57 protein-coding genes (1 of these 57 running past the window's edge) are annotated in these 56337 nt (G+C 68.0%); 31 read left to right on the top strand and 26 right to left on the bottom strand.

Going from position 1 to position 56337, the window contains the following annotated elements:
- Positions 1 to 138 precede the first annotated feature (138 nt).
- From ACWF0M_RS02500 to ACWF0M_RS02530, 7 genes are all read left to right on the top strand, one after another.
- Positions 139 to 264 (top strand): hypothetical protein, encoded by a 126-nt coding sequence (locus ACWF0M_RS02500; RefSeq protein ID WP_452233809.1) that lies wholly within the window; start codon positions 139 to 141, stop codon positions 262 to 264.
- A 341-nt stretch (positions 265 to 605) separates the two neighbouring features.
- Positions 606 to 1943 (top strand): sugar ABC transporter substrate-binding protein, encoded by a 1338-nt coding sequence (locus tag ACWF0M_RS02505; RefSeq protein ID WP_452233810.1) that lies wholly within the window; start codon positions 606 to 608, stop codon positions 1941 to 1943.
- Positions 1940 to 2884 carry a carbohydrate ABC transporter permease gene (locus tag ACWF0M_RS02510; protein ID WP_452233811.1) on the top strand — a complete coding sequence of 315 codons (945 nt, stop codon included), beginning with the start codon at positions 1940 to 1942 and terminating at the stop codon, positions 2882 to 2884. The genes ACWF0M_RS02505 and ACWF0M_RS02510 overlap by 4 nt, the downstream gene beginning before the upstream one ends.
- Positions 2881 to 3747 (top strand): carbohydrate ABC transporter permease, encoded by an 867-nt coding sequence (locus ACWF0M_RS02515; RefSeq protein ID WP_452233812.1) that lies wholly within the window; start codon positions 2881 to 2883, stop codon positions 3745 to 3747. The genes ACWF0M_RS02510 and ACWF0M_RS02515 overlap by 4 nt, the downstream gene beginning before the upstream one ends.
- A 3-nt stretch (positions 3748 to 3750) precedes the next feature.
- Positions 3751 to 5172 (top strand): chondroitinase-B domain-containing protein, encoded by a 1422-nt coding sequence (locus ACWF0M_RS02520; protein ID WP_452233813.1) that lies wholly within the window; start codon positions 3751 to 3753, stop codon positions 5170 to 5172.
- Positions 5169 to 6068 carry an AraC family transcriptional regulator gene (locus ACWF0M_RS02525; RefSeq protein WP_452233814.1) on the top strand — a complete coding sequence of 300 codons (900 nt, stop codon included), beginning with the start codon at positions 5169 to 5171 and terminating at the stop codon, positions 6066 to 6068. The genes ACWF0M_RS02520 and ACWF0M_RS02525 overlap by 4 nt, the downstream gene beginning before the upstream one ends.
- 10 nt (positions 6069 to 6078) lie before the next feature.
- Positions 6079 to 7497: a polysaccharide lyase 6 family protein gene (locus ACWF0M_RS02530; RefSeq protein ID WP_452233815.1), complete on the top strand. Its 1419-nt coding sequence runs from the start codon at positions 6079 to 6081 to the stop codon at positions 7495 to 7497.
- Here the strand turns inward: ACWF0M_RS02530 and ACWF0M_RS02535 are convergent.
- The gene (locus ACWF0M_RS02535; RefSeq protein WP_452233816.1) at positions 7494 to 8867 is read right to left on the bottom strand and encodes an MFS transporter; all 1374 of its coding nucleotides are present in this window, start codon (positions 8865 to 8867) and stop codon (positions 7494 to 7496) included. The two genes, ACWF0M_RS02530 and ACWF0M_RS02535, sit on opposite strands and share 4 nt — an antisense overlap.
- Positions 8868 to 8932: 65 nt before the next feature.
- Positions 8933 to 9685, bottom strand: coding sequence for a glycerophosphodiester phosphodiesterase (locus tag ACWF0M_RS02540; protein ID WP_452233817.1), 753 nt, complete (start codon positions 9683 to 9685; stop codon positions 8933 to 8935).
- Positions 9686 to 9709: 24 nt separating this feature from the next.
- On the opposite strand from ACWF0M_RS02540, the gene ACWF0M_RS02545 reads away from it, so the two are divergent.
- A complete protein-coding gene (locus ACWF0M_RS02545; RefSeq protein ID WP_452233818.1) occupies positions 9710 to 10837 on the top strand; it encodes an aminotransferase class V-fold PLP-dependent enzyme in 1128 nt (375 codons plus the stop codon).
- The gene (locus tag ACWF0M_RS02550) at positions 10834 to 11463 is read left to right on the top strand and encodes a class I SAM-dependent methyltransferase (protein ID WP_452233819.1); all 630 of its coding nucleotides are present in this window, start codon (positions 10834 to 10836) and stop codon (positions 11461 to 11463) included. The genes ACWF0M_RS02545 and ACWF0M_RS02550 overlap by 4 nt, the downstream gene beginning before the upstream one ends.
- On the opposite strand, the gene ACWF0M_RS02555 is transcribed toward ACWF0M_RS02550, so the two are convergent.
- Genes ACWF0M_RS02555 through ACWF0M_RS02570 form a run of 4 tightly spaced genes read right to left on the bottom strand, consistent with a single transcriptional unit; the run spans position 11453 to position 17392 of the window.
- Positions 11453 to 12304: a carbohydrate ABC transporter permease gene (locus ACWF0M_RS02555; RefSeq protein ID WP_452233820.1), complete on the bottom strand. Its 852-nt coding sequence runs from the start codon at positions 12302 to 12304 to the stop codon at positions 11453 to 11455. The genes ACWF0M_RS02550 and ACWF0M_RS02555 overlap by 11 nt on opposite strands.
- Entirely contained in the window at positions 12301 to 13230 is a 930-nt protein-coding gene (locus ACWF0M_RS02560; protein ID WP_452233821.1) for a carbohydrate ABC transporter permease, read from the bottom strand. The genes ACWF0M_RS02555 and ACWF0M_RS02560 overlap by 4 nt, the downstream gene beginning before the upstream one ends.
- Positions 13231 to 13236: 6 nt before the next feature.
- Entirely contained in the window at positions 13237 to 14565 is a 1329-nt protein-coding gene (locus ACWF0M_RS02565) for an ABC transporter substrate-binding protein (RefSeq protein ID WP_452233822.1), read from the bottom strand.
- Positions 14566 to 14614: 49 nt separating this feature from the next.
- Positions 14615 to 17392 carry a family 78 glycoside hydrolase catalytic domain gene (locus ACWF0M_RS02570; RefSeq protein ID WP_452233823.1) on the bottom strand — a complete coding sequence of 926 codons (2778 nt, stop codon included), beginning with the start codon at positions 17390 to 17392 and terminating at the stop codon, positions 14615 to 14617.
- Between the two features lie 221 nt (positions 17393 to 17613).
- On the opposite strand from ACWF0M_RS02570, the gene ACWF0M_RS02575 reads away from it, so the two are divergent.
- Complete coding sequence (locus ACWF0M_RS02575; RefSeq protein ID WP_452233824.1) at positions 17614 to 18474, top strand: AraC family transcriptional regulator; 861 nt, start codon at positions 17614 to 17616, stop codon at positions 18472 to 18474.
- Here ACWF0M_RS02575 and ACWF0M_RS02580 read toward each other — a convergent pair.
- On the bottom strand, positions 18455 to 19144 hold the full coding sequence (locus ACWF0M_RS02580; protein WP_452233825.1) for a TetR/AcrR family transcriptional regulator: 690 nt from the start codon (positions 19142 to 19144) through the stop codon (positions 18455 to 18457). The genes ACWF0M_RS02575 and ACWF0M_RS02580 overlap by 20 nt on opposite strands.
- 86 nt (positions 19145 to 19230) lie before the next feature.
- Here ACWF0M_RS02580 and ACWF0M_RS02585 point away from each other — a divergent pair, with 86 nt between their 5' ends.
- Complete coding sequence (locus ACWF0M_RS02585) at positions 19231 to 20412, top strand: FAD-dependent monooxygenase (protein ID WP_452233826.1); 1182 nt, start codon at positions 19231 to 19233, stop codon at positions 20410 to 20412.
- Here ACWF0M_RS02585 and ACWF0M_RS02590 read toward each other — a convergent pair.
- Positions 20380 to 20838 carry a PGPGW domain-containing protein gene (locus tag ACWF0M_RS02590; RefSeq protein ID WP_452233827.1) on the bottom strand — a complete coding sequence of 153 codons (459 nt, stop codon included), beginning with the start codon at positions 20836 to 20838 and terminating at the stop codon, positions 20380 to 20382. The two genes, ACWF0M_RS02585 and ACWF0M_RS02590, sit on opposite strands and share 33 nt — an antisense overlap.
- Positions 20839 to 20858: 20 nt before the next feature.
- Positions 20859 to 22937 carry a peptidoglycan DD-metalloendopeptidase family protein gene (locus tag ACWF0M_RS02595; RefSeq protein WP_452233828.1) on the bottom strand — a complete coding sequence of 693 codons (2079 nt, stop codon included), beginning with the start codon at positions 22935 to 22937 and terminating at the stop codon, positions 20859 to 20861.
- Positions 22938 to 23090: 153 nt separating this feature from the next.
- Here ACWF0M_RS02595 and lpdA point away from each other — a divergent pair, with 153 nt between their 5' ends.
- Entirely contained in the window at positions 23091 to 24488 is a 1398-nt protein-coding gene (lpdA, locus tag ACWF0M_RS02600; RefSeq protein ID WP_452233829.1) for a dihydrolipoyl dehydrogenase, read from the top strand.
- 61 nt (positions 24489 to 24549) lie between these two features.
- Here lpdA and ACWF0M_RS02605 read toward each other — a convergent pair whose 3' ends face one another.
- Both ACWF0M_RS02605 and ACWF0M_RS02610 read right to left on the bottom strand, forming a co-directional pair.
- Positions 24550 to 25305 (bottom strand): metallophosphoesterase, encoded by a 756-nt coding sequence (locus tag ACWF0M_RS02605; protein WP_452233830.1) that lies wholly within the window; start codon positions 25303 to 25305, stop codon positions 24550 to 24552.
- 27 nt (positions 25306 to 25332) lie between these two features.
- On the bottom strand, positions 25333 to 26091 hold the full coding sequence (locus tag ACWF0M_RS02610; protein WP_452233831.1) for a metallophosphoesterase: 759 nt from the start codon (positions 26089 to 26091) through the stop codon (positions 25333 to 25335).
- A 240-nt stretch (positions 26092 to 26331) separates the two neighbouring features.
- On the opposite strand from ACWF0M_RS02610, the gene ACWF0M_RS02615 reads away from it, so the two are divergent.
- From ACWF0M_RS02615 to ACWF0M_RS02640, 6 genes are all read left to right on the top strand, one after another.
- Positions 26332 to 27690, top strand: coding sequence for a dihydrolipoyl dehydrogenase family protein (locus ACWF0M_RS02615; protein ID WP_452233832.1), 1359 nt, complete (start codon positions 26332 to 26334; stop codon positions 27688 to 27690).
- 45 nt (positions 27691 to 27735) lie between these two features.
- On the top strand, positions 27736 to 28755 hold the full coding sequence (locus ACWF0M_RS02620; protein WP_452233833.1) for an energy-coupling factor ABC transporter permease: 1020 nt from the start codon (positions 27736 to 27738) through the stop codon (positions 28753 to 28755).
- Positions 28752 to 29510, top strand: a complete 759-nt coding sequence (cbiQ, locus tag ACWF0M_RS02625) for a cobalt ECF transporter T component CbiQ (RefSeq protein WP_452233834.1) — start codon at positions 28752 to 28754, stop codon at positions 29508 to 29510. Before ACWF0M_RS02620 ends, cbiQ begins: the two co-directional genes overlap by 4 nt.
- On the top strand, positions 29507 to 30280 hold the full coding sequence (locus ACWF0M_RS02630; RefSeq protein ID WP_452233835.1) for an energy-coupling factor ABC transporter ATP-binding protein: 774 nt from the start codon (positions 29507 to 29509) through the stop codon (positions 30278 to 30280). The genes cbiQ and ACWF0M_RS02630 overlap by 4 nt, the downstream gene beginning before the upstream one ends.
- A 157-nt stretch (positions 30281 to 30437) precedes the next feature.
- A complete protein-coding gene (locus ACWF0M_RS02635; protein ID WP_452233836.1) occupies positions 30438 to 31223 on the top strand; it encodes an SGNH/GDSL hydrolase family protein in 786 nt (261 codons plus the stop codon).
- Positions 31224 to 31330: 107 nt separating this feature from the next.
- Positions 31331 to 32317: a winged helix DNA-binding domain-containing protein gene (locus ACWF0M_RS02640; RefSeq protein ID WP_452233837.1), complete on the top strand. Its 987-nt coding sequence runs from the start codon at positions 31331 to 31333 to the stop codon at positions 32315 to 32317.
- 11 nt (positions 32318 to 32328) lie between these two features.
- Here ACWF0M_RS02640 and ACWF0M_RS02645 read toward each other — a convergent pair whose 3' ends face one another.
- Entirely contained in the window at positions 32329 to 32877 is a 549-nt protein-coding gene (locus ACWF0M_RS02645; protein ID WP_452233838.1) for a MarR family winged helix-turn-helix transcriptional regulator, read from the bottom strand.
- Positions 32878 to 32923: 46 nt separating this feature from the next.
- Between ACWF0M_RS02645 and ACWF0M_RS02650 the strand changes: the two genes are divergently transcribed.
- The 6 genes from ACWF0M_RS02650 (at position 32924) to ACWF0M_RS02675 (ending at position 38515) form a co-directional block, all read left to right on the top strand.
- Positions 32924 to 33631: an SDR family NAD(P)-dependent oxidoreductase gene (locus ACWF0M_RS02650; protein ID WP_452233839.1), complete on the top strand. Its 708-nt coding sequence runs from the start codon at positions 32924 to 32926 to the stop codon at positions 33629 to 33631.
- Positions 33632 to 33792: 161 nt separating this feature from the next.
- Entirely contained in the window at positions 33793 to 34842 is a 1050-nt protein-coding gene (locus ACWF0M_RS02655) for a LacI family DNA-binding transcriptional regulator (protein ID WP_452233840.1), read from the top strand.
- 89 nt (positions 34843 to 34931) lie between these two features.
- Complete coding sequence (locus ACWF0M_RS02660; RefSeq protein ID WP_452233841.1) at positions 34932 to 36224, top strand: extracellular solute-binding protein; 1293 nt, start codon at positions 34932 to 34934, stop codon at positions 36222 to 36224.
- 14 nt (positions 36225 to 36238) lie between these two features.
- A complete protein-coding gene (locus tag ACWF0M_RS02665) occupies positions 36239 to 37174 on the top strand; it encodes a carbohydrate ABC transporter permease (protein WP_452233842.1) in 936 nt (311 codons plus the stop codon).
- Complete coding sequence (locus ACWF0M_RS02670) at positions 37171 to 38064, top strand: carbohydrate ABC transporter permease (RefSeq protein ID WP_452233843.1); 894 nt, start codon at positions 37171 to 37173, stop codon at positions 38062 to 38064. Before ACWF0M_RS02665 ends, ACWF0M_RS02670 begins: the two co-directional genes overlap by 4 nt.
- A 142-nt stretch (positions 38065 to 38206) precedes the next feature.
- Positions 38207 to 38515, top strand: a complete 309-nt coding sequence (locus ACWF0M_RS02675; protein WP_452233844.1) for a hypothetical protein — start codon at positions 38207 to 38209, stop codon at positions 38513 to 38515.
- Between the two features lie 79 nt (positions 38516 to 38594).
- On the opposite strand, the gene ACWF0M_RS02680 is transcribed toward ACWF0M_RS02675, so the two are convergent.
- The 8 genes from ACWF0M_RS02680 to ACWF0M_RS02715 all read right to left on the bottom strand — a co-directional run bounded on the left by ACWF0M_RS02680 (position 38595) and on the right by ACWF0M_RS02715 (position 45537).
- Positions 38595 to 38945 carry a YciI family protein gene (locus ACWF0M_RS02680; protein ID WP_452233845.1) on the bottom strand — a complete coding sequence of 117 codons (351 nt, stop codon included), beginning with the start codon at positions 38943 to 38945 and terminating at the stop codon, positions 38595 to 38597.
- Between the two features lie 72 nt (positions 38946 to 39017).
- Positions 39018 to 39473 carry a carboxymuconolactone decarboxylase family protein gene (locus tag ACWF0M_RS02685; RefSeq protein ID WP_452233846.1) on the bottom strand — a complete coding sequence of 152 codons (456 nt, stop codon included), beginning with the start codon at positions 39471 to 39473 and terminating at the stop codon, positions 39018 to 39020.
- Positions 39474 to 39500: 27 nt separating this feature from the next.
- Complete coding sequence (locus ACWF0M_RS02690) at positions 39501 to 40277, bottom strand: sugar phosphate isomerase/epimerase family protein (protein WP_452233847.1); 777 nt, start codon at positions 40275 to 40277, stop codon at positions 39501 to 39503.
- A 2-nt stretch (positions 40278 to 40279) separates the two neighbouring features.
- Positions 40280 to 41104 carry a carbohydrate ABC transporter permease gene (locus ACWF0M_RS02695; protein WP_452233848.1) on the bottom strand — a complete coding sequence of 275 codons (825 nt, stop codon included), beginning with the start codon at positions 41102 to 41104 and terminating at the stop codon, positions 40280 to 40282.
- Positions 41094 to 42026, bottom strand: a complete 933-nt coding sequence (locus ACWF0M_RS02700) for a carbohydrate ABC transporter permease (RefSeq protein ID WP_452233849.1) — start codon at positions 42024 to 42026, stop codon at positions 41094 to 41096. The genes ACWF0M_RS02695 and ACWF0M_RS02700 overlap by 11 nt, the downstream gene beginning before the upstream one ends.
- Positions 42027 to 42031: 5 nt before the next feature.
- Complete coding sequence (locus ACWF0M_RS02705; protein ID WP_452233850.1) at positions 42032 to 43339, bottom strand: ABC transporter substrate-binding protein; 1308 nt, start codon at positions 43337 to 43339, stop codon at positions 42032 to 42034.
- An 8-nt stretch (positions 43340 to 43347) separates the two neighbouring features.
- Positions 43348 to 44457, bottom strand: a complete 1110-nt coding sequence (locus tag ACWF0M_RS02710) for a mandelate racemase/muconate lactonizing enzyme family protein (RefSeq protein ID WP_452233851.1) — start codon at positions 44455 to 44457, stop codon at positions 43348 to 43350.
- A gap of 54 nt (positions 44458 to 44511) precedes the next feature.
- Complete coding sequence (locus ACWF0M_RS02715; protein ID WP_452233852.1) at positions 44512 to 45537, bottom strand: hydroxyacid dehydrogenase; 1026 nt, start codon at positions 45535 to 45537, stop codon at positions 44512 to 44514.
- A 95-nt stretch (positions 45538 to 45632) separates the two neighbouring features.
- Here ACWF0M_RS02715 and ACWF0M_RS02720 point away from each other — a divergent pair, with 95 nt between their 5' ends.
- Genes ACWF0M_RS02720 through ACWF0M_RS02730 form a run of 3 tightly spaced genes read left to right on the top strand, consistent with a single transcriptional unit; the run spans position 45633 to position 48354 of the window.
- Positions 45633 to 46532, top strand: coding sequence for a LysR family transcriptional regulator (locus ACWF0M_RS02720; RefSeq protein ID WP_452233853.1), 900 nt, complete (start codon positions 45633 to 45635; stop codon positions 46530 to 46532).
- Between the two features lie 34 nt (positions 46533 to 46566).
- The gene (locus ACWF0M_RS02725) at positions 46567 to 47511 is read left to right on the top strand and encodes an SDR family NAD(P)-dependent oxidoreductase (RefSeq protein WP_452233854.1); all 945 of its coding nucleotides are present in this window, start codon (positions 46567 to 46569) and stop codon (positions 47509 to 47511) included.
- Between the two features lie 24 nt (positions 47512 to 47535).
- Complete coding sequence (locus ACWF0M_RS02730; protein ID WP_452233855.1) at positions 47536 to 48354, top strand: putative protein N(5)-glutamine methyltransferase; 819 nt, start codon at positions 47536 to 47538, stop codon at positions 48352 to 48354.
- Here ACWF0M_RS02730 and ACWF0M_RS02735 read toward each other — a convergent pair.
- Positions 48311 to 50275, bottom strand: coding sequence for a GTP-binding protein (locus ACWF0M_RS02735; protein WP_452233856.1), 1965 nt, complete (start codon positions 50273 to 50275; stop codon positions 48311 to 48313). The two genes, ACWF0M_RS02730 and ACWF0M_RS02735, sit on opposite strands and share 44 nt — an antisense overlap.
- Before the next feature lie 190 nt (positions 50276 to 50465).
- Entirely contained in the window at positions 50466 to 51173 is a 708-nt protein-coding gene (gene pyrH / locus ACWF0M_RS02740; RefSeq protein WP_452233857.1) for a UMP kinase, read from the bottom strand.
- A gap of 58 nt (positions 51174 to 51231) precedes the next feature.
- Here pyrH and ACWF0M_RS02745 point away from each other — a divergent pair, with 58 nt between their 5' ends.
- The 3 genes from ACWF0M_RS02745 to ACWF0M_RS02755 all read left to right on the top strand — a co-directional run bounded on the left by ACWF0M_RS02745 (position 51232) and on the right by ACWF0M_RS02755 (position 53807).
- Positions 51232 to 52020: a DinB family protein gene (locus tag ACWF0M_RS02745; protein WP_452233858.1), complete on the top strand. Its 789-nt coding sequence runs from the start codon at positions 51232 to 51234 to the stop codon at positions 52018 to 52020.
- 9 nt (positions 52021 to 52029) lie between these two features.
- Entirely contained in the window at positions 52030 to 52620 is a 591-nt protein-coding gene (locus ACWF0M_RS02750; protein ID WP_452233859.1) for a VOC family protein, read from the top strand.
- Positions 52621 to 52856: 236 nt separating this feature from the next.
- On the top strand, positions 52857 to 53807 hold the full coding sequence (locus ACWF0M_RS02755) for a small ribosomal subunit Rsm22 family protein (protein ID WP_452233860.1): 951 nt from the start codon (positions 52857 to 52859) through the stop codon (positions 53805 to 53807).
- On the opposite strand, the gene ACWF0M_RS02760 is transcribed toward ACWF0M_RS02755, so the two are convergent.
- Positions 53797 to 54117, bottom strand: a complete 321-nt coding sequence (locus tag ACWF0M_RS02760; protein ID WP_452233861.1) for a nuclear transport factor 2 family protein — start codon at positions 54115 to 54117, stop codon at positions 53797 to 53799. The genes ACWF0M_RS02755 and ACWF0M_RS02760 overlap by 11 nt on opposite strands.
- 80 nt (positions 54118 to 54197) lie before the next feature.
- On the opposite strand from ACWF0M_RS02760, the gene ACWF0M_RS02765 reads away from it, so the two are divergent.
- Positions 54198 to 54998, top strand: a complete 801-nt coding sequence (locus ACWF0M_RS02765) for a MerR family transcriptional regulator (RefSeq protein WP_452233862.1) — start codon at positions 54198 to 54200, stop codon at positions 54996 to 54998.
- A gap of 40 nt (positions 54999 to 55038) precedes the next feature.
- On the opposite strand, the gene ACWF0M_RS02770 is transcribed toward ACWF0M_RS02765, so the two are convergent.
- The 3 genes in view from ACWF0M_RS02770 to ACWF0M_RS02780 are tightly spaced (at most 10 nt apart) and all read right to left on the bottom strand, a layout consistent with a single transcriptional unit that may run on beyond the window.
- On the bottom strand, positions 55039 to 55830 hold the full coding sequence (locus ACWF0M_RS02770) for an alpha/beta fold hydrolase (RefSeq protein ID WP_452233863.1): 792 nt from the start codon (positions 55828 to 55830) through the stop codon (positions 55039 to 55041).
- Positions 55827 to 56246 (bottom strand): VOC family protein, encoded by a 420-nt coding sequence (locus tag ACWF0M_RS02775; RefSeq protein ID WP_452233864.1) that lies wholly within the window; start codon positions 56244 to 56246, stop codon positions 55827 to 55829. Before ACWF0M_RS02775 ends, ACWF0M_RS02770 begins: the two co-directional genes overlap by 4 nt.
- Before the next feature lie 10 nt (positions 56247 to 56256).
- A protein-coding gene (locus tag ACWF0M_RS02780; protein ID WP_452233865.1) for a helix-turn-helix domain-containing protein crosses the window boundary here: on the bottom strand, positions 56257 to 56337 show its final stretch. The gene runs 855 nt beyond the window's last position; the window shows 81 of its 936 coding nt (coding positions 856-936); its start codon lies beyond the right edge, outside the window; its stop codon occupies positions 56257 to 56259.

A 56337-nucleotide genomic window follows, 5' to 3' on the forward strand; every position in this document is an offset into this window, starting at 1 on the left:
GCCACCCCCGCCCCCGGCGGCCATTGGTGCGGCCCGGGCCACCCCCCCCCCCCCCGGGCCCCCCGGCCCCCCCCCCGGCGGGCCCCACGTCTGTCCGCCGAGCGGGCGCGCGGCCTGCGCGCCAGGTTGCGCGAGGCCGTGCCGACCGACGTACTCGGCCTGACGCTGATCGGTTCGGCCCACATGATGTTCGCGGACCGCACGGGCGCTCGTCCGACGGCTGCTGAAGTGCGTGAGTTCGTCAGTTCCGTCGTACCGGTCTAGCTCCGCTGAGCCATCTTTGAGAAGCCACCGACCATTCTCGCGGCCCGAACGTGGTCGGTGGCTTCCCAAAGATGGGACCCGCGGGTCGATTCGTTTCGACTGGGGAGTGTTACGGGCTGATTCGGGTGGGGTCGGCTCCCCAGACCCGATGGCGGGGGCTTGGCGGCACCGATGGTGGGCAAACCGCCCACCGTCAACTTATGTAACGGACTTCAGGCGCAGGACATTTGCAGGTCCGCACCCAGGCGAGAGATCCGATGAGTCATTGACTCGCTTGCTTGGAAAGCGCTATCTTCCGACGAAATGAGGCTCAAAAAGTACAAATTGACTGGGAAGTTGGCATGACTGTGTCCGTGACGAGGTCGTTCAGATTCATGGCCGCGGCGGTGGGGGTCGCCCTGACGGTTGCCGCCTGCGGTACGAGTGGAGCAGGCAAGGCCGCGCAGGATCCGTCGGCTCCGCTGGAGCTGTGGGCCCGCACCACGCCGGGTGGCGACGGTGAGAAGGGGATGAAGAAGCTGGCCGCGGCGTTCGAGGCGGCGACCGGGCAGAAGGTCGAGGTCACGGCGATCTTCGACGACTTCGAGACCAAGTTGTCCCAGCGGGCGGCGCAGAGGGACCTGCCGGACATCGTGATGAACGATTCGTCCCAGCTGGGCACGATGGTGAGCCAGGGGATCGTCCGCGAGGTCGACCTGTCCGCGATCAAGGGCAGCGACCGGCTGCTCGCCCCGGCCGTCGCCGCGGCCCGCGCCACCGACGGCAAGACGTACGGCGTCCCGTACTCCGCGCAGGCCTCCGCGCTGCTGATCCGCAAGGACTGGCTGAAGAAGGTCAACCTCACCGCTCCGGCGAACTGGGATCAGATGGTCACCCTGGCGAAGGCCTTCACCACCCAGGACCCGGACGGCAACGGCAAGGCCGACACCTACGGTCTGGCGGTGCCCGGCTCGACCAAGCGCGGGTACGCCTCGTGGTACTTCTCGAACTTCCTCTGGGCCGCCGGCGGTGACTTCATCGCCAAGCAGCCCGACGGCAAGTACAAGCCCGCGATGTCGACCCCGGAGACGGTGGCCGCGACGAAGTGGTTCCGCGACCTGGCCTGCACCTCCAAGGTCATCCAGCCGGGCGCCGCGACGATGGACACACCGCCGACCAACGAGACGTTCGAGGCCGGCAAGACCGGGATGTACGTCGTCGGTCCGTACCTGATGCCGCGCTTCGACTCCTCGCTCGGCAAGGACAAGTACGAGGTCGTGCCGATGCCGAAAGGCCCGAAGGACGCGACGGTGCTCGCCGAGGGCGGCAGCGTCTACCTGATGGCCGGCTCCAAGAACGAGGCCGCGCAGAACGCCTTCGCCGGCTACGCGATCTCGGCCGAGGGCCAGAAGATCGGCATGGAAGGCGAGAAGGCCTTCATCGTGCAGTTGCCGGTGAACAAGACCGTCGACATCACCACGGTCCGGCCGGATCCGCGATGGAAGCTGTACGCCGACGTGTACCGCGAGCACGGCCGCTACGCTCCGTCGATCCCGAACTGGACGCCCGTCCGGCAGAGCACCGCGGACACCGTGAACGCTCTGATCGCGGACTGCGGCCTGGACGTCGACGCCGAGCTGAAGAAGCTCGACCAGAAGCTGACCGACACGCTCAGCCAGCAGGGCATCAGCGCGTCATGAGTGTTCGGGAAGCGGCGCCGGTGACGGCCCCGGCGCACACCGCGCCGGCGGCCGCCCGGAAGCTCCAGAGGTCCCGCAGGAGTGGGAACTGGTGGGTCCCGTGGCTGTTCCTGGCTCCGGCGCTGGTGCTGTTCGTGTACTTCAAGTTCATCCCGATGGCGCAGGCGATCGGAATGTCGGTACAGGAGGTCCGCCCGTACCTCGGCAACACCTGGGTCGGCGCCGCGAACTACACCGAGATCCTGAGCTCGGACGGGTTCCGGTCCGCCGCGTGGAACACGATCGTGCTCGCGGTCGGTCAGACGTTCGGGTCGATGGTGCTCGGGTTCTGCCTGGCTCTGCTGGTGGAGGGCCAGACCCGCAAGCTCACCGTCATCCGGTCGGCGGCCTTCCTGCCGGTCGTCGTACCGCTCGCGGTGGTGGCCGAGCTGTGGCGGATCATGTACCACCCGACGAGCGACGGTCTGATCAACCAGGTGATCGGCCTGGTCGGGCTGGGGCCGTCCGGGTTCATCAACGATCCGCACACGTCGCTCGCCTCGATCGCGGTGACGGGGATCTGGCGTGGTGCGCCGTACGACATGATGATCTTTCTGGCCGGGCTGGCGGGGATCGACCGCGGGCTGTACGAGGCGGCGACCGTGGACGGCGCCTCGACCTGGAAGCGGATCCTGCACGTGACGCTGCCCGGTCTCCGGCCGGTGTTCGCGATCTTGTTCGTCCTGGCGGCCGTCCGCGGGTTCCGGACGTTCACCGAGGTGTTCCTGCTGACCAACGGCGGGCCGAACGGCTCGACCGAGGTTGTGATGACGCTCATCTACAAGCTGGGGCTGGAGCAGAGCCGGCTCGGCGTCGGCTCGGCCGGTGCGGTCCTTCTGTTCGCCGCAACGCTCGTCCTCACGGTGTGCGTGCAGCTGCTGCGACGGAGGAGATCCGCATGAGTGCAGCCACCGAGACCGCGCTGGGACTCACCGAGAGGAAGGGCATCGGCGCCCGGATCGCGAAGTTCGTGATCTACGCCGGGCTGTGCACCGTCTTCGCGGGGCCGTTGCTAGCACTGCTAGTGGGGTCGTTCAACCACGTGTCGGATCCGACGCAGCTGAGCGTCGTACCGAAGACACCGACGCTCGACAACTTCCGGATCGCGTTCGACCACGGCGTACTGCGGTATTTGCTGAACTCGTTCTTCGTGGTCGGATTCGGGCTGCTGCTCCAGGTGGCGGTCTCGGTCCTCGCGGGCTATGCGCTGGCGCGCAAGAAGTTCCCGCTGATGACGCTGGTGATGGTCGCGATCCTGGCCACGATGATGCTGCCCGAGGAGATCCTCGCGCTGCCGCTGACCCTGGTGCTCGCCGACCTGCCGCTGGTGCACCTGAACCTGATGGGGACGCTGGCCGGCATGATCGTGCCGCTCGGCGCGTGGGCCTTCTCGATCCTGGTGATGACCGAGTTCATGAAGGACGTGCCGCGTGAGCTCGAGGAGGCAGCCCGGATCGACGGCGCCGGCGAGCTGCGGATCTTCGGCCAGATCATCCTGCCGTTGTGCAAGCCGGCGCTCGGCGTGATCGGGGTGTTCGGCTTCACGATGATCTGGGATCAGTACCTGCTGCCGTTGCTCGTGGCCCAGAACTCGTCGGCGTACACGCTCCCACTGGCGTTGCGGACGCTGCGGATCGACCAGGCCGTGACGCCCGGCGTCGTACTGGCCGCATCGTTGCTGGCATTGCTTCCGTCCGTGCTGGTGTTCCTCTTCTTCCAACGTTCGTTCGCCCGGGGCCTGACCTCCGGCGCACTCAAGGGGTGAGACATGCATCGTCGTACCTTCCTCGCAACCACCGGCTTGATCGGCGTGGCCGCCGCGGCACCGGTCACGGCAGATGCCAACGGCAACCATCGCGGCCTTGTGCGTTCGCTCGACGAGCTCCAGGCCGCGATCGTCCGCGCGACGCCAGGGACCGTGATTACGGTTGCCAACGGCACCTATGACGTGACGGTCCCGATCACGATCACCGGCAAGCGCGGCACCCGCGACGAGCCGATCGTCGTACGGGCGGAGTCCGTCGGCGGTGTCGTGCTGACTGGTGAGCGGAGTTTTGTGCTGAGCGGCTCGGCGGACGTCACGATCAGCGGCTTCGCGTTCCGCCAGCGTACGACGTTGGACGTGCCGCCGGACTGCCGGCGGATCCGGCTCACCCGCAACGACTTCCAGCTGGCCGATCTCGAGGGTCTGCACTGGGTGATGATGCGGGCGGACTACTCGACGGTCGATCGCAACGAGTTCCACGGGAAGTCCACGCTCGGCATCTACCTCGGCATCGAGGGCGCCGGGACGGACGGGATGGCCCGCGGGGTGCACATCACCCGCAACTACTTCCGCGACCACACGTTCCCCGGCGACAACGGCGGCGAGCCGATCCGGCTCGGGGTCAGCCCGCGGGCGCTGTCGACGGCCGCCGCGGTCGTCGACTTCAACCTGTTCGAGCGGTGCAACGGCGACCCCGAGGCGATCTCGGTGAAGTCGTCGGGCAACACCATCCGGCACAACACGATCCGCGACAGCCTGGGCGGCATCGTGCTGCGGCACGGCAACGCGACCCGGGTCGAAGGCAACTATCTGCTGTCCGGGGAGAACGGGATCCGGATCTACGGCAACGACCACCTGATCGTGAACAACTACATCGAGCTCATCAGCGGCGCGGGCGTCGTACTGGGTAGCGGCAACGTCCGGGACCATTACCCGGGCGAGCCTGCCGCCTCCCGGCGCGGCAACGACGCACCGGACCGGGTGCGGATCGCGCTGAACACCGTGCTCGACTGCGAGGCCGCGGTCATCGGCGAGAGTCACCGGACCCTGCCGCCGCTCGAGTGCGCGGTGACGGACAATCTGTTGGTGGCAGAGAACGGGCAGTTGGTGAACATGCCGTTCCAGGACGGCATCACCTGGTCAGGCAACATCCACTGGGGACAGGGCACGGACGGCAACGCACCAGCCGCCGGGTTCACCCGCATCGACCCACGGCTCGCGCCAGGACCCGATGGGGTACGTCGGCTGACGGCGGGCAGCCCCGCGATCAACGCGGCGTCCCGGTCGTATCCGGAGGCTACCACCGACCTGGACGGCGATCACCGGACCGGTCGCGCGGCGGATGTCGGCGCGGACGAGTACTCGGCCCGACGTCCGACGTACCGCCCGTTGAGCTCGACCGACGTCGGGCCGCACGCACGATGAACACGGCCCAGAAGAACAAGCAGATGAACGCGCGGGAGAACACGCGGGAGAACGCGCGGGAGAACGCCCTGGGAGAGCAGGAGATCATCCGGACGTATCTCGATCGGTTGCGGCTGGATCTGGTGGTCGCGGCCCGGATCACGAAGGTGCACCGCGAGTGGTCCCGGGCTCTGATGCCGGATCCGTTCTCCCGTCTCTACCTGATCCTGGAGGGGGAGGGCCGGCTCGTCGTCGGGGACCAGGAGCTCTACCCGCGACCCGGTGAGCTCGTCTATCTGCCGGCCGACGTGCCCGTGTCGTACGAGACGATCAGCGACAACGTTTTCCGGAAGCACTGGCTGCACTTCTCGGCGCTGATCGGCGAGCGGGACATCGGCGAGATGCTGACGCTGCCGTACATCGTTCCGAGCAAGGCGCCCGAGGATGCGGCGGCGCTGTTCGAGCAGGTCGGTGCGGCCGACCGGGACCCGCCTGGTCTAGCGACACCGCTGCGGTTGCGGTCGGCGCTGACTGCGCTGTTCGCGCACTACCTGGACAGTGCGCCGCCCGGTTCGGTGCGGTTGTCGGAGCGGCAGACGAGCGAGTCCGGGATCGTGCAGTACATCCAGGAGAACCTGGCCACGCTGCCGAGCGTCGAGGAGCTCGCGGCGGTGTTCGGCTACGACCTGCCGACCTTCATGCGGCATTTCCGGACCGAGTTCGGGTTGTCGCCGAAGCAGTACATCAAGCGGGCCCGGATCGAATGGGCCCAACGCGAGCTGACGGCGACCGCGCGCCCGATGGAGGAGATCGCGGCCGCCGTCGGGATGGACCAGTCCTACTTCTCGAAAGTGTTCCGCCAGGTGAGTTCGGTGACCCCGAGCGAGTACCGGAAGTTGTACCGCCCACACAACTAGGAGCCACGTCATGGACCGTCGTACCTTCTTGGCCGGGAGTGGTGCCGTCGCAGTTTCCTTGGTGGGCGCGCGATCTACGCTCGCCGGCGAGACCGCCACGGTGACCTCCCTGGCCGAGTTGCAGCAGGCAATCAACAGCGCGACCGCCGGCACCACGATCACGATGGCGAACGGCTCGTACGCCGTACCGTCGGGGTCACCGATCACGATCACGAACCGGCACGGGAGCAGCGGCGCACCGATCACGATCGTGGCCCAGACCCGCGGCGGCGTGACGCTGACCGGCGCGCAGAGCTTCGTGTTCTCGGGGTCGTCGGACGTCACGATCAGCGGGTTCGCGTTCCGGCAGAGTACGACGCTGGAGATCCCGGCGGACTGCCCGCGGATCCGGCTGACCCGCAACGACCTCCAACTCGCGGCGTCGACCGGCCACTGGGTCGTCGTCCGCGGCGACGACGCGAAGATCGACCGCAACGTCTTCCACGACAAGTCCACCGTCGGCGTTTACCTGGTGATCGACGGCCCGGGCTCGGAGGCGATGGCGCAGCGCACATACATCCTGCGGAACCACTTCCGCGACCATACGTTCAGCGGCGCGAACGGCGGTGAGCCGATCCGGCTCGGGGTGAGCAGCCGGGCGCTCAGCACGGCCGACGCGACGGTCGAGTACAACCTGTTCGAGCGGTGCAACGGCGACCCCGAGGCGATCTCGGTGAAGTCGTCCGGCAACACGATCCGGTACAACACGATCCGTTCGTCCCTCGGCGGGCTCGTGCTGCGGCACGGGAACGACAACCGGGTCGAGAGCAACTACCTGCTGTCCGGAGAGAACGGGATCCGGATCTACGGCAACGACCATCTGATCGTGAACAACTACGTCAGCGGGATCGCGGGCGCCGGCGTGGTGCTCGGCAGCGGCACGGAGCGGGATCACTACGAGGGCGAGCCGTCCAGTTCCCGGACCGGCAACGACGCACCCGACCGCGTGACGATCGCGCTGAACACGCTGCGGAACAACGGGCAGGCGCTCGTCGGTGAGAGTCAGCGCACGGTGCCTCCGCTGGGCTGCGTGGTGACTGACAACCTGATGGTCGGCGACAGCGGTGCGCTGGTCGACATGCCGTATCTCGGCGGCCTGACCTGGGCGGGGAACATCGTCTGGGGCCAGGCGACCAACGGCAACATTCCGTCGTCGGGCTACACCCGGGCTGATCCGAAGCTGGCGGCCGGCACGGACGGGGTGTACCGGCTCGGCTCGGGTAGCGCTGCCGTGAACGCGGCTGCAGTTGATCACTCGGGTCAGGTCAGCGACGACGTCGACGGGCAGGCCCGCACAGCGCCGTACGACGTTGGCGCCGACGAGTACTCGACCGCGACGCCGGTGCGACGCCCGCTCACCTCTACGGACGTCGGCCCCGGCGCGGCTTAAACCACGGTCGGTTGGCTGTTGCCGGCCTCGTCGATGCCGCGGCGCATGTCGACGCGGACCAGTAGCGCGAGGCCGACGACGAAGAACAGCCCGAGGGCGACGATCGCGGGACGGTACGAGCCGGTGAGCTGGTGGACGAGCCCGAACACCAGCGTGCCGAGCCACGACGTCCCGCGTTCGCCCGCCTGGTACAGCGAGAAGTACTCCGCCTCACGGCCCTTCGGGATCAGCTGACTGAACGCCGACCGGGACAGCGCCTGCGTGCCCCCGAGCACGATCCCGATCGCCGTCCCCATCGCCAGGAACGGAGCGATCTGGTGCGCGGGCAGCAGGAACCCGGCGATCACGATCAGGATCCAGACCACCAGGCCGCCGGCGATCGTGCGATGGGCGCCGTACCGCTGGGCGAACCGGCCGAACGCGAGCGCCCCGAAGAACGCGACGAACTGGACCAGCAGGATCGTTGCGATCAGCACCTGCGTCTCGAACCCGAGCTGCTTCTCGCCGTACGTCGACGACACCGAGATGACCGTCTGGATCCCGTCGTTGAAGAACAGGTACGCGATCAGGAACAGCATCGTTATCTTGTAGCTGCGCAGGTGCTTGAGGGTGGCGGCGAGCTGACCGAAGCTCTGGCGCACAAGGTTGCCGTTGCGCACCTGCACGACGTTGGTCGGTGGCCGGTTCCGCAGCCGGAGGAACGGGAAGAACGTGAAGATTCCCCACCAGAGCCCCGCACTGAGCAGGCTCAGACGTACTGCGGTGCTCTGGCTCAGCCCGAGGGCGTCGTGGGCGGTGACGACTGCCAGGTTGACCAGGAGCAGCAGGAAGCCACCGGCGTACCCGAAGGCCCAGGCGCGTGACGAGACGGCGTCGCGCTGGTCTGGTGGCGCGATGTCGATGAGGATCGAGTCGTACACGACCAGGGACGAGCCGAGACACAGGTTCCCCACGAACAGCAGCAGTGCGCCCAGCTGCCAGCCGCCGCCGCTGACGAACACCATGCAGCTGGCGGCGAGGGCTCCGGCCCAGGCGAACCCGCACATCAGCAGCTTCTTGTGCGACATCCGGTCCGCGATCGCGCCGACCACCGGCAGGAACAGCGCCGACACCAGGGTCGCGACCGTCACGACGTAGAACGCGAGCGAGCCGGGGGAGACGCCGATCCCGAGCACGTCCAGGTTCGTGCGGCACGGGTTGTCGGTCGTCCCGACGTACCCGCAGGCGGCGTTCTCCGCGACCGACGTCAGGTACGGCGCGAACAGGACGGTGCCCGTTGTGGTGACGTAGCCCGAGTTGGCCCAGTCGTACAGGCTGAAACCCCAGTACTCGCGCTTGTCGACCGCCGGCGGGGCGGAGAGGAATCCCATGCGCGGAAGTGTGTCAGGTCCCGGGGACGAAGCGACGTACCCCGCGATAACACTTCAGTGCCCGATTAATGCCACTGACCGCGCTCGACCAGGACGTCCTTGAGCAGGTCGGTGCGGTCGGTGATCAGGCCGTCGACACCGGCGTCGAGCATCCGGCGCATCGCGTCCGAGTCGTCCACCGTCCAGACGTGCACCTGCTTGCCGCGGGAGTGGGCGCGCTTGATCAAGCCAGGCGTGAGCACGTGGAACGCGCCGTACCCCTCGGGGATCTGCAGGCAGGCGCCGCGGGCGTTCAGCGCGAACGGCAGGAACCGGATCAGGACGATCTCCCACTCGCCGTACCCGGTGCACAGCCGGGGCCCGAGCAGCTTGCGGATCCGGCGGACCCGCGACTGCGAGAACGACGACACGCAGATCCGGTCGATCGCGTTCGCGGCGCTCAGGACCTTGGCGGCCGGTTCGAGGCCGCCCTCGGCCTTGATGTCGAGGTTGAACCGGATGTCCGGGAAGTGCTCGAGCAGCTCGTCGAGGCGGGGGATCGGCTCGTGGCCGTTGATCTTCGCCTTGCTGACCTCCGACCACGGCAGCTCGGCGATCACCCCGGTCCGGTCGGTGACCCGGTCGAGCTTGTGGTCGTGGAACGCGATCACGACGCCGTCGCTGGTCGCGTGCAGGTCGGTCTCGAGGTAGGTGTACCCGAGGTCGACGGCGTTCTGGAACGCGTGCAGCGAGTTCTCGTAGCCGATGTTGTCCGGGTGCTTGGCGCCGCCTCGATGGGCCATCGCGATCGGTCCGTCGTGGTCGAGGTAGGGGTACACCTGTGCAGTATGTACCGTTAGGTGGTGCTCAGCCCCCGCCCCGACCTGTGGACCCTCGATCCCGGCGTTCTGCACCTCAACCATGGCTCGTACGGCGCTGTGCCGCGCCGCACGCAGGAGGTGATGGCCGGCCTCCGCGCCGAGATGGACGCCAACCCGATGGTCTGGTTCCGTACCGTCGCCGACCGGCTGACCGCGAGCCGCCTGGCGCTGGCGGCGTACCTGGAGACCGACCCGGACGGGTTCGCGCTCGTCGCGAACGCGAGCGCCGGCGTGACTGTCGCGCTCCAGACGCTGCCGATCCCGGCCGGCAGCCGGATCGTGCTGACCGATCACGCGTACGGCGCGGTGCGGTTCGCGGCCGAGCGGTTCGCGAAGGCGCACGGCGCCGAGGTGGTGATCGTCGAGATCCCGATCGAGGCCGACGACGAGACCGTGGTCGCGCTGATCGCGAACCGCCTGGACGGCGCGTCCGTGCTGATCGTGGACCAGATCACCTCGGGTACGGCGAAGGTGTTCCCGGTCGATGCGCTGGTGGCGGCCGCGCACGAACGCGGCGTACCGATCGTGGTCGACGGCGCGCACGCCCCGGCGCTGATCGACGCACCCGCCGCCGCAGGCGCCGACTTCTGGACCGGCAACTTCCACAAGTGGCCGGCCGCGCCGCGGGCAACCGCCGGGCTGGTCGTCGCCGAGCAATGGCGTACGGCGTCCATGCCGCTGATCGTGTCGTGGTCCGAGTACGACGAGCGGATGCCGGAGCGCTTCGACATGCTTGGCACGTACGACTACGTGCCGTGGATCGCGGCGCCGGAGTCGTTGCGGGTCCTCGCGGATCTCGACTGGGCGACGCGTCGCCCGCAGCTGACCACTCTGGTCGAGGAGGGCGCGAAGGTCCTGGCGAAGGCGCTCGGGACCGGCGTCGCCGAGGTCGCGCACCCGCCGGCGACGATGCGCCTGGTCGAGCTGCCTTCCTCGTTCGACCTCAGCGGTGGCGACGCACTGAAGCTGCGCGTGTCCCGCGAGCTGAAGGCCGAGATCACACTCACCGGCTTCGACGACCGTGGATTCATCCGGTTGTCGGCGCATGCGTACAACTCGCTGGCGGACTACGAGAAACTGTCGGAGGGCCTTCCTAAGGTTCTCGCGTGAACGATATTCAAGGGTCGTACAACGCCGCCGCCACCTCCTACCACGCGATCCTTCGCGACTACCACCGCGAGGATCCGTTCGAGTCAGGTGCCCTCGACTATTTCGGGCGGCTCGTCCCGGACGGGCCGGTGGGGGATCTCGGGTGCGGCACCGGGCGCATCACGTCGTACCTGTCCGGTCGGGGGATGGACGTGTTCGGGGTCGATCTGACGCCGGGGATGATCGAGGTGGCGCGGTGGGAGTATCCGGAGCTGCGGTTCGAGGTCGGGTCGCTGTACGACCTGGACCTGAAGGACGGCGAGCTCGCCGGGGCCCTCGCGTGGTATTCGCTCGTTCACACTCCACGCGAGGACCTTCCGGGGATTTTCGCGGAGCTGTTCCGCGTGCTGCGGCCCGGCGGCCACTTGGTGCACGGGTTCAAGGTCGGTGCCGGCAGCCGGGAGCTCCGGAACGCCTACGGTCATGACATAGACCTCGAGGTCTACATGTACGACGTCGCGGACGTGGCCGGGCTGCTCGCGAGCGCCGGGTTCGCCGAGGTGGCGACCCTGACGCGCGCGGCGCTGCCCGGTGAGAAGGACGCGGCCCAGGCGGCCCTGATCGTCCGCAAACCGGCTACCCCTTGATCGCTCCGGACGTCATGCCCGCCACGATCTGCCGGTTGAAGAACAAGAACATGACCAGCGGCGGGATCGTGATCAGCAGGATGTTCATGAACAGCAGGTTGTACTGAGTCGAGAACTGGCTGTTGAAGTTGTAGAGCGTCAGTTGGACGGTCGCGTTCTGGTCCCCGGGCAGGAAGTACAGCGGGTTGGTGAAGTCGTTGAAGACGGCGACGGACTGCACCACGACCACGGTGACGATCACGGATCTCAGCAACGGGAAGATGACCCGGAAGAACAGGCCGAGCGGACCGGCGCCGTCGATGACGGCGGCTTCGTCGAGTTCGCGGGGGATGGTGGCGACGAAGGCCCGGAAAAGCAGGATGCAGAACGAGAGCCCGAAGGCTATTTCGATCAGGATCAGGCCCGGCATCGTCTTGAACAGACCCAGCTTCTGCAGCACCCAGATGGTCGGCACGACGGCCGGCGGGATGATCAGGCCGGACAGGACCAGGAAATTGATCAGGCCGTTCCAGCGGCTTCGGCGGCGCTGCAGGACGAAGCCGGCCATGGCGGCCAGGATCACCATGCCGGCGACGCTGACGACGGTCAGGATGGTGCTGTTGATGAAGGCGATCACCAGCATGTAGTCGCGGGCCTTGATCACCTCGACGAAGTTCTGCACGATCCGGAACTGGTGCGGCCAGGCGAAGTTCAGGTCCGCGGACTGCTGCCGGTCCTTCACGGCGGTCAGCACGATGAACGCGAACGGGATGACGAACACCACGATCGAGGCCAGGATCGCGACCGCGCTGAGCGCCCACTTCCGGGCCGGCCGATGATTGACGAGCTCAGCGGTGCTCACATGTCCACCTCCTTGCGATTCAGGAACCACGACAGCGGGAGGACGATCGCGGTGACGGTGACGAACAGCACCACGTTGCCCGCGGTCGACAGGCCGTAGAACCCGGCCTGGTACTGCTTGTAGATCACCGAGGCGATCACGTCCGAGGTGAATCCTGGACCGCCCTGCGTCATCGCCCAGATCAGGTCGAACGATCGCAGCCCCCCGATCAGCGACAGGATGATGACCGTGACCGTGGCCGGCCGGGACAGCGGCAGCACGACCCGCCGGAACGTCTCCCAGGACCCGGCCCCGTCGACCCGGGCCGCCTCGATGTACTCGCGCGGAATCGACACGATCCCCGCGATGTAGATCAGTGTGGCCAGGCCGACGCCCTTCCAGACGTCGACCGCCGCGACCGACAGCAGTGCCCACTTCGGGTCGGTCAGCCAGCCGGGACCGTCGATCCCGATCACGCTGAGCGCGCCGTTGATCAGGCCGCGCTCGGGGTTCATCAGCACGGTGAACGTCAGGCCGACGCCGATCGTGGAGACCAGTACCGGGAAGAACACCACCGAGCGGAGGTAGCCGCGGGCAACGATCTGCGACGTCAGCAGGACCGCGAGCAGCAGCCCGAGCACCACCTTCGACCCGGACGTGACGACGGCGTACAGCAGGGTGTTGGTGAAGCCCTTGACCAGCGCCGGCTCCTGGAAGAACAGCTTGAAGTTGTCCAGCCCGACGAACTTCGAGTCGAACAGACTCCAGCGGGTGAGGCTGAAGTACAACGAGGCGAACGTCGGGACCAGGAACAGGACGCTGTAGATGATCGCGGACGGCAGGAAGAACCAGTTCGAGTACGGCCGGTAGACCTTGCTCCCGGCCGCCGAAGCGGCCGGGGCGGCCTTGCTACGTTCCTGTGGTTTCACCGAAGAAGTGACGGCCACGGATCCTCACCAACCCGCCAGCCCGAGTTGCTGGGCCTGCTTCTTCACGTCCTCGTCGTACCGGGCGGCGCCGTCCTTCGCCTTCCGGATCCCCGAGCCGACCTCGACCGTGATCTGCGAGAGCGACGGGCCCTTGACCGGGGACACGAACTCCAGCGCGAGGCTGGACCCGCCGGGCTTGTCGAGGTACGGCTGCATGTCCTTGATGGCTTGCGGTACGTCGGCCGGCAGCGCGCAGCCCTTGATCGCGTACGGACCGGTCGGCGCCCCGGATGTGGCCTGCGACTTGCAGCCGTCGGGGCTGGCGATGAACGCGAGGAACTTCTTGGCCGCGTCCAGCTTGGCGCCGGTCGCGGTCTTCGGGATGTAGTTGGCGCCCGGCGTCCATACGGTCAGGCCGTTCTTGCTCGCGTCGTCACCAGGCAGCGCGAACAGCCCGACGTTCTTGGCCGCGTCGGGATAGGTGGCCATCATGTTGTCGACCACGCCCGACAGGATCGGGTACTGGGCGCCCTTGCCGGTGGCAAGCATCTTGAGTCCGTCCGGCAGCTTGGCCGAGGCGAAGTCCTTGTTCTCGAAGCCGGCGTCGTGGACGGCCTGGGTGTGCTCGAACCCCTTCAGCGCCGCCGGTGACGTGGCGTACTTCGCCTCGTTCTTGGTGTACTTGTCAGCGAAGTCCGGCTCCGCGGCGGCGACGTTGTGGAAGTCGCCGAGGACGAACAGCTGCGCGGTCCAGGTCTCGCCGTACGTCTGGATCACCGGCGCGATCCCGGCCGCCTTGATCTTCGCGCTGTTCGACATGAACTCGGCCCACGTCTTCGGCGGCGTCAGCCCGAGCCGTTTGTAGATCGGGATGTTGTACAGCACCGCTCCGCCCATGAACCCGCCGACGGGCACGCCGTAGACCTGTCCGTCGGCGGTCACGGTGTTCTTGAAGTTGTCGTCCAGGTTGCCGACGTACGGCTGGTCGCTGAGCGAGACCAGGTTCTTCTGCGGCGCGATCGCCTGGAAGAGCGACCCGGTGTTGTAGTTGAACACCTCCGGCATGTCGCCGGTGGACAGCCGGGTCTTGACGATGTTGTCGCCCTCGGTGCCGGCCGGCCGGGTCTCGATCTTGATCGTGATCCCGGCGTTCTTCGCGGTGAAGTCCTTCACCAGTTGCTTGGCGTCCTTCAGATCCTGGTCCTGGTTACCGATCAGGTACGTGATCTCGACGGCGCCGTTGCCACCGGCGTCGTCGCTGGATCCGAGACTGCCCGCGCTGCACGCGGTAAGGGTTAGTGAACAGACAGCCAGCAGAGCGAGTCCGCTGGCTCCTGGGCGGAACCTCATCATGACCTCCAAGGGGATGTATGTCGCGGCAGCGGGGCGGTCGGTGAGTGGGCTAGTGGGTGAGTCGCGCGTCGAGCTCGGTCTGCAGGGCCTGGGCGGTGGGGCCGTTCCGGAAGCGGCCGAGCACGCCGATCAGCTCCGCGGCCGGCCGGTCGAGGTAGCGCTCCAGCCGAGCGGCCAGGTCGGTGTCGTCGGCAACCACCTCGTCTTCGACGGCGGCTGCGACGATCGCGGTCCAGGCCGGGGCGTTGTCGACGAGCTGACGGATCGTGGCGTCGGCGGGGACTGCGGGCGCCTCGGCGTACGGGTCGTCGGCGGTCCACTCGTGCGTTCCGTGACCGACCTCGACCGGCTCGTCCTGTCCAGGAACCGCGACGCGGGCCTTGGATCCGACCGGCACCGTCACGGACAGCGTGACCTGACCGTTCTCGCGGGTCCACGCCACGGCGGCCTCGCCGTACGGCGTGACGTGCTTGGCGGATGCCTTCGTCAGGTGGTCGGTGAGGAGTGGGCGTACCTCGAAGGTCCGGTAGCCGGGATCGACCGCGGCCAGGCCCGCCACCCGGCGGTGCATCCAATCGGCGACCGCGCCGAGGGCGTAGTGGTTGAACGACGTCATCTCGCCGGGATTGATGCTGCCGTCGGGCAGCATGCTGTCGTAGCGTTCCCAGATCGTCGTGGCTCCCATCGTCACTGCGTACAGCCAAGACGGGCAGCCTGTCTGTAGCAGGAGCCGGTATGCCAGGTCAGGATGTCCGGTATCGGCCAGTGCGTCCGCAATCAGCGGCGTTCCGACGAATCCGGTACTGATCCGGAACCCCGACGTACGGACGAGGTCGGCGAGCCGATCGCCGGCGCCGCGCCGCTGGGTGTCGGTCGGCAGCAAGGCCCACTGCAGCGCGAGGGCGTAGGTCGTTGCCGCGTCGCTCAGTACGCGGCCGCCGGCGGTGACGTACTCGTTGGCGAACGCCTGCCGGACGCCGTCGGCCAGAGTGGCGTACTGACGGGCGACGTCGGGCTGGCCGACGATCTCGGCGGCCTGCGCGACGACCTCGGCCGAGCGCGCCAGGTGAGCGGTCGCGACCACGTCGGCATCGGCCTTGGCCTTGAACGCGTTCTCCGGAGGAGCCGTCGGGTCGAGCCAGTCGCCGAACTGGAACCCGCCGGACCAGAGCAGGTCGTGGCCGGCCAGGTCGGCCATCTTGTCGACCCAGGCGCGCATGCTCGGCAGTTGGCGGGCGAGGAGGCCCACGTCGCCGGTGCGCTGGTAGATCACCCAGGGCACGATTGTTGCCGCGTCACCCCAAGCCGCGGTCGCCGGGTGCGCGTCCCTCAGCACGTCCGGCACGACGTACGGCACGGATCCGTCCTTGTGCTGCTCGGCCGCCAGGTCGGCGAGCCAGTTGGTGAGGAAGCCGGCGGTGTCGAACAGGAAGCTCGCGCTCGGGGAGAAGACCTGGATGTCGCCGGTCCAGCCGAGGCGCTCGTCGCGCTGCGGGCAGTCGGTCGGTACGTCGACGAAGTTGCCGCGCATGCCCCACACCACGTTGTCGTGGAACTTGTTGAGCAGCTCGTCCGACGACTCGAACCAGCCGGTGCGGCGCAGGTCCGTGCCCACGACGACGGCCACGATGTCGTCCTTCGACAGAGCGCTCACGCCCGTGACTTCGGCGTACCGGAAGCCGTGGAAGGTGAGCGGCGAGTCGAGGGTGACCTCGTCGGGGCCGGCCAGGATGTAGGTGTCGGTCGCCTTCGCGGTGCGGAGCGGGCGGACGCCGAGTTCGCCGTTCTCCAGGACCTCCGCGTGCCGCAGGACGATCTCGTCGCCCCCGGCCTGGCCGCGGACGGTCAGGCGGACGCGGCCGACGAGGTTCTGCCCGAAGTCGACGAGGGTCTTGCCGGACGGGGATGTGGTGATCTCGACCGCGGGCAGGACGTCGGTGATCCGGACCGGCGGGCCGTCGGGAGCGACCAGCAGGTTCAGGTCGGCGTCGAGAACGTCCACCAGAGAGCGCTCTCCGGGTTGCCGGCGCAGGTCCGTGGTCTGGCCGTCGTACAGGTCGTCGGCGAGGACGTTGCTCTCCCGGGAGGTCCAGGTGCCGTCGCTCGCGAGCGTGTGGACCTGGCCGTCCTCGGTGGTGACCTCGAGCTGGGCGAGGACGGCGAGGCGCTCGCCGTACAGCTGCTTCTGGTTCTGGAAGCCGATCCGGCCGCGGTACCACGCGTTGCCGACGAGGAACTCGAGCGTGTTCTCACCAGGTCGAACAAGCTCGGTCACGTCGTACGTCTGATAGCGGAGCCGGAACTGGTACGACGTCCAGCCGGGCGCGAGCTCCTCGGTGCCGACCCGTTGCCCGTTGAGCTCGGGGATGTAGATGCCGTACGACGTCGCGTACAAGCGGGCCCTCACGACGCCGTCCGGGAGGTCCGCGGTGCCGGCGACGAGCGGGGCGGGGGAGCCGTGCGGGTTGTTGCGCGGGCTGACGAACCGGGCCGTCCAGTCGTCGGGGGTGAGCAGCCCGGCCTCGACCGTTGCGGGTTCGCTCCACTCGCTCCAGTCGTCGTTGCCGCGGACGCGGACCCGCACCTGGGCGGACTCACGCGACGTGAGCGCCGCGCCCGGCCAGGGCACCAGGACCTGGTCGGGTGACTGGACCGTGAAGACTTCCGTGGTTCCGGTGGTGATCTCGACCTCGTACGCCGTCTGCGCGTAGCCGGCGTCCGCGGCCGGGACCTGCCAGGAGATCCGCGGGCTCGCGGTGCCTAGGCCCAGTACGGGTGCAGGTCGATGCTCGAAGCGGAGGGCGGTGGGTGCGGCGAGTTGCGACATGTGACTCCAACCAAGGCGCTGATGAAACGATTCATTGGGTGCGCTGGCAAAACGGCCGAACTTTGGCTGATGGACCGGCGAGGACGTTTCGCCTGTTCCCCGATCCTGCGACCGGCAGTCGCCGGCTACTAGCCCGATGTGCACTCGATCTAGCACGATCTGCACTTCGGCTCGTATCGTGACCTATGGCCGATGAGCCCGTGAGGACCCGTGGAACCGTCTTGCACTTCGTCGAAGGGACAGTGGTGCACGCGGGTACACACCTGCACGAAAAGTCCCATCCGCTGCACACGCACAGCTTCTTCGAGCTGCTGCTCGTCACCAGCGGTGAAGGCGTGCACCACAGCCTCGCCGGCCGCCAGCGGGTGCGCGCCGGCGACGCGATCCTGCTGCGTCCGGGCGTCTGGCACGAGTACGTCGAGTGCGACGAGCTCGAGGTCTACAACTGCTGCTTCTCCGCCGACCTGGTCCGCCGCGAGCTCGCCTGGGCGCGCGAGGATCCCTTGCTGGGTTACCTGTTGTGGACCGGACCGTTCTCTGCGCAGCGCCGTGGCATGCTCGCCACGCATCTCGATCCGGCGACCTTGAAGGAGGCGGTCGGCCACCTGGACGGATTGCGCCGGCTACGGAACCAGCCCCTGAGCCGGCACCGCGGCGAACTGATCGGCTGGCTGTCGTTGTACCTGAGTTGCGTCGCGCGAACCGTCGCCGAAACCGACCAGCGCGGCGAGTACACCCATCCGGCCGTCGTCGATGCGATGCGGATGATGGAGGCCGACCCGGCCCGGCACTGGACGCTGACCGATCTCGCGGGGGAGCTGCACCTCGCGCCCGGGTACCTGGTCCGGCTGTTCAAGTCGGTGACCGGGCTGCCGCCGATGGCGTACCTGTCGCGGCATCGCGTCGAGCTCGCGGCCGATCGCCTGCTGCACACCGACCTGCCGATCCACCGGATCGGCGAGTCCGTCGGCTGGCCCGACCAGAACTACTTCGCCCGCCGCTTCAAGTCCCACTACGGATTGTCGGCATCGGTCTATCGACAACGTTTCAATGGGATCCGGCTCAGTCCGTCCGGCCACTGATCAGCAGCTCCAGACCGTCTAGGATCCGCTCCAGGCCGAACTCCAGACCCTGGTTCTCACTCCCGGCCGACGTACGCATCGCGGTGGTCAGATGCGGGAACCGGTCGGCCTCCGAGGCCAGGATCTCGGCGAGCGCCTGCTGCATGTCCTCCTCGGTCAGTCCGGTCGTGTGCCCGGGGAAGGTGGTGGACTGCTGCGCGATGTTCCGGACATGACTCGTAATCACCAGGATCGAGTCCAGTTGCTCGCCGCCGCTCAGCCCGGAGCCGGTCAGCGCCGCCACGCCGCGTTCCATCCAGGCGAGTTCGTTCGGGCCGAGCAGGCGGCGGCCGATGGTGGACTGCAGCAGCCATGGGTGCCGCGTGAATCCGTCGTACAGGTCGATGGCCCACGTGCGTAGCGCGTCGCGCCACGGTACGGCGGGGTGGTCCGGCGGGCCGCCCATCGCCAGGTCGCTCATCACCGCGACCAGCTCGGTCTTGCCGGGGACGTACCGGTAGAGCGCCATCTTCGTGACCGGCAGTTCGCCGGCGACGCGTTGCATCGAGACCGCGTCGAGGCCCTCGGCGTCCGCGATCGCGATCGCGACCTCGGCGATGGCGGTCAGCGTGATCGCCGGCTTCGGGCCGCGCGTCCGGGCCGGTTCCTTGCCCCAGAGCAGTTCGGTCATCGCCGTCCTTCCTTATTTGCTTGAACTGTGTCTACCATACACATTACTGTGTCCGGCAGACACAGTTACTCTCGATGGAGGCGACGATGAAGGTTCTGGTTTCGGGTGCGAGCGTGGCGGGCCCGTCGGTGGCGCTCTGGCTGGGCCGCGCGGGACACGACGTGACGCTCGTGGAGATTGCGCCGGCGCTGCGGCAGGGCGGGTATGCGGTGGACTTCCGCGGTGAGGTGTTCACCACCGTTCTGGAGCGCATGGGCGTGCTCGAGGACCTGCGGTCCCTGCAGACGGGCGGGAACGCGATGCGGTTCGTCGATGAGTCGGGCCGCAAGTTGATGCGGCTACCGGCGGAGTTCGCCGGCGGTGAGCTGGAGGTACTGCGGGCAGACCTGTCGCGGGTGTTGTACGAGCACAGCCGCGCGCAAGCGACGTACCGCTTCGGCGACTCGATCGCGAGCCTGCGGGAGCACGCGGACGGCGTGGACGTGCGGTTCGAGAGCGGTAGCGAGGAGACGTACGACCTGGTGATCGGCGCGGACGGGATGCACTCCGTCGTACGGCGGCTGGCGTGGCCGGCGGAGCAGGTCGTCGAGCGGCACCTGAACTACTACGTGGGCGGCTGGGAGGTGCCGAACACGCTCGGGATCTCTGGTGACACGCTGATGTACAACGTGCCTGGAAAGCTCGCGAGTGTCGGCGCGGACCGTCGCGATCCGGGGCTGGCGCAGACGCTGTTCGCGTTCAAGTCGCCGGTGCTGGAGTACAACCGGCGCGACCTGGATCAGCAGAAGGCGATCCTGCGGGAACGGTTCAGCGGTCTCGGCTGGCACGTCCCGGAGTTGCTCGAAGCGTTGCCGTCAGCAACGGAGCTGTACTTCGACTCGATCAGCCGGGTTCGCGTGGACCGCTGGTCGACCGACCGGATCGTGCTGCTCGGCGACGCGGGGTACGGCGCCACGTTCGGAGCGCTCGGCACCGGTACGGCGGTTGTCGGCGCCTACGTGCTGGCGGGGGAGTTGGCGCGAGGCGACTTCCGGACCGCGTTCGACCGGTACGAGGAGCGGCTGCGGAAGGCCGTGTCGAAGACCCAGGACGGCAGCCGCGCGGGCTCGTTCCTGGCGCCGGCGACCCGGTTCGGGATCGCGGCGCGGAACAAGATCCTCGACCGGCCGTTCTTCCTGAACCAGATGCTCAAGCTGGCTCAGAACATGAGTGAACTGGTCGAGTTGCCGCCGTACTCAGTGAAGCAGGGGCAGTTCGTGCAGGAATGACTCCCACGAGTCGGGCAGCCAGCCCGGCACGCCGAGCACGGCCATGTAGAGCCAGATCGCGACGAGCACGCAGAGGAACAGCGCCAGCGTCCCGAGCGCCTTCAGCCAGGCGGGCTGCTTGCCGGTCCAGGCGGTGAGCGCCTTCACCCAGTCCTTGACCCGGTACAGCAGCCGCTGGGCCCATTCGAACTCGCTCGCGAGCACGGCGAGACCCGCGATGAACAACGGGATCCCGCCCGGCCCCGGCAACCATCCGGTCAGCGGCGCGGCAATGATCAGCACTCCGCCGAGAACGCCCACGCCGATCCGGTAGAACAGCAACTTCCTCGGATTCTCGCGAATCCGCCTCCGCCATTCCCACCGGTCGTCCGCTGCATCCAGCGTGATGTTGTGATCGGTGCGGTCGGGACTCTGTTTCTCGGCCACGGCTCCAGACTACCGGGCGGCTAGGCAGCGGCCGGGTTGCCGAACTCCCAGTGCCACGGCTCTTCCCGGTTACCGCCCTGGTCGGCCCAGGCCGGGTGCAGCCAGCCGTACGCCGACGCGTGCGACTTCATCCACTGGTATTGGGTGGTGTTGTACTTGTCGACGCCGCCGCAGAGGTCGACCGCAACGCCCCAGCCGTGGTTGGACGTGCCCGGGAGCGCGGCCAGTGAGGGCTTGCGCTGGTAGAGGCTGACCTGGGACGCGTACGAACGGTAGGAGTCGGTGATGCAGAGTGACTTGCCGAACTGTGCGCGGTAGGCGGCGGCGAGCTTCAGGTACGCCGCGGCGGCGTCGCATCTGAGCATGTGCCCGGACCCGATCGTGCACAGCTTGCCGGACGGGATCATGCCGTTGCTGTAGCCGCCCCACCCGGTGCTCGCGGAACCGGTCGCCAGGAACGGCATCGGGTTGACCGGGTCGCCGCCGAGCCGGACCTCGAAATGCAGGTGCGGACCGGTCGAGTTCCCTTCGGTGCCGACGGCACCGATCTGCTGCCCGGCCGTCACTTGCTGCCCGTCCGTGACGTCGACCCGGCTCAGGTGCGCGTAGAGGGTCTCCAAACCGTTGCCGTGGTCGATCCGCACCAGGTTGCCGGCCCAGGCGGGGTGCTCGACGCGTACGACGCCGGAGGTCACGGCGCGGACCGTCGTACCGACCGGGGCCGGGAAGTCCTGGCCGGTGTGGAATCCGGTCGACCACATGGATCCCGACTGGCCGAACGGCGTACCGATCTCGTAGGTCCCGTCCGGCAGCGGCCAGGTCCAGGAGCCCGAGCCGACGTCGTACGACGTGGCGGTGTTGCCGCACCGGAACGCGTACGCCTCGGACGTCGACACCGGCGCGACCTGGGGCTTGGTTGGGGCGCCGAGCGTCGGGCGGAGTGCGGCGTACAGGTTGTCGGGGACCGTGGTGACGACGACCGAGCCCTTCGACTCGTCGGCGGCGATCATCTCGCCGTTGTCGAGCGCGATGCCGATGTGGACGAGGCCGAGGGACTTGCTACCCATGACGAGCAGGTCGCCTGGCTGGATCTGCGTGTTCGGGACGGCCTGGTAGTCCGGGTAGACCTTGCTGACCAGGTTCGGCAGGGTCGTGTACGGCTGCCACGCGACGCGGGCTGCTCCGAGGCAGCCGTACGTGTCCGGGCCCGTCGCGGCAACGCCGTACAGCTTCCCGACCAGGCTGAATGCCTGGTTGACCGCCCGGATCGTCTCGGCCGACATGACCCGCACGGTCCGGCCGGCGACAGCCACCGACGCGACACCGGGGACGGCTGCGCCGCGACGAGTCAGCGGTGCCAGCCCGGTCGGCAGCTTGCTCGGGTTCTTGAGTACGGCGGCCGCCGGGGGAGTGACCTTCGTGGCCGCGAGCTCGGTCAGGTACGTCTGCCAGCGGGCGAGCGCCTGCTGGTTGCGCGCTATCTGGAGCTGCTTCGACAGTGCAGAGGCGACATCGAGATCGGCCGTCTGGTCAGCCATCGCCGCAGCTGCACTGGCGGCCTTGTGCTGCACCTGGTTGCTGAGCTCCTGAGCCTTCGCCGCGGCCTCGTTCGCGGCGGTGCGCTTCGTGGTCGCGTCCGCCTTGAGCCGGTTGGACTCGGCCTCGGCGGCCATGGCCTTGTTGTACTGCGACACCTGGGTGCTGCCGAGTTGGGTGATCGCGGTCTGCCGGTCGGCGATCTCCTGAAGGTTCTCGGCGATCGGGGCGAGCGACCAGAGCATCGACTCGGTGCCCATCACGGTCGGGATGCCCAGCTGGTACGCCTGCGCGGTGATCACGCCGAGCCGGCGGCGCTCCTCGTCGGACAGGCCCTTGGAGGCGGCCGCGCTGGTTTCCGCCCTCTTCGCGGCTGCCTCGGCGGCCTGCGCCTCCTTCAGGGCCTTGGTGTAGGCGATGGTCGCCTTGGCGAAGTCGGCCTGGACGGCCGCGGCCTCGGCCTGGAGCTGCTCGAGAGAGCGGTTGACGTCGGTGACGGAGGCAGGCGGCGGCTCGGTGGTCGACGGGGTCGGGTCATCGGCGTACGCAGGCAGTGCCACCACTGCCAGCAGTGTGCCGAGTGCTGCTAGCCGCAGCCCCCGATGTCTCCCCAGATTCATCCGTCCCCCATGCCGCATCGTCCGTACGGCGCCTCACGCACCAGCCCAGCGTAGGCGGCGTACGGTCCTTACGGAACCCCGGCTAAAGTTCACTGCATGGCCTCGCACTTTGACGTTGTTGTCCTCGGCGCCGGTCCGGGTGGGTACGTCGCGGCGATCCGCGCTGCCCAGCTCGGCCTCAAAACCGCCATCATCGAGAAGAAATACTGGGGCGGTGTCTGCCTGAACGTGGGCTGTATCCCGTCCAAGGCGCTGCTGCGGAACGCCGAGCTGTCGCACATCTTCCGGACGGAGGCGAAGACCTTCGGTATCAGCGGTGAGGTGACCTTCGACTTCCCGACCGCGGTGCAGCGCAGCCGGAAGGTCGCCGACGGCCGCGTCAAGGGCGTCCACTTCCTGATGAAGAAGAACAGCATCACCGAGTTCGACGGCTGGGGCTCGTTCACCGACGCCAACACCCTGGACGTGACGCTGAACGACGGCTCGTCGGAGACCGTCACGTTCGGCTCCTGCATCGTGGCGACCGGCGCGACCACCAAGCTGCTACCGGGCACCCAGCTCAGCGAGCGCGTCGTGACGTACGAGGAGCAGATCCTCACCGAGGAGCTGCCCGGCTCGATCGTGATCGCCGGCGCGGGTGCGATCGGCGTCGAGTTCGCGTACGTGCTGGCGAACTACGGCGTCAAGGTGACGATCGTCGAGTTCCTCGACCGGGTCGTCCCGCTGGAGGACATCGAGGTCTCCAAGGAGCTGGCCAAGGCCTACAAGAAGCTCGGCGTCGACGTACTGACCGGCACCCGGGTGGACTCGATCGACGACTCCGGCTCCTCGGTCAAGGTGACGGTGACCGGCAAGGACGGCGTACAGCAGACACTGGAGGCCGACAAGGTCCTGCAGGCGATCGGCTTCCAGCCGCGCGTCGACGGCTACGGCCTGGACAAGATCGGCGTCCAGCTGACCGAGCGCGGCGCGATCGGCATCGACGGCTTCTGCCGGACCAACGTGCCGAACATCTTCGCGATCGGCGACGTGACCGCGAAGCTGATGCTCGCGCACGCCGCCGAGGCGATGGGCGTGATCGCGGCCGAGACCATCGCCGGGCACGAGACGATGGAGCTCGACTACAAGATGATCCCGCGGGCGACGTTCTGCCAGCCGCAGATCGCCAGCTTCGGCTGGACCGAGGAAGAGGCCCGGCTGGAGGGCTTCGACGTCAAGGTCGCCAAGTTCCCGTTCACCGCGAACGGCAAGGCGCACGGCCTCGGCGACCCGACCGGTTTCGTCAAGGTGATCAGCGACAGCAAGTACGGCGAACTCCTCGGCGCGCACCTGATCGGCCCCGAGGTCACCGAGCTCCTGCCCGAGCTGACCCTGGCCCAGAAGTGGGACCTGACCACCAAGGAACTGGCCCGCAACGTCCACGCCCACCCGACCCTCAGCGAAGCCCTCCAAGAAGCCTTCCACGGCCTCGAAGGCCACATGATCAACTTCTAGCCGGACTTGGGGAGGATTTCGTGCCGTTTCGGGTGCAAAATCCTCCCCAACTCTCGGCTGGTTAGCGCGGATACCGGTAGACGGTTTGGAGGGGCTCTCCGGGTACGTGGATGTGGAGGGCGAAGCCGGGTTCGGTGGTGGGGTCTACGAGGGTTCCGGTTGGGCTCTCGGGTTCGAAGGGGAGGGGGATCGACGAGCGGATCCCCGGGGCTACGCGGAGCGGGATGCCGGCGAAGGTGGCCGTGATGGCGTTGTGGACGTGGCCTGCGAGGAGGGCGGTGACCGGTTTGTCCTGGAGTACGGCGGCGAACGGCTCGCGGGTGCGGAGCATCCACTGGTCCATCGTCGGGTGATGCAGGTTGAACGGCGGCTGGTGGAACGCGACGAACAGCGGTCCGTCGAACGGTTCCCGCAGTACGCCGTCCAGCCAGGCCAGCGACTCCTCCGGCAGCAGGCCGTGGTTCTCGCCGGGGACCGTCGTGTCGAGCAGCACGAAGCGGGCCTCCCCGACATCGCGAACCTGATGCACCGGATGCCCCTCGCCCGCCGCGTCGATGTACGACGAGAGACCGGCGCGGAACGGCGTACTCACGTCGTGGTTGCCCGGCAGGACGAGCACGGGCACGGGCAGCTCGAGCTCCGCGGCGAGTTCGGCGTACTCGAAGTCCTGGCCATGGTCGGCGAGATCGCCGCTGACCAGGACGACGTCGACCGGCCGGCGGAAGTCGTTCAGGTACGACGTGATTCGCCGGAGCCGCGACCGTGCCTCCTCGGAACCGTCGAGATGCGGGTCACTCAGGTGCGCGATGACGTACATGTCAGCACACTAGTGCCCTGTCGAAGGTCAGGCTGGGTGCCGGAACAGGGTTTGGAGCGGGGCGCCCGGTGTGTGGATGTGGAGTGCCAGGCCGGGGTGGGCTGTGGTGCTGTCGACGAGCCCGCCGCCGGGGGCCGGAGGTTCGAAGGGGAGGGGCGGAGTCGAGCGGACCCCTGCTGCGACCAGGAACGGCAGTCCGGCGAAGGTGGTTGCCAGGCCGTTGTGCACGTGCCCGGCGAGCAGGGCGGTGATTGGCTTGCCCCGGAGTACGGCCTCGAGTTCCGGACCCGAGCGGAGCAGCCACTGGTCGAGGACCGGGTGGTTCAGCTCGAACGGCGGGTGGTGGAACGCCACGAACAGCGGGCCGTCGACAGGTTCCGCCAGTACGCCGTCGAGCCAGGCGAGCGACTCCGCCGACAGCAGGCCGTGGTCGGCGCCCGGCACCGAGGTGTCGAGCAGGACGAACCGCGCGCCGCCGACGTCGTGCACCTGATGCACCGGATGCCCGTCGCCGGCCGAGTCGACGAACGACGCCAGGCCGGCGCGCAAAGGCGCGCTGACATCGTGGTTGCCCGGCAACACCAACACGGGCACGTCCAGCTTCAGCTCCGCGGCGAGTTCGGCGTACTCCTCCAGCAGGCCGTGGTCGGCCAGGTCGCCGGTGACCAGCACGACATCGACGGGCCGCCGGAACTCTCGCAGGTACGACGTGATGCGCCGGAGCCGCGACCGTGCCTCCTCGGAGCCGTCGAGATGTGGGTCACTGAGGTGTGCGATCACGTACATGGGCAGCAGATTAGCCGCAGAACCCGGCCGGTAGATCGCCGCACGGAACCAGCCCGCCCCGCTCGCGTGCTCCCCGGTCCGGGAAGCTGAACTCGACCTCGCCCTGAGAAATCGAGCAGCTTTGTCCTCACTTCTGCGGGTACAGGACGCTGGTCGCCGGTGGTGAACGCGTGCTTACGGTGCGATGACGCGCCGGGTGGAGACTTGGCCGGTTCGGTCTGCTCTGGGAGATTGGGCGGCATGGCTGAACAGGTGGATGTCGTCGTGGTGGGGCTCGGGGTCGGCGGGGAGGAGACAGCCGGTCGGCTGGCGCAGGCCGGACTGCGCGTGGTCGGCATCGAGTCGCGGCTGGTCGGGGGTGAGTGCCCGTACTACGGGTGCATCCCGAGCAAGATGATGATCCGGGCCGCGAACCTGGTCGCCGAGACGCGTCGCGTCGACGGCATGGCCGGTACGGCGACGGTGCAGCCGGACTGGGCGCCGGTCGCGAAGCGGATCCGCGAGGAGGCGACCGACACCTGGAACGACCAGGTCGCCGTCGACCGCCTGGTGAACAAGGGCGCGACCGTCATCAAGGACGTCGCCACCGTCACCGGTCCGAACACGCTCCGCGCGGGCGACAACGAGTACGAGGCGGCGCGCGGCATCGTGATCGCGACCGGGACGATCCCGTCCATCCCGCCGATCGAGGGCCTCGCCGGTACGCCGTACTGGACGAACCGGGAGGCGATCGAGGTCGAGACGCTGCCCGCGTCGCTGGTCGTGCTGGGCGGCGGCGCGATCGGTATGGAGCTGGCGCAGGTGTTCGCGCGCTTCGGCGTCCAGGTGAGTGTCGTCGAAGGTGCTCCCGAGGTGCTGTCGATGGAGGAGCCGGAGTCGGGTGTGCTGGCCCGCGAGGCGCTGGAGCGCGACGGCGTGACGTTCCGCCTCGGCGCCCGCGCGCAGCAGATCGGGTACGACGGCGGCACGTTCACCGTGTCGCTCGCGGACGGGACGACGGCGAGTGGCGAGAAGTTGCTGGTGGCAACGGGCCGCCGGGTGGCGACGGCGGACCTCGGCCTGGAGAAGCTCGGTCTGGACCCGTCGGCGCGGCGGGTCGAGGTCGACGAGCACGTCCGCGCGGGCGACAAGGTCTGGGCGGTCGGTGACGTCACCGGAGTCGGCGCGTTCACCCACAACGCGATGTACCAGGCCGACATCGCGGTCCGCGACATCCTGCAGGAAGCGGACGCGCCGACCGCGAGCTACCACGCGATGCCGCGGGTCACGTTCACCGACCCGGAGATCGGTGCGGTCGGGCTGACCGAGCAGCAGGCGCGGGACGCCGGGCTGAACGTGCGGGCCGGGTCGACCCCGATCCCGGCCTCGACGCGCGGCTGGATCCACAAGGCCGGCAACGAGGGCTTCATCAAGGTCGTGATGGACGCCGACCGGGGCGTGCTGGTCGGCGCGACGAGTGCGGGCCCGATGGGTGGCGAGGTGCTCAGCGCGCTGGCGGTGGCGGTGCACGCCGCCGTACCGGTGAACACGCTGCGTCAGATGATCTATGCGTATCCGACATTCCACCGCGCGATCGGTGAGGCACTGAAGGAGTTATGAGATCGCTTGTTGCGATTCGGTCGCAACAAGAACAAGAATGGGCGCGTGCATGTTCCTGACGGTTTCTTCAACGCGCCTACGTCTGTCGCCACCGGTCTGATCGCGGCCGGGGCGGTCGGCTTCAGCCTGCAGCGGGCGAACCGCGAGCTCCGCGAGACCGGTCCGGCGCTGGCTGGCCTGACCGCGGCGTTCGTCTTCGCGGTGCAGATGGTGAACTTCCCGGTCGGCGCGGGCACCAGCGGTCACCTGCTCGGAGGCGCGCTCGCGGCCGCGTTGGTCGGGCCGTGGACCGCGGTCCTGGTGATGGCGACGGTGCTCCTGGTGCAGGGGCTGTTGTTCGCCGACGGCGGGCTGACTGCGTTGGGTACGAACATCACGTTGATGGGCCTGATCACGGTCCTCGTCGGGTACGTCCTGACGCGGGCGTTGCTGAAGGTGCTGCCGCGCCGGGTCGGCAGCGTCGTACCGTCGGCGACCGTCGGCGCGCTGGTGTCGGTGCCGGTCGCGGCCCTGGCGTTCACCGGGCTGTACGCGATCGGCGGCGCGGTCGACATCCCGCTCGGCAAACTCGCGACCGCGATGGTCGGCTGGCACATCCTGGTCGGGATCGGCGAGGCGGTGATCACTGCGGCCGTGCTCAGCGCGGTCGTCGCGACCCGGCCGGACCTCGTGTACGCCGCTCGGCACCTGCAGCAGGACCTGGTCCTGGTCGATGCCGACGGCAACACTTCCACCGTGTCGCCGGACAAGCCGATCGCCGTGAAGCCGGCCGGCCGCTCGCTCGGTGTGGGGATTGCGGTGACGCTGCTCGTCGCTGGCGGGGTGAGCTTGTTCGCGAGCGCGCACCCGGACGGGCTGGAGTTCGTCGGCGCCAAGCTCGGGTTCGAGGGTGCGGCCAAGCACTCGGCGGTCGCGGGCGGTCCGCTGGCCAATTACGGCGTACACGGAATCGGCAACGCGCAGGTGTCCGGGGCACTGGCCGGGATCATCGGCGTACTGGTGACGATCGTGCTCGGCCTCGCGATCGCCAAGCTCGCATCGCTGCGGACGAACAAGGCCTCATGAGTGGCGACGGCCTGCTCGTTGCGGTGGACAGTCCGGTTCACCGGGTTCCGGCGCAGGTGAAGCTCGTCGCGCTGTTCGTGTTCGTGCTCGCCGTCGTTTCCACCCCGGCCGCGATCTTCTGGGCATTCGGCCTGTACGCCGTGATGCTCGTCGCGGCTGTCGGCGTCGCGAGGTTGCCGGCGACCGTGGTGTCGCGACGGCTCGCGGTCGAGACGCCGTTCATCGTGTTCGCGTTGTTGCTGCCGTTCGTGGCGACCGGCCCGCAGGTCGACGTACTCGGCCTGCACCTGTCCCAGTCGGGTGTGCTCGGCGCCTGGAACGTGCTGGCGAAGGGCACGCTCGGGGTGATCGCCGCGATCCTGCTGTCGGCGACGACCGCGCCGCGCGATCTGCTGGCCGGGCTGGAGCGGCTGCGACTGCCGGCGACCCTCGTGGCGATCCTGTCGTTCATGGTTCGGTACCTGAGCGTGGTCTCGGACGACCTGCACCGGATGCGAGTCGCCCGGGAATCGCGCGGGTACACCGGCGGCCGGGTCGGTCATCTGAAGGCGGTCGCCGGGGGAGTCGGCGCTCTGTTCGTGCGGAGTTTCGAGCGTGGCGAGCGCGTCCATCTGGCGATGCGGTCGCGCGGTTACAACGGACGGATGCCGTTGCTCAGCGTCTCGGGTGCGACCCGGGCGCAGTGGCTCGAAGGTCTGACGATCTCCCTCGCCGCGGTGGCGATCGCGGTCGCGGCTAGGGTGGTGACCTTGTGAGCGGTCCTGCGATTCAGGTCGAGCGGCTGGTGTTCGCCTATCCCGACGGGCGGCAGGCGCTGTTCGGCGTCGACTTCACCGTGGAGCGCGGCGAGCGGGTCGCGCTGCTCGGTCCGAACGGGGCCGGCAAGACCACGCTCGTGCTGCATCTCAACGGCATCCTCGGGTCGGTCGCCGGTGGGACCGGGAGCGGTCGCATCCAGATCGGCGGCACCGGGCTGCACCGGGAGCACCTGACCGAGATCCGGCGCAAGGTCGGTCTGGTTTTCCAGGATCCGGACGACCAGCTGTTCATGCCGACGGTCCGAGACGACGTGGCGTTCGGTCCCGCGAACCTGGGTCTGCGCGGCTCGGAGCTGGACGATCGTGTCCACGAGGCGCTGGTCCAGGTCGGCATGCAGGACCAAGCCGACCTCGCTCCACACCACCTGTCGTTCGGCCAGCGCCGCCGGGTCGCCGTCGCCACGGTCCTCGCGATGCGTCCCGAAGTACTGGTCCTCGACGAGCCGTCGAGCAACCTCGATCCCGCCGCCCGTCGCGAGCTCGCCGACATCCTCGCCGGGCTCGACGTCACGCTGCTGATGATCACCCACGACCTGCCGTACGCGCTGCAGCTGTGCGAGCGAAGCCTGCTGATGGACGACGGCCGGATCGTGGCGGACGGCAAGACCCGCGACCTCCTCGGCGACGCCGACCTGATGGCCGCACACCGCCTCGAACTGCCGTACGGCTTCGACCCCCTCTCCGTCCCCGGCCCGGAGCGTTCCTGACCCGGGACCCTCGGCTCGTCGGTTCTAGTTGGTGACAGTCATCTGGAATCTACGGTGAATTTGTTACCAAGCCCTTGTTTGTTACTCGTGGGTCAGCGAAGGTGACGTTGAGTACTTCAATCGCTACCTCCCGCTCAGGCAAAGGCGGTCCGCCCCCATGAAGTCATTCGCTAGTTTGCTCACTGCCGCGGCGCTGGGCGCCGCGATGCTGCTCAGCCCGGGTGTCGCGCATGCCGCGGCACCGAACTACGTCGCACTCGGCGACTCGTACGCCTCCGGTGTCGGCACCCGCACCTATATCGAGAGCAGCGGGTCCTGCCAGCGCTCCACCAAGGCGTACGCGTACCTCGACGCCGGCCGGATCGGCGCGAACCTCACGTTCGTGGCCTGCTCCGGCGCAAAGGTCGCGGACGTCACCGCGAACCAGCTGTCCTCGGTGACGAGCTCCACCAACATCGTGTCCGTCCAGGTCGGCGGTAACGACGCCGGCTTCTCGTCGGTGATCACCGAGTGCGCGAAGCCGTCGTGGCTCGGCGACTGCAACACCGCGGTCGCGAACGCGCAGTCGATCATCAACAACACCCTGCCCGGCCGGCTGAACACGCTGTACTCGTCGATCCGGAGCCGCGCGTCGTCGGCGAAGGTCGTCGTGGTCGGGTACCCGCGCCTGTTCAACGGCACCGACTGCAACGCCGGCACGTTCTTCAGCCCCGACGAGATGACCAAGCTGAACGCGACCGCCAACCTGCTGAACTCGAAGCTCTCCGCCTCGGCGAGCTCGGCCGGCTTCACGTTCGTGGACCCGACGTCGAAGTTCATCGGGCACTCGGTGTGCGGCAGCCCGGAGTGGATCAACGGCCTGTCCAACCCGGTCAGCGAGTCCTACCACCCGAACGTGACCGGCCAGTCGGCGTACGCCGATCTGGTCCAGCCTGCACTCTGACGCACCTTCACTCAGGCGCCGCCCCGGTCGACCGGGGCGGCACCTGTGCTTTTGGGGATGCGGACAGGCCCGGTTCGTGGTGTCATGCAAGGGTGACGCGGAGGTCTGTGGACTGGTTACTGGCGGCCAGGATGCAGGCCAACTGCCTTGCGCGTCCGGTGAACGAGGCCGGCCCCGGAGGGGTGGCCGACGTCGTGCGCCGGACGGGGGGACTCCAGGCCCAGACCTGGCGAGGAGCGTCGTACGCCGTCCGCGCCCGATCGTCCGCGACCACGCTCGCGGACGTCGCGACCGCTCAGGAAACCGATCGGTCTGTGATCCGTGGCTGGTTCATGCGCGGCACCCTCCAACTCGTCGCGACCGAGGACGCCGGCCCGCTGCTCGGGCTGCTCGGCCCGAAACTGATCAAGGACACCGAACGCCGGTACGGCGAACTCGGGCTGCCGGACCGCATCCGCGCCGAGGCCGCCGACGTACTCGAGAACCACCTGCTGGCGCACGGGCCGAGCAGCCGCGCGGAACTGGCCGACGTCCTGGTGCGCGCGGGCCTGATCGCCGAGCCGAAAGGGCAGGCGGTCTACGCCCTCATCCGGTACACCGGCCTGCTCGGACGCCTCTGCTACGGACCCGGCGAAACCTGGGCCGCCGTCCGCGACTGGCTCGGCAAGCCACTGGTCCTCGAGGGCGACCCCGAGGACCTTGCCCGCCGGTACCTGACCGCCTTCGGACCCGCCACGCCACGCGACTTTGCGACCTGGTCGGGCCTCCCGGTCCCGCTCGCGCGCCGGGCCGTCGAGGCGGTGGCCACGACGTCTGTCGAGGTCGAATCCGCCGTGCTCCACGCCGTCGACGATCTGCCCGGCTGCCACGACGTACGGATGGTCGGCGAGTTCGACACGTACCTGCTCGGCTACCAGAACCGCCACTTCGACCTACCGAGGTCGATCTTCCCGGGCGGTGGCATGCTGCGTCCCGCCGTCGTACAAGCCGGCCGACCGATCGGCACCTGGCAGCACGCCACCCTCGCGGTAGACCTCTTCGAACCAGCGGATCTGACCGAGGAACTCGCCGATATCAACCGCTTCTTTGGATGACGTCGTGCCTGTCAGCAGGAAGGTTTGCGGGCCACTCGGGCGACCTCGTCGAGCAGATCCTGGAGCTGGACCGCGAGCCGGGTGCGGGCGGTGGGGGAGAGCGACGCGACCAGCTCGGACTCCCGTGTGAGCACCTGGTCGACTGTCCGCTCGATCAGGTCGTGGCCGGCCTCGGTGAGTGTGACGACGACCGCGCGACTCCCGTCGTCCGCGGACCGCCGCGTGACCAGGCCGCTGTCCTCGGCGCGGGCGACCCGCTGCGAGATCGCGCCGGCGGTGACGAGCGTACGGCGGGACAGCTCGCGCGTACTGAGCTCGTACGGCGTGCCCGCGCGCCGCAGCACGCTGAGCAGATCGAGCGTCGCGGGATCCACGCCGGCGTCCGCGAGCACCCGGCGCCGGTCGTCGGCGAACAGCTTCGCCAGCCGCCACAGGGGAGTGACGATCTCGATCGAGTCGGTCGGCGTACCGGGCCGTTCGCGCTGCCAGGCGCGGGCGATCTCGGCGGCGGGGTACGGGCTCGGGGTGTCGAGCGGGTAGTTGTCGGCCACGGGACCCATGATACGTTTAGATCTAAACATTTAGAGCTAAACGTGAGGTGTGGCGATGAGGACGATCGTGGTGACCGGGGGAGCGACCGGGATCGGGCGGGCGACCGCGGAGCGATTCCGCGCGGACGGCGACGACGTGGTGATCACCGGCCGGCGTGCCGACGTACTCGAGAAGACCGCTGCCGATCTCGGAGCCAGGGGAGTGGTGTGCGACGCGACCGACCCGGCGCAGGTCGGGCGGCTGCTGGACGAACTGCCCGAGCGGGTCGATGTCCTGGTCAACAATGCCGGCGGCAACACCGACTTCGGCCGGCCCGACGGCGATCTCGCCCAACTGAAGGCGAACTGGCTCGCCAATCTGGAGGCCAACCTGATCAGCGCGGTGCTCACCACGACCGCCCTCGAGCCCCGCCTGACCACCGCCGTCGTGCACCTCGGCTCGATCGCGGGCTCGCGCGGCCCCGGTGCGTACGGCGCCTCGAAGGCAGGTCTGGCGATGTGGAACGCTGACGTCGCAGCCAAGCTCGGACCGCGCGGCGTGACCTCGAACGTCGTCGCGCCGGGTTTCACCGCCGGCACCGAGTTCTTCCAGGGCCGCCTGACCGAGGAGCGCCGGCACACGTTGCTGCAGGCAACGTTGACGAAACGCGAGGGGCGGGCCGCCGACATCGCGGGCACCATCCACTTCCTCGCCTCGCCGGCCGCCCGACACCTCACCGCCCAGGTCCTGCACGTGAACGGCGGCGCCTTGGTCACGCGCTAGCGCGCCGAGCGCCTGGTTTGCATCTGCGCGCAGGCACAACTCGTCCAGACAGGTGCGGAAACCGATCTCCGGGCGGGTTGTGCATGCATGGAGGTTCGCCCGAGAGCCTGGGGTGTCGAGCGGAGCGGCGCGTGACGTGTGTAGGTGTGACAATGGGCGGCATGCGTCCCACCGTCAAAGATGTCGCGAAGCTCGCCGGGGTGTCGCCGAAGACGGTGTCGAACGTGATCAACGGCGTCGTGTTCGTGCGCCCCGAGACCCGGGCCCGGGTGGAGAGCGCACTCGCCGAGCTCGACTACGTGCCGAACATGAGCGCCCGCGGTCTGCGCAACGGCCGCTCCGGCATGATCGCGCTGGCGCTCCCCGACCTGCTCCGGCCGTACTCCGCGGAGATCGTGCACCTGGTCGTCGAGCTCGCCCACGAACGCGGCTGGGGTGTGCAGATCGAGCAGACGGCGGCCGAGCCGAACCGCGAGTTCGAGCTGCTCTCGAAGGCCCGCGCGTACCTGGTGGACGGCCTGATTCTGAACCCGGTGAACCTCGACGACAGCGCGGTGATGACGGCCGGTCCGCTGCCGCCCCTCGTGCTGATCGGTGACGTCGACCAGGACGTCGTGAGCCAGGTCGCGATCGACAACGTCGCGGCCGCGAAGGACCTGACGAAGCACCTGCTGGCACAGGGCTGCCGGCGGATCGCGGCCGTCGGTACGCCGGAGATCCCGCGCGGCTCGAGCGGCGCCGGAGTCCTCGGCGGATCGGCCGAATCCCCGGGTACGGCGGCGTCGCGGCTGCGGACCGCGGGGTATCGCGCGGCACTCGAGGAGGCCGGCGTACCGATCGATCCGAGCCTGGAGATCAGCCTCGACCGCTGGCGGCCCGAGGGCGCCGCGACCGTGGTGGGCAAGTACCTGGCCGAGCACGAGTTGCCGGACGCGTTCTTCTGCTTCACCGACACGTTGGCCTCCGGCACCTTGTCCGCACTGTGGAGCGCGGGGATCGACGTACCGAAGCAGACCCTGGTGGCCGGGTTCGACAACATCCTCGACAGCCAGTTCATGATCCCGCCGCTGACCACGATCGCGTTCGACCGGCGGGCGTTCGTCGCCGCGGCCCTCGACCTGCTGGCCGAGCGGATGGCGGACAGGGGTGCGCCGCCGCGGAGGGTGATGATCCCGCACCGCGTGGTCGAGCGCGCCAGTACCGCACGCTAACGGATACGTTTCCACAAAATCCCACATCCGAGTCTTGTGCGGGTCATTCTAACGATGTAATTTTCGGGTCGCCCCCCGAAGGAGACCGCATGAGTGAAGATTTCTCCCGGCGCAGCCTGCTGAAAGCGGCCGCGGCGCTGGCCGGTAGTGGGTTGCTCGTCGGCTGCGCGCCCGGTGCGTCGCGTTCGACGACCAACCTGAACTACTGGCACCTCTTGACCGGTGGTGACGGCACGGTGATGGCAGGCCTGGTGGACGCCGTCAACGCCGCGAACCTCGGCTTTCGCACGACCCAGACGGTGCTCGCCTGGGGTCCGCCCTATTACACGAAACTCGCCATGGCCTCGGCCGGCGGCCGGGCTCCGGACGTGGCGATCATGCACGCGTCCCGGATCGCCGGCTACGCGCCGGGCGGCCTGCTCGAGCCGTGGGATCTCGACCTGCTCGCCGAGGCCGGCCTGCACAAGGAGGACTTCCCGGCCCGGGTCTGGGAGAAGTGTCAGTACGACGGGAAGCTGTACGCGATCGCGCTCGATACGCACCCGTTCGTCCTCTACTACAACACCGACCACGCAGAGAAGGCCGGTGTCACGGAGGCCATCCACACGCTGAAGAGCCCGGAGGAGTTCACCGAGGTCGCGACCAAGCTGCAGAAGGTCACCGGCAAACACGGCCTGTCCTACGGCTACCTGGGTGACGGCTCGCAGATGTGGCGCCTGTTCTACACGCTCTACCGGCAGACCGGCGCGGAGATGAAGCTTGTCCCCGGTCAGCAGGCGGAGGTCGACAAGGACGCGGCGGTCAAGACGCTGACCTTCATCCGATCGTTGCTCAACGACACGATCGCCTCGCGCAGCGGCGACGGCGGTACGGCGACCAGCGAGTTCCTGCACGGCGAGAGCGGCATGTTCTTCGGCGGTGTCTGGGAACTCCCGGTGCTGAAGGACGCGAAGCTGCCCGTCGACGCGATACCGATCCCGACCATGTTCGGGACGCAGGCGGCGTACGCCGATTCGCACACGTTCGTGCTGCCACGGCAGTCGAAGGTGTCGCCGGAGCGCCGCAAGCACGTCTACACGATGGTGGCCGAGCTGCTGAAGCGGTCGGTGACGTGGGCCGGCGGCGGCCACATCCCGGCGTACCAGCCGGTCGCGACGAGTGCGGAGTACCAGGCGCTGAAGCCGCAGTCGAACTACGCGGGCATCCCGGCGTACGTGAACTACGACCCGGATGTGTGGTTCAGCGGCGCGGGCAGCGACTTCCAGAACTACTTCGCCGAGAACGTGCAGAACGTGTTCCTCGGCAGTGGTGATCCAGCGGCCGGGTTCGACGGTTTCGTCGCCCGGCTGAACAAGCTGCTCGACCGTCCGCAACCGGTGTGAGAGGAGAGACTCAGATGTCTACTGCTATCGACACTCCGCCGGCAACGACGGAGGAGATCACCGCGCAGGGCAAGGCTCGCGCGAAGCGTGGGGCGACGCTCACCGGGTGGGCGTTCGCGGCGCCGTTCGCCGTACTGTTCGTGCTCTTCCTCGTGATCCCGGCGCTCTACGGCCTGTACTTGAGCTTCACCGGCGAGACCCTGACCGGTGCGGGAAGCGGACTGATCGGTTTCTCCAACTACGCCGACGCATTGCGCGACCCGGACATGTGGAAGTCGCTCGGGAACACGGTGTGGTTCACGGCGCTGAGCACGGTTCCGCTCATCGTCCTGTCGCTCGCGCTAGCGCTGCTAGTGAATCTCGGCCTGCCCGGGCGTTGGCTGTGGCGCCTGTCGTTCTTCCTGCCGTACCTGCTCGCATCCACCGTCGTGGTCATGTTCTGGAGCTGGATGTACAACCCGAAGCTCGGGCTGATCAACGGCGTACTGGACAAGTTCGGCGCCGGACCGGTGGCCTGGCTGCAGGATCCGAAGGTCGCGATGATCTCGGTCGTGATCACCACGCTGTGGTGGACGATCGGGTTCAACTTCCTGCTCTACCTGGCGGCGTTGCAGAACATTCCCGAGCAGCAGTTCGAGGCCGCGGCGCTGGACGGCGCGGGCAAGTGGCGGCAGCTGTTCTCGATCGTGATCCCGCAGCTGACACCGACCACGGCGCTGCTCGTCACCTTGCAGATCCTCGCGTCGCTGAAGGTGTTCGACCAGATCTACATGCTGACGAACGGCGGTCCGGCCGGGAAGACGCGGTCGATCGTGCAGTACATCTACGAGTCCGGCTTCACCGGCTACCGGTTCGGTTACTCGTCGGCCATCTCGTACCTGTTCTTCGCGCTCATCGTCCTGGTGTCGCTGGCGCAGTACAAGCTGATCAACCGCAGGAGCGCCGCATGAGCACCTACACCCTCAGCCGTGGGATCAGCCGTGGGATCAAACAAACGCACAAGCCAGGCGAAAACCCCTGGAGCGTGTCCAGAATGGCCGCGCTGCTCGTACTTGCGGTGCTGGCCGTAACGTGGCTGGTGCCGTTCGCCTGGGCGGTGCTCACATCACTGAAGTCCGAGGCGGACGCCGGTGCGTCGCAGATCACGCTGAACCCGCCGGACGGGCTCAGCTTCGAGGCCTACCGCAAGGTGCTGTCCGCGGGCGACATCCCTTCCTGGGCGTGGAACAGCCTGCTCACGTCGGTGGCGATCACGTTCATCACGGTCGCCACGTCGGCGCTGGCCGGCTACGCGTTCTCGCGGGTGAACTTCAAGGGCAAGCGATTGTTGTACGCCGCGATCATCGCGGCGATCATCATCCCGCCGCAGTTGCTGATCGTGCCGTTGTTCCGGCAGATGCTGGCGTTCAACCTGGTCGACACGTACTGGGGCATCATCCTGCCGCAGGCGTTCGCGCCCGCGATGGTCCTGATTCTCAAGCGTTTCTTCGACCAGATCCCGGTGGAACTGGAGGATGCGGCGCGGGTCGACGGCGCCGGGCGGCTGCGGGTGTTCTGGTCCGTCGTACTGCCGTTGTCGCGCCCGATCCTTGCTGCGGTGGCGATCTTCGTGTTCATCGGGGCGTGGAACAACTTCCTGTGGCCGTTCATCGTGACCACGGACGCGCACCTGATGACGTTGCCGGTCGGCCTGCAGACGGTGAAGAGCGCGTACGGGCTGCAGTACGCGCAGAACATGGCGTCCGCGATTCTCGCCGCGCTGCCATTGGTCGTGGTGTTCCTGTTCTTCCAGCGCCAGATCATCAAGGGGATTGCGACCACCGGCTTCGGGGGGCAGTGATTTGCCGCGCCTCTTGATGGACAGCAGTTCCGGAACTCGGGATTCCGGTCACGATCACTTGAAAAGGCCGTCACTCTCAGCGAGGGTTGGCTGATCTATCACTCGGGGAGAGTAACGATGAGAAGGGGGAAGTGTGTCAGCGATGACTAGGCTCGCCGAGCAGTGCCGTGATGTGAGGAGTCACGGCAACGCGGGACTCGGGCGGGCTTCGATCCAACCGGCGGTGTGTACCGGCATCCACGAGGTGAGCTCGTCGATTCCGTCGGTGCGACCGCGACGCGTGGCGATGCTCAGACTGAGCAACGGGATGACGACCACGCTCCGACTCGGTGACGGTGCCCAGGCACCGGCGCCCGGCACCACTGTGTACGTCCGAGGTGGCCGGGGCATGGGTGATCAGCCCGCCTCAGGTGGGGTCATCCTCGCGTCCGGCGCACCTGTCGGGACGTGATGGTCTGAGTCAGTGACTCGCCGGTCTCAGGTGTCCAACGCCCAGCTGAGGCCGGCAAGCCCCTGGACAGTACAGACAGCTAGCTCTCCAGCGGATCTGTGAACTCGCGGATCTCGATGGGTGAGTACCTTGCCTCCGGCAGTCGCGCGGCGATCTCCGTCGCGCGGTCGAGACTGCAGTCGACGACGTAGTAGCCGGCCAGGACTTCCTTGGCTTCGGTGAACGGTCCGTCGGTGACCGCGGCCACCCCGTCCTGGATCCGGACGATGCGCGCGTTCGCGGTGGTCAGGCCCGAGCTGTCGACGAGTTCACCGTTCGCCTTCAGCTCCTCGGACAGCACGCGGTGCTGGTCGAACACCTGGTCGATGCCCTCGGCGTGCAGGGTGCCCCAGGTCTGTTCGTTCCCGTAGATCAGCAGCATGTACTTCATCGGTTGCCTCCATTCACCTGGGTACGTCGGAGCCCCGGACGTCGTCTCGACATCCGGGGCCCAGAGTAGTTGCTACCAAGTGGCGCCGGCTGGTGCCCGCACCGTGGTGTTGAGGCGGTTGAACAGGTTGGTGAGCCCGATCATCAAGATGATCGCCGACAGTTCCTTCTCGTCGAAGTGGTCAGCGGCGGCGCTCCAGATCTCGTCGGTGACCGCGGTCGGGTTGTCCGCCAGCCGGGTCGCGGCCTCGGTCATCTCGAGGGCGGCGCGCTCGGCGTCGGTGAACAGGTCGGAGTCCCGCCATGCCGCGACCTGGTGCAGCCGCTCGTCGGTCTCGCCGTTCTTCAGCGCCGACTTGACGCCGCCGAACACGCACGGCGAGCAGCCGTTGATCTGGCTGGCCCGCAGGTGCACGAGTTCGAGGGTCTTGCCGTCGGTCCCGGACTGGCCGATCGCCTTGTAGATGTTCTGGATGCCCTTGGTGGCGTCGGGCAGAACCATTGCGGGGTTGGTCATCCGTGCTTGCATGATCGCGTCTCCATCAGTTGGTTGCTTTCACTGACTTGACGGATGCTGCGCAGCGGATGTGACAGCGAACCGCAGATCTCTTTCCAGCCGTTCCTCGACAGACCCCGTGGAGTACTGCGCGGTGAGGCAGATCGGGCCGCTCCACCGGAGTTGCCGCAACGCGGCGAACACGGCGGACCAATCGGACAGCCCCTCCTCGGCCTCGACGAAGGTCGTCTTCCAGGCACCGTCCGTCCGGAGGTAGTGCACGTTCTTCAGGTTCACGATGCCGAGCCGGTCCGCGCCGAGTTCGAGCGTCACCGCAGGATGGTCACCGGCGAGCGCGTCGTGTGCCGCGTCCCACACGAGCTTGAACCGGTCGGGCAGCCCCTCGAGTAACTGCAGTACGCCGAGCGTCGACGACACGTACCGCCCGTGATGAGGTTGCACTCCGACCTGTACGTCGTACCGCTCGGTGAGTACGACGGCGTGTTCGAGCAGCTCGCGGTTGCGTCGTACGGACGCGGCGTATCCGTCCGGGCCGAGGTCGGCCATGATCCGGATCATCGGTACGCCGGACTCGGCGCACGCGGCGAACACCTGCTCCGACAGGTCGCTCGCTACGCTGATCGGTTCGATGCCCTCGGCCCGTAATTGGGCGGTGAACTTCGGCAGCTCGGCCTCAGCGGTCGCCGGCGTCACGTACGCCGTGTCGCGCACCGGGACCTCGGCGCCCGCGAATCCGAGTCCGGAGATCAGCCGGCCGAGCTCGTCACCGGGCAACCCGATCCACGGTTTGGTGAAGACGGACCACAGATAGGTCATGTTCAGCGGCCTCCCAGCCCACTCATGGTGATGCCTCGAACGAACCAGCGTTGCGTCAGGAAGAACAGAACGATCAGGGGGACTGTGGTGACGGTGGCTGCCATCAACAGCAGGTTCCACTGGGTGCCGTTGGTGTCCTGGAACACCTGCAGTCCGACCGATGCGGTCCGGGTGGCGTCGCTGTTGGAGATCACCAACGGCCACAGCAGGTTGTTCCACTGCCCGATGAACTTGAAGACCGCCAGCGTCGCGATCGCCGGCACCGCGAGCGGCACGATCACGCGGACGAACGCCTGCCACCGGTTCGCGCCGTCCAGCCGGGCGGCCTCCTCGTAGTCGCGCGGGATGCCGAGGAAGAACTGCCGGAGCAGGAACACGCCGATCGCGGTGAACGCGTGCGGAAGGATCATGCCCGGCCAGGTGTCGATCCCGTGCAGTTTCGCGACCAGCACGAACTGCGGGATCAGCGTCACCTGCGACGGGATCATCAGGGTCGCGAGATAGATCCCGAACAGCCAGCTCCGGCCGGGGAAGTTCAGCCGCGCGAACGCGTATGCCGCGAGCGCCGCGGTGACCGTTTCGAGCAGCGTCGTACCGGCGGCGAAGTAGACCGTGTTCAGCAGGTACTTGCCGAGCGGAACGAGCTCGAACGCGCGGGTCAGGTTCTCGGGGTGCCAGCTGCTCGGCCAGAACGACGGCTTCGCGGCCATCGACTCGCCATCGGACTGGAACGCGACGAGCACCATCATGACGACCGGGACCAGCGTGAGCGCGGTGACCAGGAAGCAGGTGAAGACAACGAGTTTGCGCCGGATCTCAGTTGTCATAGTGCACCAACTTCCGCTGGAACATGAACTGCGTGGCGGTGATCAGGACGATGAACGCGAACAGGACCAGCGACTGCGCGGCGGCGTACCCCTGGTCGTAGTTCTCGAAGCCGGTCCGGTAGATGTACATGACCAGCGTGGTGGTGCGGGTGCCCGGGCCGCCGTTGGTCATGATCAGCGCCTGGTCGAAGACCTGGAACGATCCGATCACCGACGTGACGATCACGAAGAACAGCGCGGGGGACAGCATCGGCAGTGTGATGTGCCGGAAGCTCTTCCACGGCGACGTACCGTCCACGCGGCCCGCTTCGTACAGCTGTTGCGGGATCGCCTGGAGGCCGGCGAGGAACACGACCATGCCGAAGCCGAAGCTCTTCCAGACGCTCATCAGGATCAGCGCGGGCATCGCCCAGGTGTCGGAGATCAGCCAGGCGGGTCCGTCGATGCCGAACCATCCGAGCACGGCGTTCACCAGGCCGTCGTGCGGGATGTAGAGCCAGATCCAGACGAACGCGACCGCGACCGTGATGGTTGCGTACGGCAACAGCAGGAGGCTTCGGAAGACCGCGATGCGCTGCACACCCTGGTGGAGCAGCAGTGCGAGCGCGAGGCTGACCAGGATCGTCAGCGGGACGCTCACCAGGGTGAAGTACGCCGTACTGCCGAGCGCCGTCCAGAACGTCGGATCGGGGCCGAGGCGGGCGAAGTTGTGCAGACCGGCCCAGGTGGGCGCGCTGAACAGGTTCCAGTTCAGCAGCGAGATGACGCCCGCCGCGACGACCGGTCCGGCGGTGAAGATCAGGAAGCCGATCAGGCTGGGCAGGATGAAGAGCCAGGCATTGAGTGTCTCCCGACTGCGCTTTGCCGTCGCCGGCTTTGGGGGTGCTGGTGCAGTGGTGATCGGTGCGGTGTCGACTGCCATCGGGTTCACCCCTTCCGGGCGGTGGCTTGGCGGACGGTGTCGAGGTGCTGCCGCATCAGTACGTCGAGACGCGGCGTCAAACCGTTGATGGCGTCCGGGACGGTGACCTGGCCGAGGAACGTGCGCGGGAGATCCTGACCGAGCAGCTGCTTGACCTGGTTCCAGTTCGTGGTGACGTCGAACGCGTGGCCGCCGGCGACCTTTCCGGCCAGGATGTCCTGGACGATCCCGAGGTTGTCGGGCGGCGGCTGGAACGCGCTGCCGGCGCTCAGCCGGGCCGGGTTGTTGCGGCCGGCCTTGGCGTAGATGTCGAGCGCGCCGGTACTGGTGAGCGTCTTGAGCAGCTTCCACGCGAGGTCGAGCTCGGCGCCCTCGCGTACCCCCGATGGAATCGCGAAGCTCGACCCCGAGACACGCGGCGTGCTCCCGTTCGCCCCGGCCGGGAACGGGATGATGTCCCAGTCGAACTTGGCCTTCCGGGCGTTCACCACCTGCCACGGCCCGTTCTGCATGAACGCGACGTTGCCCTGCAGGAAGTTGGACAGTGAGCTCTCGGTGACCAGGTTCTTGATCGGCGGCGTGACCTTGTCCTTCACGAACAGGTCGATGACGAACTGCAGCGCCTCCATCGCCTCGGGATCGCCGAGTGCGCTGCGGCTCGCGTCGGCGGTCATCACGTTCCCACCGGCGCAGTAGATCCACGACACCAGGTCGTCGATGGCCGGTGCGCAGGTGAAGCCGTACTGCTCACCGGGTTTGGTGAGCTGCTTGGCGAGGTCGCGGAACGTTGCCCAGGACATCGGTTCGGTGCGAGACGGCGGCGGGATGCCCTGCTTCTTCAGAAGGTCCTTGTTGTAGTACATGACAGTCGGCGCGACGTCGAAGCCGATCGCGTAAGTCTTGCCGTTGAAGCTCGAGATCCGCCGGCTGGTCTGGTAGAAGTCGTCCAGCTTGAAATCGGGATCCGCGGCGATCAGGTCGTCGAGCGGGCGGTGCGCGCCGCGGGCGGCGTACGTCGGGATCAGGGTGCCGTTGAGCGCGGTGACCAGGCTCGCCGTACCGCTGACGAGTTGCAGGTCGAGTTTGGTCGGGTAGCCGCTCGACGGGGTCAGGGTGGCGACCGACTTCACGCCGAGCTGCTTCTCGACGTACCTGCCGAAGGCCTCCCAGACCTTCTTCTCGGCGGCACTGCTCGACCACATCGCCCACGTGGCGGTGCCGGCTGGCGGCCCCGACGAACAGCCGGCCGCAACCGCGACACCGGCCAGTCCACCCAGCCGGAGCACGCTGCGGCGGGTCAGAGTGGTGCTCATAGTTCTCCTCACCGGTAGAGCAGGTCGATCGATTCGGCGCGAATTCGCTCCTCGTCGACCTCGACGCCCAATCCAGGGGCGGTGGGGACCGTTGCGACGGCCTTGGTGATGCTCAGCCCGTCCACGTACAGATCGGTCAGCAGCTCCGGCCCGTTGAGCTCGGCGGGCAGTGCGAGCTCGAGCTGACTGAACACGTGCAGTGCGGCGGCGAACGCGACTCCGCAGTCGGTCAGGCCGCTGGCGAGCAGCTCGACGCCACCAGCCAGCGCTGTCTGAGCGGTCTTGAGGGCGTTCCGTAGTCCGCCCGACTTGCAGATCTTGACGACGACCAGGTCCGCCGCGTTCAGGCGGATCGCGCGTGCGAGGTCCTGCGCGGAGAAGCTGCCCTCGTCGATCGCGACCGGTAGATCGATGAGCTCGCGGACCCTTTGCATGGCGAGCGTGTCGGTGCTCGGCACGGGTTGCTCGACGCAGTAGATCGTGCGGATGTGCGCCGTCCGATCGCGGAGCTGTTTGAGCGCGGCCGGTCGGTAGGACTGGTTCGCGTCCAGCCAGAGCGGTTTGCCGTCGGCAACTTCCGCGACGGTCTCGATCGCGGCTGTGTCCGCGTCGAGGTCGCCACCGATCTTGACCTTGTACGCCGCATAGTCCGACGACTGGAGAGCGTGTTCGCGGACCGTGTCCTGGTCGCCGACCCCGATCGCCGAGCAGAGCGGGATCTCGTCGTAGATCTTGCCGCCGAGCAACGCGTGCACCGGGACGCCGGCGAGCTTGCCTGCCGCGTCGTGCATCGCGATGTCGACGGCGGCGCGGGCGAACGGGAAGCCGTTCGAGACCGCGGGGCTGAGGCGTTTGGCGGCGCGCTGGTGGAACAGCTCGACGTCGAACGGCGTGAGTTCGAGCAGGATCGGGGCGAGGTGGCGACGGATGACGACCGCCATCGTCTCGGCGGTCTCGTAGCTCCAGCTGGGGAGCGCTCTCTGCTCTCCCCACCCGACCACGCCGTCCTCGGTCGTGAGCTTCACGAAGATCACTGCACCGGCCTGGTCCGGCGCTGCGTCGGGCGAGCCGACGACACCGCTTCCGAGCACGAACGGTCGCGCAAACGGCACCGCCACCGGAAACACCTCAACCTGAGTAATGCGGGACAAACGAATCAGTCCTCTCGTTGGTTAGGCGGCGATGGACCAGAGGGTGGGGTCGACGAAGCTGGGGCCTCGGGTGCCGTCTTCCAGCCACTGGAGGGCGTCCTTCAGCACGTAGCCCGCGAGCTTGAGGTGGCCTTCGGCTGTGTCACCGGCGACGTGCGGGGTGAGCAACAGGTTCTCCGCTCGGAGTGCGCTCTCGGCGAGTTCGGGCGGCTCTGGGTCGTACACGTCGAGCGCCGCGTAGATCCGTCCCGCGACGGCGTGCTCCAGCAACGCCTGCTGATCGATCGCCGGACCGCGCGAGGAGTTGACCACGACCGCCCCGTCCTGGAGCCGCTCGATCAGCTCCCGCGAGATCATGCCCTTCGTCTCAGGCACGTTCGGCACGTGGATCGTCAAAAAAGCGCTTTCTGACGTTTCCGGCAGCTCAGCCAGCCGGACCCCGAGCTCTTTGGCCCGCTCGGCACTCAGGTACGGGTCGTACACGACCACATCACATCCGAACGGCTTCAGCAGCGTGATCAACGCGCGCGCCGTACTGCTCGCACCGATGATCCCGACCTTCGCACCAGCCAGCTCATGACCCCGGTACTCGGTCTGCTTCCACCCGCCGCCACGGACCGCGCCGTCGAACCGCGGCAACCGTCGCGCCAGCGTGAGCATCGAAGCCAGGCAGTACTCGCCGACCGACCACGCGATCCGCGGCCCTGCCGAGAACACCCCGACCCCCTGGTCGAGGATGACCGGGTCGATCAGGTTCTTCACCGTGCCCGCGGCATGCGCGACGACCTTCGGGCCGTTGCCGTCGGCCCACAGTTCCTTGCCGAGGTGCGGCGTACCCCAGCTGGTCAGCAGGACGTCAGCACCTTCGGCCAGGATCGGCACGGCGGCGGGATGGAGTGCAGGCGGCTTCGCGAGAGAGCCGGGGCCGGTGGTGTGGTTGGCGGTTGCCCAGACCACGTCGAAGCGGTCCTCGAGCAAGCGGCGGGTGTCCGCGTCGACGACGTCGGCGGCGCGTTCGGGGGAGAAGAGGGCGGCGAGTTTCGGCACCGGGTCGGCTCCTTCGGTGGGTGGTGCTCCGACGGTAGGCGCTTTCCGTTATGCAGGTCCAAGCCCATTTACGTATGGACCGATACCGTGCTTGCATGGCCGCCATGGACCTGTCGCTCCAGCAACTCCGTGGATTCGTCGCCGTCGCCGAGGAGCAGCACTACGGCCGCGCCGCGCTGCGCCTGAACCTGACGCAGCCGCCGCTGACCCGCCAGATCCAGGGCCTGGAGCGCACTCTCAACGTCCGCCTCTTCGACCGCACCGGCCGCGGCGTCCGGCTGACCGCGGCCGGGGGAGTCTTCCTCGAGCACGCCCGCCGGGTGCTAGCACTGCTAGAAGTCGCGCCCGAGGCGACCCGGCGCGCCGCGGACGGGACAACCGGGACCCTCCGCCTCGCCTTCACCGCGATCGGCGCGTACGCCGTACTCGCGGACTTCCTGACCATGGTCGGGAAACGAACGCCGGGCGTGACGGCCGAGCTGACCGAGCTGGTGAGCCCGGCGCAGTTCGAGGCGTTGGCGAACCTGGAGATCGACGTCGGCCTGGTACGGCCGCCGATTCCGGAGCAGTTCGAGTCGTTGCTGGTGCATTCGGAGGACCTGGTGCTCGCCGTACCAGCCTCGCATCCGCTGGCGCTGGGCGACGGGGCGGTGTCGCTGGTGGATGTGACCGACGACTACATCGGGTACAGCCCGGAGGGATCGCAGTACCTGCACGACATCTGTGCGGCGATGATCGGCATGGATCGGTACGCGGTCAGTCAACTGGCGTCGCAGGTGCCTACGATGCTCGCGCTGGTCCGCGCCGGCCTCGGGTGCGCGTTGATTCCCCGCTCGATCATGGCGATGCGCGTCGAAGGTGTGCGCTACCGCGAACTGGACGCGGCCGACGCGCACTCGGTCACTCTCCACGCCTGCTGGAGCCCCGACAATCCGAACCCGGCTCTGCAACGCCTGGCCGAGTCCCTGCGGCTCGACCCGCATCTCGGGACTTGACTTAGAGCGAACTCTAATTCGTAGGCTCGAGGGTATGAGTGCACAACACAAGATCGGCTCGGGTTTCGGGCACGACAGCACCGCGGACGACGTACTCGCCGGGATCGACCTGACCGGCAAGCTGGCGATCGTCACCGGTGGATATTCCGGTCTTGGTCTGGAGACCACCAAGGCGCTGGCGAAGGCCGGCGCGCACGTCGTCGTACCGGCGCGGCGGCCGGACGCGGCACGGGAAGTTCTGGGCGAGCGCGCTGAGATCGACGAGCTGGACCTGGGCTCGCTGGAGAGCGTGGAGGCGTTCGCCACGCGGTTCCTGGCGTCCGGGCGGTCGGTGGACATCGTGATCGACAACGCGGCGATCATGGCCGCGCCGGAGACGCGGGTCGGACCGGGGTGGGAGGCGCAGTTCGCGACCAACCACCTGGGCCACTTCGCGCTGGTGAACCGGTTGTGGCCGGCGATCGCGGCGGACGGCGGCGCACGGGTCGTATCGGTGTCGTCGACCGGTCACCGGCGGTCGGACATCCGGTGGGACGACCTCGAGTTCCGGCTGGGGTACGACAAGTGGGAGGCGTACGGGCAGGCGAAGACGGCCAACGTGCTGTTCGCCGTACAGCTCGATGCCCTCGGCAAGGACTCCGGCGTACGGGCGTTCGCGCTGCATCCCGGCGGGATCCTGACCCCGCTGCAGCGGCACCTGGAGAAGCAGGAAATGGTGGACTTCGGCTGGATCGACGAGGACGGCAACCCGTTGAGCCCCGCGTTCAAGAGCCCGGAGCAGGGCGCGGCGACGCAGGTGTGGGCGGCGACGTCCCCGCAGCTCGACGGGCTCGGCGGCGTGTTCCTCGAGGACTGCGAGGTCGCCGAGGTGTCGACCGACGACGCGCCGGGAGTCCGGCCGTACGCGATCGATCCCGCGTCGGCGGAGCGGCTGTGGACGCTGTCGGCGCAACTCACCGGAGTGAACGCGTTCGGGTAAGCTAACGCGTTCTTAAGGGGCTTCGTGTCTGTCTTTTCTTCTACTGTCGAGCTCGGCCCTGTTGTCGAGCGGTTGCGTGCGTCCGGGTGTGTGTTCGCCGAGGACGAGGCGGCCTTGATCGTCGAGACCGCGCGGGACGCCGCCGAGCTCGCCGCCATGGTCGACCAGCGGGTCGCCGGGTTGCCGTTGGAGTACGTCGTCGGCTGGGCATCGTTCCGTGGGTTGCGGATCGCTGTCGATCCCGGGGTGTTCATCCCGCGTCGGCGTACCGAGTTCCTGGTCGGTGAGGCGCTGCGCTTCACCGACGCGGGTGCGGTCGTCGTGGATCTCGGCTGCGGCTCCGGTGCCTTGGGGGCTGCAGTCGCGGCCGAGCGCGACGTGTCGTTGTACGCCGCTGACATTGAGCTGGCTGCGGTGCGGTGTGCTCGCCGGAACCTGGAGCCGGTCGGCGGGACTGTGTATCAGGGCGACCTGTTCGCGGCGTTGCCGGAGCGGTTGCGCGGTGAGGTCGACGTACTGCTGGCGAATGTCCCGTATGTGCCGACCGACGAGATTCGGTTGCTTCCACCGGAGGCTCGGCTGTACGAGCCACGCGTGACGTTGGACGGCGGGCCGGACGGGCTCGCGATCCTGCGGCGCGTGGTCGCCGGTGCCGGGGAGTGGCTGGCGCCGGGCGGGCATCTGTTCGTCGAGATGAGCGATCAGCAGGCGCCGGCCGCGCGGACGGTGATGATCGAACACGGGTTGGACGCCGAGATCACCACGGACGACGACCTCGGCGCCAACGTCGTGCACGGCATCAAACCCGGCGCTGCACGTGGAGCAGGTACTCCCGGCGGTTGAGCGGGTCGTGGTCGGTGCGCGGGCGTTCGGGGATCGGGCCGGTCACCGGGTGGTAGCGCTCGAACGCCGACTCGAGGACGCCTTCGCCGCGGGTGAGGGCGGGGAGTTGCTGCTCGAGTTCGTACACGGCGGCAGCGGGAATTTCTCCTTCCAGGGTTGAGGTTTCCGCGGCCAGCGCCGGGACCTGCGGGATCGCGCGGAGCCGGGTGAGAGCCGCGAGTACGGCGCGGGTCGTGTCGGTCGGGATGTCCAGACGGAAGCGGTGCATCGGCTCGTGCACCGTCGTACCTGCCTCCTGGAGTGCGGTCATCAGGACCAGCGGGGTGAGGAACCGGAAATCGCCGGCCGTGCTCGACATGCTCTTGTCGAACACGGCATGCGCGTGACTCTGGCGGGCCGAGTAGCCCGAGTGCGTCATGACCACGCGGGCGTCCGGGATCTGCCAGCCGTGGATGCCTTGGTGCAGGGTTTCGCGGACGGTTTCCTCGACGGCCTTGATGAACGCGTACGGCATCGATCCGAGCTCGACCTCCAGTTCGAAGGTGACGCCGGCGTTGACCGGTGCCGCTTCGACGCGGAGCCCGACTGTGGCGAGGAACGGGTTCGCGTCCTTCTTGTTGAACTCGACCGCCTGCCCGGTGCCGGCGATCCGCTCGATGCAGATCGTGGTGGTCTCGCGGAAGTCAACCTCGATCCCGAAGTCGGTGGCCAGCGTCGACTCGATGACCTCCTTCTGCACCTCGCCGTACAAGGAGACGTACGTTTCCTGCCGGAGGTCGTCCTGGCGGAGGTTGATCAGCGGGTCCTGCTCCGCCAGTTGGGTGAGCGCGACGCGGAGATTCCCCTTGTCGGAGCGCTTGCGCGGGGTGATGACCGTCTCGAGCGTGGGCGGGGAGAACGCCTTTGCGGAAACAATCGGCCGCTCCGTGGCAGAAATGTTCCGGAAATCGGTCAGAGTGTCGCCTATGCGGATGTCCGCGAGTCCCCAGAAGCGGCCGATCTGCCCGGCGCGGATCGTGGAAGCGGGGCCCGCGCCGACGACCTCGAGCGCGGTGATCTTCCCGTCCGCGTCGCCGTACCGGACGCGTTCGCGCACCTGGGTCGTGCCGGAGAACATCCGGACGTACGCGATCTTCTCGCCGGCCGGTCCGCGTTCGACCTTGAACACGGTGCCATCGAGCGGTACGCCGGTCGTGCGGGCGCGGGGGAGCAAGTCGCGGATCCCGTCGGCGAGTGCGTCCGTGCCGGCGCCGGTGATCGCGGATCCGAAGTACACCGGGTGGACGATCGCCTGGTGCGTCTGAGCGATGAGTGCCTCGTGCAACGACAGCGGCTCGTTGTCGACGTACCGCTGCAGCAACGCGTCGTCGTGGCGGGTGAGGACGTCGAGCAGCACGTTCTCCTGCACGATGGGTTTGAACGACGCCTCAGGAGTGCCGAGGTACGCCGCCTCGCCCATCGGGACGATCTCCCGGGTGAGTTTCGCGGCGATCTGCCGCAGTACGCCGTCGTACTGCGCGCCGGGCCGGTCGAGCTTGTTCACGAAGATCAAGGTGGGGATGCGGAGACGTTGCAGGGTGCGCATGAGTACGCGCGTCTGCGCCTGAACGCCCTCCACCGCCGAGATCACCAGGACCGCGCCGTCCAGTACGCTCAGCGCGCGCTCCACCTCGGCGATGAAGTCCGGGTGCCCCGGGGTGTCGATCAGGTTGATGCCGACGTCGCCGATCGTGAACGCGGCGACCGCGGACTTGATCGTGATCCCGCGCTGCCGTTCGAGCGCGAGCGAGTCGGTCTGGGTGTTCCCGTCGTCGACGCTGCCGACCTCGTCGATGACTCCGGCGGCGTACAGCAGCCGCTCGGTCAGGCTGGTCTTTCCGGCGTCAACATGCGCCAGGATCCCAAGATTCAGTACTTCCACGCCGCTTCATGTCCTTAGAACAGGTGCCATCGGTCTCCGCAACAGCCATGAAGCGAGGTCGCATGACGGACTCCTTTACCTGACACCTGTTCTGCAGTACACCCCGAGTACACCAACCCCCGTCCCCCTCGAACAAACCATTTAGCCCCCACCTACACACCGCTGCACCTGGAGGTGGTCGGGCGGGAGGTCAGTTGATGTGGGTGCCTAGGGGAGTGCCGTTGAGGATGGCGGGGGCGGCGCCGGGGCGGTCGATGTCGAAGACGTGGAGGGGGAGGTGGTGGTCGCGGGCGAGGATGAAGGCGGTCTGGTCCATCACACCGAGGCCGCGGTCGATGACCTCGGCGTACGTGAGGTGGTCGAACCGCCGCGCGTCGGGGTGCGTGTTCGGGTCGGCGTCGTACACCCCGTCGGTGCCGTTCTTCGCGACCAGCAACGCGTCCGCCTCCAGCTCGACGGCGCGCTGCACCGACGGGTAGTCCGTGGTGGTGAACGGCTGCCCGTTGCCGCAGGCAAGCAGTACGATCGAGCCCTTCTCCAGGTGCCGGAGCGCGCGCAGCCGGATGTACGGTTCGGCGAGGTTGTCGATCGGGATCGCCGTCATCAGCCGTACGCCGTGCGCGCCGAGCGCCGCGAGTCGCCCGCGCAGCAGGACCGCGTTGATCACGGTGCCGAGCATGCCGATGTTGTCCGCCTCGACCCGGTCGATGCCCCAGTCGTCCGCCCGGTTGCCGCGGAACACGTTCCCGCCGCCGACCACGACCGCGACCTGGACGCCGGTAGCGCGCAACGCGATCACCTCGGTCGCGAGATGGGTGAGCCGGTCGCTGGCGAAACCGAACTCGTTCGGGCCGGCGATCGCCTGGCCGGACAGCTTGAGGACGACCCTGCGGTACATGCCGTAGATCTATCACGGGCCGGTTCCGCTGCGTGCCGGGGTCTGCGACGCTGACGGGGTGAGCGAGTTCAAGGAGCAGAACCTGGCCGGCGCACGATTCGAGGAGTCGACGCTCCGGAACGCGGTGTTCCAGGACGTCGATCTCAGCGGCGCCTACTTCGACGACGTGGACCTGACCGGTACGACGATCCGCAACGCGCGACTGTTCGACGTTTCGCTGGACGGCGACATCCAGAACCTGACGGTCTGGGGCATCGACGTCGTACCGCTGGTCGACGCGGAACTGAACCGCCGGTACCCGGGCCGCGAGCTGATGCGCCCGACCGACGCCGACGGGTACCGCGAAGCGTGGGACCTGCTCGAACAGCTGTGGTCCGAGACCGTGACCAAGGCCCGCCGACTGCCGCCGGAGCTGCTGCACGAGTCGGTGGACGGCGAGTGGTCGTTCATCGAGACCCTCCGCCATCTCGTGTTCGCCACGGACGCCTGGGTACGTCGTGCAGTCCTCGGCGTACCCGAGCCGTGGGACCCACTCGACCTGCCCCACGACGAGATGCACGACACCCCACCTGTGCCGCGGGACCGCGCTGCGCGTCCGTCGCTCGACGAGGTGCTCGAACTGCGGACCCATCGGATGACGACGGTACGGACGGTCCTCGCGGACCTCACCGACGACCAGTTGGCCGAGCAGACGACGCCCGTCGCGGAGCCTGGGTATCCGGCGTCCCAGAGCTATGTGGTCAGCAGGTGCCTGGGCGCGATCCTGAGTGAGGAGTTCGAACACCGGAGGTACGCCGAGCGCGATCTCGCGACCCTGCAGGCGAGAACTGTCGGTGCGGAGTCCTAGTCTCGGCTCATGGTGCCCGAGACTGGACTGCAGGACTGGCGGAAGCTCGCGCAGAAGCTGCACGCGAGGTTCTTGATCGACGCGTATGCGGACGGCGCGCGCTTCGTGGCCGCGGTCGGGGAGGTCTGCGAGGACGCCGTACCTGAGCTGCGGCTCGGTGCGTCCTTCGTGGACGTCGCGACCCGGGACGAGGACCTGGCGGGACGGATCAGCGCGATCGCGGCGAAGCAAGGGCTGACCGCCGACCCGACGGCTGTCGCGCAACTCGAGATCGGGCTGGACACGGCGGATCTGGCCGAGCTCGGTCCGTTCTGGGCCGCGGTGCTCACCGGCAGCACGGAATCCTTTACGGGCAACGACATCCTCGACCCCACGGGCCGCGTCGCCAACGTGTGGTTCCAGGGCACGACACCGCACGAGACACCACGCCAGCGGTTCCACCTCGACCTGTGGTTGCCACCGGAGGTCGTGCCGGGGCGGATCGCGGCGGCGCTCGTTGCGGGCGGCAGGGTCGTGTACGACGAGGAGGCGCCGACCTTCACCGTGCTCGCGGATCCCCAGGGCAACAAGGTCTGTCTGTGTACGTCGGAGGGCCGGTAAAAGGTGGAGCGCCGTACGACGTGCTCTGCTACGGTCGTGCTGAATCTAGGAGGTGTGTGATGGCTTGCAAGGTGATCCGGTTCCGCGCCATTCCCTCCTCGTGTGCTGCCCGCTGACCGGCTGACAGCTCTTTCCGGACCGATTGGTGCGTCGCGGCATCTGGCCGCGGATCACGTGCGCCCTCGAACAGGTGCGCACTCCGTGCCGATCGAACCGGAGATTCGCTCATGTCCTCCGTGGACATTCAGCTTCATGCCGCCCTCGCGCGCGCCGCCGCCGGCGTGCCGCATCACGAACTGCGCCGCCGAGCCGCCGCGCTCTCACACCGCTACCGCACCGAACAAATCGACGAGGCGACGCCCGGTGTCAGCGATGCCCTCGACGCCCTGGCGTACGCCGTCGTACGAATGCCGGCCACCTTCCGCGCGCTCCACGTGGCGCTCTCGATGGCCGAGCGCCACATCGACTCGCCCTTCACCACGCACCTCGACTTCGGCGGCGGGACAGGAGCGGCGGCATGGGCCGCCGCGTCCCTGTGGCCGGCGATCAGCACCGAGATCGTCGAACGTCAGTCGGCCGCCGTCCACCTCGGCGAGCAACTTGCCGCCGGCAACTTCCCGTCCAGCTGGTGCTGGACAACCGCCGACCTCCGCGACTGGAGCAGCTCCGGCCCGGTGGACCTGGTCACGATCGCCTACGTCCTGAACGAGCTCACCGCGGACGGTCGCCACGACCTGATCCACACGGCGGCGCGCTCCGCGACCACGATCGTTGTCGTCGAACCAGGTACGCCGAGTGGTCACCGCCGTACGCTCGACGCCCGTGAACTCCTGATCGGGCAAGGATTCGCGATCGCGGCGCCCTGCCCGCACCAGGGTCCGTGTCCGGTCGGCTGGTGTCACTTCGCCACCCGCCTTCCACGCACCGAACTCCATCGCATCCTCAAGGACGGCACCCGCAACTTCGAGGACGAGAAGTTCGCGTACGTCGTCGCGACGCGGTGCCCGGTTCGCCCGGCCGCGGCGCGAGTACTGACCCGGCCGATCCGCCGCAAGGGGCAGGTCGTCCTGGATCTGTGCACCGCGAACGGTACGGCGGAGCGCGTCGTCGTACCGAAGTCGTCTCCGTCGTACCGGGTTGCTCGCGGCGCATCGTGGGGTGACGAATCGCCGACGATCAGGCGATGACGAGCCGGGTGATCGATCCGTCGATCAGGGTGAAGGTGAAGTCGAGGTCGACGGTTCCGCCGGGGAAGTTGCCTTCGAGGTGGTGGGTCGCGACGTAGGTCTGTTCGTCGACCTGCCGCGCGCTGACGAGTTCGATCGTGTAGGTGTACTCACTGGCCGAGCTCGCCAGCCAGGCGCGGATCTCGTCGTGGCCGCGATAGGTCTTGCCCTCATCGGTGACCTCGGCGTCATCGGCGTACCAGCGCATCGCGGCTGGGACGTTCCGGGTGACTTGGCTGATCAGGTACTTCGTAATCGTGTCAGGCAGCATGCCGACGACTCTGCGGCCTCTCGGTGGGGGAGACGCAAGGAGTTGACTCTCTCCCCGGGGGAGGGTGCAGGCTGAACAGCGTGCGGAGCGGACTGACGATCGGCGAGTTTGCGCGGGCGACGCATCTGAGCGTGCGCACGCTGCGGCGGTACCACGAGAACGGGTTGCTCGAGCCGGCGGCCGTCGACGCATCCAGCGGCTACCGGTACTACGCCGTCGAGCAGATCCCGTCTGCTCAGGTCATCCACCGGTTGCGCGAGCTCGACGTACCGCTGGCGGAGGTCGGCAAGATCATCGCGACCGACGACCCCGTCCGGCGCGCGGAGCTCGTCACGGTCCATCTCGAACGGCTGCAGGAGACGCTCGAACGGACCCGAGCAGCCGTGACCTCGCTGCAACGGCTACTCACGCCCGCTCCTGGAGAGCTCGCGGTCGAGCTGCGCTCGCAGCCGGCCACCTTGGTTGCCGGCATCACCGACGTCGTGAGCCTGGACGAGGTTCTGCCGTGGTACGACGGTGCGATGGCCGAACTGGACGCTGCCGTCGCCGAACCGGTCGGTCGGCCCGGCGGGCACTACGACGACGAACTGTTCGCCGAGGGCCGAGGGATCGTTCTCGTCTACTACCCCGTGGCCGAGGCGCCGTCATACGGCCGGGTGCGCCCGATCGAACTGCCCGCCGTCGAGCTCGCGGCCACGATCCACCACGGACCTCACGACGACATCGACGTCACCTACGGCAGGCTCGCGACCTGGGTGCACGAGCAGGCGCTGGCTGTCGCGGGCCCGGTGCAGGAGACGTACTCGATCGGCCCTCGAGACGACTCGGACCCGAGCACCTGGCGCACGGAGATCGCCTGGCCGGTCTTCCGCATGAGCTGAGCGGTCTCGTAGCCGCCGGAGGCCTCCACGGGCTGTTTTGTCAGGCGTCGAGGAAGGTGGTGACGGTGTCGAGGACCAGGGGAGTGCGGGCGAGGCCGGTGAAGTGTGTCGTACCGGGGAAGATCGCCAGCTGCGACGCGGGGACACCGACGAAATCGCCGTTGACGTCGCCGCCGCGGAGCTGGTGGAAGCGGACGACGTGCTCGAGCTTCACCGCGTCGGAGTCGCCGAACGTCAGCAGCGTGGGGGCCTCGATGCCGCGGATGTCGTCGTCGCTCCAGCCGCTGGTGCCGCGGTCGTAACTGCCGAGCTTGTCGAGCAGCGTCTGCAGGTGGTCGTGATCGGGATGCGGCGACTTCGCCAGGTAGTCGGCCTCCATCGGCGTACCGGCGATCATCTCGACCTTCATCGCGCCGACCGCCTCCGCGTTCTCCGCGCGCTCCCCGGACGGGTTGAACGAGACCGACGAGATGACGGCCTTGCGGACCAGTTCCGGGTACTCGATCGCGAGGTACAGCGCGACCGCGCCGCCGACGCTGAACCCGAACAGGTCAGCCTTCGGTACGTCGAGGCGCGCCAGCAGCCCCACCACGTCCGACGCCAGTTCCGCCGTACCGAGCGGGCGGTCGATGTCGTTCGTGTACCCGTGGCCCTGGAAGTCGGCGGCGATGACCTTCCGCCCGGCCGACAGCCCTTCCAGGAGCTCCCCGAACTGCAGGTCGATGTTGAACAGTCCGCCGTGCAGCAGCACCAACGGCGTACCGCCCGCGCCGTGTACCTCGTAGTACATGCGCAGCCCGTTCACGTCGGCGTACCCAGTCTGCTTGCTCACAGCTCTCCCACCAGTAGACAAAACGGGTGTCCCGCCGGATCCGCGAGGACGAACAGCGGCTCGCCGTCGTCGGCGCTCCGGTCGTACAGCAGCCTGGCCCCGAGCTCCTCGGCGCGTTGCCGATGCCGATTGAGTTCGTCCACCGACGGTACGGCGAAGTCGATGTGCATCTGCTTCGGTACGTCGTCGGCCGGCCACGTGGACGGCGGCAGTACGTCGACCTGGTTGACGGCGAGTTGGCGAGCGCCGCTCTCGTCGACGAGCACGAGCCAATCGGCCACATCCGTCGTACCGTCCGTCGGCGGCTCGTCGCCCGGGCGATACCGCAGCCCCAGCAGCACTCGGTAGAACTCGGCCAGCCCACGCGCGTCCGTCGTGTCGAGCGCGGTGTGCATGCGCCGCGGGTAGGTGTCCATGGCGGTAACCCTAGTCAGTGCGGAACGAACGCCGGTAGACATTGGGCGGTACGCCGACGACGCGTTGGAAGTGGCGGCGGAGTGTCGTGGC

This window comes from Kribbella sp. NPDC055110 (assembly GCF_053607525.1).

Coding starts and splice junctions, on each gene's coding strand:
- ACWF0M_RS02510 (WP_452233811.1), top strand. CDS start 1,940: ATGAGTGTTCGGGAAGCGGCGCCGGTGACGGCCCCGGCGCACACCGCG.
- ACWF0M_RS02695 (WP_452233848.1), bottom strand. CDS start 41,104: ATGACAACTGAGATCCGGCGCAAACTCGTTGTCTTCACCTGCTTCCTG.
- ACWF0M_RS02705 (WP_452233850.1), bottom strand. CDS start 43,339: ATGAGCACCACTCTGACCCGCCGCAGCGTGCTCCGGCTGGGTGGACTG.
- ACWF0M_RS02655 (WP_452233840.1), top strand. CDS start 33,793: ATGCGTCCCACCGTCAAAGATGTCGCGAAGCTCGCCGGGGTGTCGCCG.
- ACWF0M_RS02750 (WP_452233859.1), top strand. CDS start 52,030: ATGGTGCCCGAGACTGGACTGCAGGACTGGCGGAAGCTCGCGCAGAAG.
- ACWF0M_RS02615 (WP_452233832.1), top strand. CDS start 26,332: ATGGCTGAACAGGTGGATGTCGTCGTGGTGGGGCTCGGGGTCGGCGGG.
- ACWF0M_RS02665 (WP_452233842.1), top strand. CDS start 36,239: ATGTCTACTGCTATCGACACTCCGCCGGCAACGACGGAGGAGATCACC.
- ACWF0M_RS02635 (WP_452233836.1), top strand. CDS start 30,438: ATGAAGTCATTCGCTAGTTTGCTCACTGCCGCGGCGCTGGGCGCCGCG.
- ACWF0M_RS02585 (WP_452233826.1), top strand. CDS start 19,231: ATGAAGGTTCTGGTTTCGGGTGCGAGCGTGGCGGGCCCGTCGGTGGCG.
- ACWF0M_RS02515 (WP_452233812.1), top strand. CDS start 2,881: ATGAGTGCAGCCACCGAGACCGCGCTGGGACTCACCGAGAGGAAGGGC.
- ACWF0M_RS02700 (WP_452233849.1), bottom strand. CDS start 42,026: ATGGCAGTCGACACCGCACCGATCACCACTGCACCAGCACCCCCAAAG.
- ACWF0M_RS02645 (WP_452233838.1), bottom strand. CDS start 32,877: ATGGGTCCCGTGGCCGACAACTACCCGCTCGACACCCCGAGCCCGTAC.
- ACWF0M_RS02525 (WP_452233814.1), top strand. CDS start 5,169: ATGAACACGGCCCAGAAGAACAAGCAGATGAACGCGCGGGAGAACACG.
- cbiQ (WP_452233834.1), top strand. CDS start 28,752: ATGAGTGGCGACGGCCTGCTCGTTGCGGTGGACAGTCCGGTTCACCGG.
- ACWF0M_RS02690 (WP_452233847.1), bottom strand. CDS start 40,277: ATGACCTATCTGTGGTCCGTCTTCACCAAACCGTGGATCGGGTTGCCC.
- ACWF0M_RS02725 (WP_452233854.1), top strand. CDS start 46,567: ATGAGTGCACAACACAAGATCGGCTCGGGTTTCGGGCACGACAGCACC.
- ACWF0M_RS02720 (WP_452233853.1), top strand. CDS start 45,633: ATGGCCGCCATGGACCTGTCGCTCCAGCAACTCCGTGGATTCGTCGCC.
- ACWF0M_RS02520 (WP_452233813.1), top strand. CDS start 3,751: ATGCATCGTCGTACCTTCCTCGCAACCACCGGCTTGATCGGCGTGGCC.
- ACWF0M_RS02775 (WP_452233864.1), bottom strand. CDS start 56,246: ATGGACACCTACCCGCGGCGCATGCACACCGCGCTCGACACGACGGAC.
- ACWF0M_RS02535 (WP_452233816.1), bottom strand. CDS start 8,867: ATGGGATTCCTCTCCGCCCCGCCGGCGGTCGACAAGCGCGAGTACTGG.
- ACWF0M_RS02610 (WP_452233831.1), bottom strand. CDS start 26,091: ATGTACGTGATCGCACACCTCAGTGACCCACATCTCGACGGCTCCGAG.
- ACWF0M_RS02570 (WP_452233823.1), bottom strand. CDS start 17,392: ATGTCGCAACTCGCCGCACCCACCGCCCTCCGCTTCGAGCATCGACCT.
- ACWF0M_RS02660 (WP_452233841.1), top strand. CDS start 34,932: ATGAGTGAAGATTTCTCCCGGCGCAGCCTGCTGAAAGCGGCCGCGGCG.
- ACWF0M_RS02670 (WP_452233843.1), top strand. CDS start 37,171: ATGAGCACCTACACCCTCAGCCGTGGGATCAGCCGTGGGATCAAACAA.
- ACWF0M_RS02680 (WP_452233845.1), bottom strand. CDS start 38,945: ATGAAGTACATGCTGCTGATCTACGGGAACGAACAGACCTGGGGCACC.
- lpdA (WP_452233829.1), top strand. CDS start 23,091: ATGGCCTCGCACTTTGACGTTGTTGTCCTCGGCGCCGGTCCGGGTGGG.
- ACWF0M_RS02685 (WP_452233846.1), bottom strand. CDS start 39,473: ATGCAAGCACGGATGACCAACCCCGCAATGGTTCTGCCCGACGCCACC.
- ACWF0M_RS02565 (WP_452233822.1), bottom strand. CDS start 14,565: ATGATGAGGTTCCGCCCAGGAGCCAGCGGACTCGCTCTGCTGGCTGTC.
- ACWF0M_RS02605 (WP_452233830.1), bottom strand. CDS start 25,305: ATGTACGTCATCGCGCACCTGAGTGACCCGCATCTCGACGGTTCCGAG.
- ACWF0M_RS02760 (WP_452233861.1), bottom strand. CDS start 54,117: ATGCTGCCTGACACGATTACGAAGTACCTGATCAGCCAAGTCACCCGG.
- ACWF0M_RS02650 (WP_452233839.1), top strand. CDS start 32,924: ATGAGGACGATCGTGGTGACCGGGGGAGCGACCGGGATCGGGCGGGCG.
- ACWF0M_RS02530 (WP_452233815.1), top strand. CDS start 6,079: ATGGACCGTCGTACCTTCTTGGCCGGGAGTGGTGCCGTCGCAGTTTCC.
- ACWF0M_RS02675 (WP_452233844.1), top strand. CDS start 38,207: ATGACTAGGCTCGCCGAGCAGTGCCGTGATGTGAGGAGTCACGGCAAC.
- pyrH (WP_452233857.1), bottom strand. CDS start 51,173: ATGTACCGCAGGGTCGTCCTCAAGCTGTCCGGCCAGGCGATCGCCGGC.
- ACWF0M_RS02580 (WP_452233825.1), bottom strand. CDS start 19,144: ATGACCGAACTGCTCTGGGGCAAGGAACCGGCCCGGACGCGCGGCCCG.
- ACWF0M_RS02505 (WP_452233810.1), top strand. CDS start 606: ATGACTGTGTCCGTGACGAGGTCGTTCAGATTCATGGCCGCGGCGGTG.